Consider the following 57,671-nt stretch of genomic DNA (forward strand, 5'->3'; position numbering starts at 1 on the left):
CTCACCCCTCACCCCTCACCCCTCACCCCTCACCCCTCACCCCTCACCCCCCCAGCTGTCGGCAACCGCAAGACCCATGCCCGATCTGGTCTAGAATCCTCGTCATAACGGTGTCATACGAACACCGAACCGGAACGACCAACAACGCAACAAGCGGCGTGGCGTTCCAAGAGACGAGGATGGAGATGAAACTGCGACAGCTCGCCGTGATGGCGGTGCTCGTGTGCGTGGCTGCGGCCGCTCGTGCGCGGGAACCGATGATCGTCGGCTATTTCCCTTTCTGGGCCACGTTTGGGCACAACGCGACACTGGCCGATGCGCCGGTCGAGCGGCTGACTCATCTGGTCTACGACTTTGCTGAGCTGAAATCCGATGGCTCGGTCGTGCCCGGCAATTTCTTTGCCGATCTGGTGCGCATCCACCAAACCGACAACAACACGCTGTACCGGGGCAACTTTGGTGTGCTGCCGTTACTGCGAGAGCGCAATCCACGGCTCAAGGTGCTGATCTCGATCGGCGGCTGGATCTGGTCGCGCAATCTGTCGGACGTGTCGGCCGATCCGGACAAGCGGCAACGGCTGGTGACGACGCTATTGGCCTTCATGGATCGCTACGGTTTCGATGGCGTCGAGCTGGATTGGCGCTATCCGGTGGTCGGTGGTGCGCCGCAGACCGGTAAGCGGCCGGATGATCTCGTCCATATGCAACAGTTGCTCGATGAAGTGCATGCGGCATGCAAGGCACGCCCCAAAGGCTGTCTGATTGCGCTGGCGGTCAATCCGGAACCTTCTACGCATGCAGGCTGGGATTTCCCGGCGCTGACCCGGCACGTCGACATGGTCACGCTGATGGCGATGGATTTTCGCGGTTCCTGGTCCAAATCCACCGGCCACAAATCACCGCTGTATTCCGATCCGGCCAACCCGGCCCCGAGTATTGCCAGCGCCATCGAAGACTTGAAGCGTGCCGGCGCGCCGATGGCCAAGGTGGTGACCGTGCTGCCGGCGCAGGGCATCAGCTGGCTGGGTGTGGCACCGCGTGAACATGGCTTGCATCAGGCTCACAAGGGCGCGCCGTTCGGCACGTGGGATAACGAATCCACCGGCCCGACCGGCACCTTTGCCTATAGCGAGATCACTCGGTTTGCCGCCAACGGGGAGTTCGAGCCGTATTGGGATGACGCGGCCAAGGCCGATACGCTGTACCAGCCCAAGACCGGCCAGTTCATTTCATTTGAAAGCCCGCGCTCGCTGACCGCCAAGCTTGATTTCATCGACCAACAGCAACTGGGCGGTGTCGGTTTTTGGGAAACCAGCAGCGATGCGCCGGGCGAAGCTGCGTTATTGGCGCAAGCCTACCGCCACTATCACCCGTGGGCGGGCGGCTGGCTGGCACTCAAGCAGCATTGGCGTACGGCCTTGCCGTGGCTGGTCGGTGTGGCAGGTGGCCTGTTGTTGGCCTTGCTATTTGGCATGTGGCGCTGGCGTGGGCGGCAGCGCCAGCAATGGGCGGTTGAGGTCGCGCAACATCAGGCGGTGGTTTCGCTGCTGACCATCCTGCCGCCGCAACTGCTGACCGCCACCCGGCAGGCCGCTTTGGCCCGCCAGCGCTGGGCGGATCGGCTGGATGTGATCGAAGTGGCGCAGCTCGATGCCTTGGCGGAGGACTGTTTCACCATGCACCAGCAACTCTTGCCGCTGGCGGAGGTGCTGGCCCCGGTCACCGAGCCGGTCGCATTGCAAACCGCACGCGATGCGCTGCTCGATCTGGAACGCTTCAGCCGCCGCATCGCGAGCGAGCGCAGTCTGGAAAAGATGCTGGATGCGATGGTGAGTTTTCTGGCGGAAGACAGCCGCGTGCGCGAAGCCACCTTGCTGGATGAAGACAGCGCCGATGAAGAGCTGGAAGGCGCGGATGGCTTGCTCACGCTGGCACCCAATCGCAGCAAGGCCATCGTCCGCCATGCCGCCCTGGCCGATTACCGTGTCGCGCTGCAGTTCCACACCCCGCTGACCGACGACGAGGAAATCTACTTCCGCAGCCTCGCCAATCAGGTGGTGCTGATCCGCCAGCAATTGCGTGAGCTGGCCCGGCAACCCCAGCTGCTCGCCGAGCTGTACGAAGTTGCCAGTCGTCGCGACAAGCTGCATTTCATCCGCGCCGAGAAAGGCTACAGCGGCATCTTCGCCGCCGATCTCGAATCACCGCACTACATCACGCTGCGGCTGCGGGCGCTGCGGCTGTATTTCGGCGAGCTGGTGCAAGTGCACCGCTCCTACCTCGTCCGCCCGCAAGCCGTCACCGGCAGCCGCCGTGCCGCCAGTGGGGGCATCGAGTTGCTGGTCGCCGGCAAGGCCGTACCGGTGGCGCGGACGTGTCTGGCGCGGCTGAAGGCGGATTATCCGGCGTGGTTTGAGCAGGAGAAGCAGCGAGCGGCGGCTTAGGCACCGCCTCAAAACCTTGTAGGAGCGAGCTTGCTCGCGATGGCGGCGCTTGAACGAGCGTGCAATACGTTAGCAGCGCCATCGCGAGCAAGCTCGCTCCTACAAGGTTCTCCGTAGCCCGGACGCTTTGCCGGCCGGGGCCGCTTCCGAATTGGCCCGGCTGGGGTGACATCGCACCAAGGGCCGCGACGGTTGGAACTCGCTGACATTGCCACCCCGGCCGGCAAATCCGTCCGGGCTACGGGGGCTCAAGCCCAGATGACCGTAGGGCGGGTTAGCCACTTCGTGGCGTAACCCGCCGTCCAACGCCGCAATATCCCGCCGTCGCTGGCAAAGGTGCGCATCACTGCGTGGGTTACGCCACGGTGTGGCTAACCCAACCTACGGTTTCTACGGCTGCCATTCGTGAATCGATGCGACAACGATTTCTATCTACCCAATTGATTTAAAAGGAATTTGTTGCAAGCCCGCTGCAATTCGTGAATCCACTGCTCCCCTCACGTTTTGGCCCGCGCACGCACTGGCATAGTGCGCTCACGGACGCTGAAGTCCGCCAAAACAGAAGGATGGAGAGATGAACCAGAAGACGTTGATTTGTGCCTTGTTCGCTGCCGGCATCGCCGCCGGTGCCGGTGCGGCGATCCCGCAATGGACCGATGGCAGCACCTACAAGGTGGGCGACATCGTGCAATACCAAGGCAACCGCTATCAGGATTTGCAAGCGCATACCGCCTGGACGGGCGCGGGCTGGAATCCGGTCGACGCCGTTTCCTTGTGGCAGCTGCTGGGCAGCTGTGGCACCAGCGCCGGCGATCTGTGCAACCCGGTTGGCGTGAGCGGTGCGCATTACACCACTTGGGCCGGCGGCGCGAAGGGCGCGTACAGCCTGGTGCATGACGATCTGTGTGCCTACATCACCGATGGCCAGATCAGCCATGCCGACCCGGAGCTGACCAAGCGTGGCCTGCGTGCTGCGTTCGGCATCATCAGCGTCGGTTGTGCCGACTACCACTGGCAAGCGGCCAAGCAGTTCATCGCCCACGGCCATGAAATCTACGATCACACGCGCAATCACTACAACGCCAATACCGCCAGCTGGAATAACGACGTCGAAATCAAGAACTCGGTGACCGATATCGCTGCCCGTCTGGATGGCTACACGCCCAGCTTCTTCGCCTGGCCGTCCGACATCGCGCCGGATGCCCCGCTGGCCTACCTGCGCACGCAGCCCAACTATCTGGGTGGCCGCGCACCGAGCCGCGTCGATCCGACTGGCAACATCATTTACGGCACCGCTGCCGGCGTGAACGATGCCAATTTCACCGACCCGTTCCAAATCAAATGGGATCTGTTCACCAACTCCGGCATCTGGTCGCTCTACCCGCAAGGCAGCGAAATCCTCAACCTGCATGTCGATGCCGCCATTGCCCAAGGTGGTTGGGCGCTGCGTACCGCGCACGGCGTGGAAGACAGCTCGTGGGAATCGATTCCGCTGGCGCGCTATACCGCCCACCTCGACTACGTGAAATCGAAGGTGGATAGCGGTGATCTATGGATGGCCCCGCCGTCTGACGTGATCCGTTACCGCTTCGCCCGCCAGTACTGCACGCCGACGCTGATTACCGATGCAGCCGGCCAGGGTGTGGTGCATGTGGACGCCAACGCCGATTGCCAGCGCTATGCCACGGCGCTGACGCTGGATGTAGCGACCGACCGCGCCGTCACTTCGGCCGCGGCCAGCCAGGCCGGCAAAGCCGTCAACGTGAAGCAACTGGATGCCAGCCACTATCGTGTGACGTTCAACGCTACCGGTGGCGATGTGAGTTTGCAGCTGCGCTGATGCGTGTTTGACGGAAATAGAAAAGCCGGGCGTTTGCCCGGCTTTTTCTTGGGTAGGTTGGTGTTGAGCGTAGCGAAGCCCAACATTCGCCGTGCGTCGTTTGCCGCCATCGATCGCGGTGTTCGAGCTGATGTTGGGCTTCGCTACGCTCAACACCAACCGACACATCGCTACATTTCTGCCGTCGCCCACTCGCGCACATAGGCCGGTGCTTCCACCAGCAAATCGGCTGCTGGCTCCGGCGTGCCGGCCACGGTCACGAACGGCAGCACGCCTGCCCAGACCGGGATCGCCATATCTTCGTCATCGTCGTTCGGCCCACCGACGCGGATTTTGGCGGCGGCCTCATCCAGCGAAATCCGCATCACCGTGGTCGCGGCGAGTTCCTTGCTGTTGCCTTTGCGTGCTTCGTCCTTGCGCCCCGGCGCGAGCTTATCCATGAACACATCCAGCGATGCGCTCTTGGCGGCTTCGCCGGGTACCTGCTCGAACTGGCCGTAAATCACCGCCGAGCGGTAATTCATCGAGTGATTGAACGCCGACCGGGCCAGCACCAGGCCATCCAGATGGGTGATGGCGACGGAAGCTTGCGTGCCCTTCGCCAACAGCTTGATCAAGCGCCCGCCATTCGAGCCGTGGATATACAGGTGGTTGTCTTCCCGCCAGCACGCGGTCGGAATGCAGTGCGTGCCTTTTTCATCGTGAAACGCCACGTGACACAGGTAAGCGGCATCGATGATCGAATACAGCGTGTCGCGTTCGTAGTTGGCGTTTTCGGCGATGCGGCGGATGCGGGTGCGGTCGGATGGGGGCTTGTTGGGTTGGGTGGTCATGCGTGGCTCCTTGATGGCGGGTAGTTGGGTACGAGGGCAAGACTAAGTTATCCTTGGCTCCTGCAATAGACCCAGAAAAGCACAAGATTTTAGGGCCACAGATGGACTACCAACTGCTGCTAGCCAACTTCACCACCGACCGGGCAGACCCGGCCTGGTCGCGCCAGCGCTTGCTCTACGAATGCCTGCGCGCTGCCATCTTGTCCGGCACCTTGAGCGCCGGTACACGTTTGTTGGCGACGCGCCTGCTGGCAGCCGAGCTGGGTTTGGCCCGCAATACGGTGCTCTATGCCTATGAGCAACTGGCGACCGAAGGCTTTGTGGCGTCGGATCGGCGCGGCACCGTCGTTGCCAATGTGCGCATTACACCGGCCGGCCAGGTGGCGGAAACGGTGTCGCCACAGCCGACGTTATCCCGCCGGGCGCAGCGGTTTACCACCCCGCTGGAGGACGGCGATTTGCAGCGTGCCTTTGCCCCCGGCGTGCCCGCGCTGGCCGACTTCCCGCTGCTCGCATGGCGACGCTTGATGGATCAGGCGTGGCGGGGGATTGGCTCCACCAAACTCGGCTATGGCCACGCCGCTGGCGAGCCCCGCTTGCGCACCGCCATCGCCGATCACTTGCGTGCATCGCGCGGCGTGGTGTGCGATGACGCCCAAGTGATCATCACCGATGGCACCCAAAGTAGCCTCGATCTGTGCGCACGGGCGTTTGCCGATGCCGGCGACGTGGTCTGGATCGAAAACCCCGGCTATGGCGGTGCGTTGACGGCGTTCCAGTCGGCCGAGCTGCACACGGTGGGTATCGAAGTCGATGGCGAAGGCATTGCACCGGCCGATTGGCAGCGGCGGCCGCCCAAGCTGATTTACGTCACCCCATCGCACCAATACCCGCTCGGCAGCGTGCTCAGTCTGGCGCGGCGTTTGTCACTGATCGAGCAAGCCAACGCGGCAGGGGCGCTGATCATTGAGGACGACTACGACAGCGAATTCCGCCGCGATGGCCCGCCTTTGCCCGCCATGCAAGGCTTGGTGCCGAATGCGCCAGTGCTCTACCTCGGCACCTTCAGCAAAACCATGTTCCCGGCCTTGCGGATCGGTTTCATGGTCGTCCCGGCCGGTTTGGTCGCGCCACTGACCTGCATGCTCAATCGCAGCGCCTCTCGCGGCCGCCCGGCGGAGCAACTGGCGCTGGCGGAGTTCATGCAGAGCGGCCAATTCGCCGCCCACCTGCGCCGCATGCGCCGCCTCTACGCCCAACGCCGCGATGCCATGAGTGAGGCGCTGCAGCGGCATCTGGGGGATGTGGCATCCATCTACGGCGGCTCGTCCGGCATGCATCTGGCGATCCGGCTTGGGGGGACGTTTTCGGATGTGCAGATCAGCCAGCAAGCGCTACGCCAAGGCATCGTGGCCCGCCCGCTGAGCGCCTACGTGATACCGGGGTCGGAAAACACGGCGTGGAATGGTTTCATCCTTGGCTACGCCCAGGTGCCGGTGGAGCGGATGGATGACATGATCGGGGCGTTTGCGGGGATTGTGCGGCGCTTGGAGGGTAGCGGCATCGGATAGGTTGGTGTTGAGCGTAGCGAAGCCCAACAAGCGAGGGTGAACGTTGGGCTTCGCTACGCTCAACACCAACCTACAAAAGCAGCCCCTGTAGCCCGGACGGCTTTGCCGGCCGGGGCAATGTTTGCGAATTCCAGCCCTCATGGTTCTTGATGCGACGCCACCCCGGCCGGCAAGCCGTCCGGGCTACGGAGAACCTTGTAGCCATCCTACGAACTCCCGTCGGCTCGGCGCACGCACACAAACTGCCCTTCAATCGGGCAGCCCGATTCGGTTCTGATCGGCACATCACGGATTGCCACGATCTTGAAACCGGCGTGTTTGATCTGGGCGGTCAGGTAATCCGGGTGATGGCTGTAGCGGCCGCTGATATTCAATCGATAGCCCTGTGTATCCGCCTCAAGCAGTTTCTCGGTCGTGAAGAGCGCCAACCCTCCGGCATTCAGCCGTTGCTGCATCAGCGCAAAAACCTCATCCAGCCGACCCAGATAAATCAGCGTATCCATGCAGATGATCAGATCGAACTGAGCGCGGGATTCGCGCAAGAAACCGCTGATATCGGCCTTATGCAATTGTTGATACAACTGCTTGGTGGCGGCGCGATCCAGCATGGCCTGACTGAGATCAACACCAATCAGCTCGCGGGCATAGGGCTTTAACACCTCACCCACCAAACCGGTGCCGCAGCCCAAATCCAGAATGCTCAGGCTATCCGCCGCGAAATGGCCGGTCGCCAGATAATCGCCCACCAATTGCGGGCCGCAATATTTCAACCGGCCCAGAATGCTGTCGAAACTGTTGGCGAATTCATCAAAGGTTTGCTCGATGTATTGGCTGGTGCATTGCTCCGGCGCTTGCTCCCGCCGATAGGCCGCAATCAAATGCGCCGGCACCGGGTTATCCGGTTCTTCTGCCAGCCAGTTTTCAAACAAGGCAATCGCGTCATCCATCCGGCCCAATTCGTAATAGGCTTGGCCCAAGACGATTTTTGATTGGCTATCTGCCGGTGCAGCGACAATGCCGCAATAGTTGAAATGCCGCGCCTCGGGGAAGCGCTCCAACTTCAGGCATAGCGCCGAGAGCAAATAGAAGGCATCCGGGCAATTGGAGTCGATGTTTGTTGCTGCCTTGTAGCATTGCTCCGCCCGATCCCATTCCTGATTCAACTCAAACGCTGCACCCAGATTGGTCCAGTAGAAATACTTGCTTGCATCAAGGGCAATGGCGTTGGTAAACGCATCGATCGCATCCGTTGCCAGTCCTTGCCGGGAGAGCGCGATGCCCAGGCTGAAATGCCATTCGGCATGGCTGCCATCCAGCGCAATCGCCGCCGTCAGTTGCTCGACGGCATCGGCCAGACGATCCGTTTGTTGCAGCAGGAAACCCAGATACTGCCGGGCCTGTGCATCAGCCGGATTAAGCTGGATGACGTCCCGGTAAAGCTGCTCCGCCCCGGCCAGATCGCCATCGACATGCTTGCGCAGGGCGGCGGAAAACAGGGTTTTGGTCTGCTCTTGCTCAGTCATTGTCGAGTCCGGGCTGATCAAGCTTTGGGTCTACGGTAGGTTGGTGCTGAGCGAAGCGATGCCCAACATTGATACGGTGAACGTTGGGCTTCATTGCATTCAACCCAACCTACGGATTTAGCGCCGCGAGCACGAATTAATGTAATCCAGCTGCGGGAATTCCTTCTTCAAGTACGCCGCGCCATCCGCTGCCGAAATCTTCTGCGGATCAGGCCCTTTCCCCCACGGTGCCATATCCCCGTAGGACGTATTGAATTGGCTCACCGTCTTCTTGAGCGAATCCGGCGTGATATAGCCGAACGGCGTTTCCCAAGGTTGCGTACCCAAGGATTCAACCTTTTCCCCAAGCGTGATGAACATGTGGTTCGAGCGTGATTTCTCGCCGCTGCCGGCAAAGCTCAGATAACCGCGCTTGAAGTTGCGCAATGCGGGCTGTTTGGGGTCGTCGCCGATGGTGGAGTAGGTCTTGGCATCCTTGCGCGGAGGGGCGTAGCCGAATTGGCAGAGGAAGTTATCCACGCAGCGAAAGAGCGGCACGTTTTTGAAGAAGCCGTCGTCCACCAGTTGCAGGAATCGGGCCGCGCCGAGTGGGCTCCAGTCCTTCTCGACCACGATATCCAGCTTGCCCTTGGTGGTGTCGCAGGTGACTTTGACTGAGTTGGTTTTGTCTTGGGCGGCGTTGACGTAGGTGGATGCGCACGTCGTCAACATGACTGCTAGTAATAGTTGTTTCATGTTCTCTCCTCGATCGCCCATTTAAGTATTTGCTTGGGGAGAGCGCAAAGATTTTTTGCTTGGCAATGGGGTGAGGGTCAGGCGTTGAGCGTCATGCACAAGCACCCTCACCCCCAGCCCCTCTCTCATAAATGGGCGAGGGGAGCCGAGGCGCTGGCCGTTGCGGCTGAGTTCCCTCTCCCACTTTCCCTGAACAAGGCTAAAAGCCTTGCACGCGAGGGCGAGGGAAGTAGTCATTGGTGCTTAAAGCATCACGCCACAAACGCCTGCGGCAGCGTAATCGTCACCACCAGTCCGCCTTGTGGGTGATTCGCCAGTGTCAAATCGCCGCCGTGGGCGTGGATGATGTCGCGGGCGATGCCCAGGCCCAGGCCCATGCCGTTCTGGTTGCTTTGGCGGCCGTGTTCGAGGCGGACGTAGGGCTGGAAGAGTTTGGTGATCATCTCGTCCGGCACGCCGGGGCCGTAGTCGCGGATGGTGAGTTCGGTTTCGCCGTCGCGGATCGAGAGCAGGATTTCGGCGCGGTCGCCGTATTTGAGGGCGTTGTCGACGATGTTGGAGATGGCGCGTTTGAGCGCCAGCGGTTTGGCGACGACGGAGATCGGGGCGGCGGCGACGGCGACTTCCTTGCCGGCGAGTTTGGCGTCTTCCACCAGCCGCGCCAGCAGCGCATCCAGCCGGATGGCGGTGTGGTTTTCGTGGATGTCGGTGTCTTTCACGCTTTGCAGCGCGCCCTTCACCATCATTTCCAGCTCGTCGAGGTCTTCGTGGAATTCGGGGCGGGCTTCTTCGTCGTCGAGCAGCTCGGTGCGCAGTTTCAGGCGGGTGATGGGGGTGCGCAGGTCGTGCGAGATGGCGGCGAACAGGCGTTCGCGGTCTTCCAGATAGCGCTGGATGCGCGCTTGCATGGCGGCGAAGGCGTGGGCGGTGTTGAGGTATTCGCGACTGCCGGTTTCGGGCAGGTGCGGATTCGCGCCTTGGCCGAAGGCTTCGGCGGCGTCGGATAGCAGCGCGAGCGGGCGGGTGAACCAGCGCACCACCCAGATCGAGAGCAGCAGCACGACGATCAGCGTCGCCAGTTGCAGCGCGATGCGGTCGATGGTGAGTGGGTTGGCCTGATCGAGGAAATACGGGTTGGGCATCAGCGTGGCGAGGTACAGCCATTCGCCGGATTCCAGCTCGGCCTGTATGACGAGGATGGGGGCAGGGCGGGGTTTGACCAGCAGGGTGTGTTGCACCCAGCTGTCGGGCAGGTCGGCCAGCGTCACGCCGTCGTCCGAAACGGCCAGTTCGTCCGGCCAGGCGAAGCCGACGCGGTAGGTGGAGAGGCGCGGCAGTTCTTGCGTGAGGGTGGTGGTGAGCGTTTCGGTGACCGAACTTGCGAGCGGCGAGTTGTCGATGGTCTGGATGCGCACCGGGCCTTTGTTGACGTTGACGAAGAAGCGCGTGCCGCCCATTTCACGCAACTGTTCGATCAGGAGCGGGCGGTAGTTCGGCGGCAGGCTTTGGAAGAAGCGCAAGGCACTGGCGGCGCTGTAGCCAATGTATTTGGCGGCTTCGCGGGCTTCTTCGCTGTTGCGGGTCTTGAGCTGGGTGGCCCACAACCAATTGCCGAGCGATTGGCTGGCGAGCACGCCGAGCACCATCACCAGCGAGATGCGGGCCAGCAGCGAGCCGGGCAGCAGGCGGTTGAAGATGCGGTTGAGGCGAGACGCACGCGGCGCTTCGCCATCTGTGTTCAGTGCGGCGGCGCGGCGCCAGTCATCAAGGCGCATTGCGGCTCGGAGATTTCATGAGGGACACGGGATGATGGTGGGTGAGTCGTGAGCCGGATTGCGAGCGAGACGCACAGCCAATAGCCCCCGCTATTGGCGAGCATCGCTGCCGCAAGGCGGCCACGAATCGCCCGCCAGCGCCCGTGTAACCCATCGCTGAAGTCAAATTGAAGTCACTTCGCCTGGATTGGGCAGAGGCTTTATTCATGCACATTCAAGGGTGACCTCGTGGAATTTCCGAGCCTGAGCTCACCTCGGCGGAGAACACATAGCCGCTGCCACGCACGGTCTTGATCAGGGCCGGTTGCTTGCCGTCGTCCAGCAGGCGCTGGCGCAGGCGGCTGACTTGCACGTCGAGCGAGCGATCCAGCGGGCCGAGATCGCGGCCGCGGGTTTCCTCGGCCAGCACGGTGCGGTCGAGCACTTCGCCGGGGTGTTCGACAAAGTATTTCAGCAGCTGGAAATCCAGCCCGGTGAGCTTGACCGTTTCGCCAGTCGGGTCGGTAAGCGTGCGCTCCAGCGTATCGAGCGCAAAGCCGTTGAAACGGTAATAACGCGGCGCGCCGGTGTGATCCGCGCCGCCACCCATGCGGCGGTGGATGGCCTTGATGCGGGCCAAGAGTTCACGCGGGTTGTAGGGCTTGGCGATGTAATCGTCCGCGCCGAGTTCGAGGCCGACGATGCGGTCGGTGTCGTCGGCGTTGGCGGTGAGCATGATGATGGGCACGGCCGAGCGTTTGCGCACCGTGGCGCAGAGCGCGAAGCCGTCGGTGTCGGGCAGCATCACGTCCAGAATCACCAGCGAAAGCTCGTCGTGATACCGGTCGAATTCGGCCATGAAGCTGGTGCCATCGTGGGCGAGCTTGACCTCGTACTGGTTCTTTTCCAGATAGGTCTTGAGCAGGGTGCGGGTTTTCTGGTCGTCGTCGACGATGAGGATTTTGCGGATCATGGCTCTGCTTTCCGGTTGGCCAGCGCGCGCACCAGCGCGGCGATGCGGCGTTGGGTTTCGCTGATGGCGATGGTGTCGTCGAGGAAATATCGGTGAATCTGGGCGGAAATGGCGTCTTTCAGTTGCTCGTTGCTGGCCATGCGGTGCGTCAGGCTGGGGGCTTGTACTTGCGCGCCACGGCCGAAAGTTTGCCATGAAGAGCGGGCACAGCTATCCATCTGGCGCGGGTCGGCATCGCGCCGCACCGATACCGAGCCTTTGATCTGGTTGTAGTGGATCTGCATGGCTGGCGAGGTGGCGAGCCGGGCGAGCTTTTCCTGCGCGATTTCGTGATCGTAATCGCCGACCAGCATCACGAAGGTATCGACGCTGTAGAGATGGTAATCGGCCGTGCCCGGCACCGGCAGGCAGCTGAACTGGTCGTCCACGTTCATGCCCATCGTTTGCAGCTCACCCTTGGCCCAGTCGCCCATCACCCACATGCCGATCTCGCCGTGGGCGAATTGGCGGGCGATGCTGTCCCAGCTTTTCTCGGTCACGGGTTCGCCCATCCAGCGCTTGAGGCTGCGCAAACGCTCTAGTGCACGGCTCACGCGGGGATCGAACCAGGCTCGGTCGCTGTTAGACATGAACAGCTGGCGATAAAAGGCCGGGTTGCTTTCGGAGAGTAACAAGGTCTCGAACAAGGTGGTGACTTGCCACGCTTCGCTGCTCTGCGCGAGGGGCGTGATGCCGGCATGCTGCAAGCGGTTGGCAACGCGTTCGAAGTCGTTCCAGTTCTTGGGCGGCGTGAGGCCAAGTTCGTTGAAGACGCGGCGGTTGTAAAACAGCGTGTTGATGCGGTGGATGCCGAGCGGGACAGCGGCGGTGTGGCTGCGCAGGCGCACCAGCGACCAGATGCTCGGGAAGAAGGCGGTATTCCAGTTGTTCTTGCGCGCCACGCCATCAAGTTCCAGCAGCAGGCCGAGATCGGCCCATTCCTGGATATTCGGCCCGATCAGTTGCGCGACATCCGGCGCGCGGCCAGAGAGTACGCGGCTCTTGAGCACCTTCATCGCGCCGACACCGGCACCGCCGGCAATGGCGGCATCGCGCCATGTCACGTCTTCATCGGCCAGGGCTTCGGCAATGGCATCGGCGGCTTTGCGCTCGCTTTGCGAGGTCCACCAATGCAGTACATCCAGCGTTTCGGCTGCGCGTGCGCCTGCGGCAATGCCTAACGAGGCCAGCAAGATCAGGCAAAAAAGGGGCGCACGGATATATGAATGCATATGGATTCGAGGGTTCGGCGCGAGCTTAGCGTAAGCATCACTGCCTTTTTGTAAATAAACATTGCATTGCATCTCGAAGGCTTGCGAAACGACGGGCGGTTGCTATAACCCGTTCACATCTTGCCATGTCGATGCGGGTTGCGGGTTCCAGGCCCCGACAGGCAGGTGAAGCAGCAGGACGCGTCTGTAATGAACCGTAACGATGCGGGTGCCACGTTTTTGCAAAATTCGTTAAAAAACAAAGTGTTGTGTTTTCTTTCGACGTAAAGCGAAAAAGCTCGCGTCACGAAAACGCCGATGCTAACTTGCGGTCATCCCGAGTCCTGTAGTCCGGGCTTGGGCACTACAACGACGCATTACAACGAAAGACCCGTTGGCCACTCACGGCCTTAAGAACTGAGGAGTTCGACCCCATGCAAGCCAAACGCTTTACTCGCGCAGCCTTGTTTGCCGCGCTGATGTCCGCCGGTATCGCTCAAGCCGGTTCGCTGACCATCGAATCCTGGCGCGTTGACGACAAGGCGCTGTGGGAAGATGTGCTGATCCCGGCTTTCAACAAGAAGTACCCGGATATCAAGGTCAAGTTCTCCCCGACCGCGCCGACCGAATACGATTCCTCCTTGAACGCACGTCTGGCTGGCGGCACCGCCGGTGACCTGATCGTGTTGCGTCCGTTCGACAAGTCGCTCGACCTGTTCAAGAAAGGCCAGATTGAAGCCCTGAACGGCAAGGCTGGCATGGAAAACTTCCCGAACTCCGCCAAAGTGGCGTGGGAAACCGATGACGGCAAGACCCAGTTCGGTATGCCGATCGCTTCCGTGATCCACGGCTTCCTGTACAACAAGAAGGCATTCCAGGAACTCGGCCTGCAACCGCCGAAGACCACCGACGACTTCTTCAAGGTCGCTGAAGCGATCAAGAAGTCCGGCAAGTACACCCCGATCGCGCTGGGCACCGCTGACCAGTGGGAAGCCAACCAGATCGTGTTCACCAGCGTGGGTGCACCGTACTGGAAGGGCGAAGAAGGCCGTAAGGCACTGATCGCCGGCAAGGCCAAGTTCACCGATCCGCAATTCGTGGCTCCGCTCGAAGTGGAAGCCAAGTACGGCCCGTATCTGGCCAAGGGTTACAGCGCACAGCCGTACGGCGATACGCAAACCCTGTTCGCCTCCGGCAAGGCTGCCATCGTGGCTGCTGGCTCGTGGGATATCGGTTACTACAACCAGAACGCCAAGTTCGAACTCGGCGCGTTCCCGCCGCCGGTGCCGAAGGCTGGCGACAAGTGCTACATCTCCGACCACACCGATCTGGGTCTGGGCGTGAACAGCAAGTCCAAGAACAAGGAAGACGCCTACAAGTTCCTGCAGTGGGTGGGCTCGCAAGAGTTTGCTGACATGTACACCAACAAGGTCACTGGCTTCTTCTCGCTGTCCAGCCACCTGATCGCTGTGAAGGATCCGGTTGCCAAGCAGATGCTGGATTGGCGCAAGAGCTGCTCGTCCACGATCCGCCTGAATGCGCAGATCCTGAACCGTGGCGAGCCGAACCTCGAAAACGAACTGTGGAACGTGAACGCCCAAGTCTTGAACGGCAAGATGTCGCCGAAGGATGGCGCAGCACGCCTGCAAGCTGGTCTGGACAAGTGGTACAAGCCGGCTAAGTAAATCCAGCTGTTTCAGCTGTAGCAGTAGCACCCGCCAGGTGGCCTGCGATTGTGTGTGAACCCGTTCATGCCGATTGCCCCGCAGGCCACCGCGGTGGGTGTATGCAGTTAAATGCAGTTTGTAAGCAGCTCGATAAAGTCTTCATCCTCTCGACTGTGGAGTAGGCCGGCGGTGTACACGCCTGGCACTGCCTGACAGCCTAAGCGAGTTGCCCGATGCATTTCCGGTTTGATCACCTATTCTGGGTGAACGGGCCGGGATGTAGCGGCAACGCGGTTCACGCGGCGGTTGTTGCGGTGTTGTGTTACACCCCGGCCATTTTTTTGTCCGTTTTTCGGGAAAGAGCAATGAAACGCTTCTCTTTCTGGCATGTTGTCGTGTTCCTTGCGCCAGCAGTGCTGATCTATACGGTGTTCAGTGCCTACCCGCTGCTCGATACGCTGCGGCTGGGTTTCTACAGCACCTCCGATACTGGCGCCCAATCGTGGTCCGGTATCGCCAACTACACCAAGCTGTTGACCGACCCGCAGTGGTCGGACGCGTTCTGGAACGCGATGCGGAACAACCTCAAGTTCTTCGCCATTCACTTGTGTATTCAGAATCCCATCGGTTTGCTGTTGGCCGCGCTGCTGAGCCTGAAAGGCGTCAAGGGGGCCAAGGCTTACCAGACCGTGATTTTCCTGCCGACACTGCTGTCGGTGGTGATCATCGGCTTCATCTGGCAATTGATCCTGTCGCCGCTGTGGGGCGTATCCGAAAAGCTGATGGGCTACGTTGGCCTCGCGGATTACTTCGCGCCGTGGCTGGGTCAGGAATCGTCCGCGCTGATCACGCTCGCGCTGATGTCGGTGTGGCAGTTCGTCGGCATTCCGATGATGCTGATCTACGCCTCGCTGATCGCGATTCCGGAAGAAATCATCGAAGCCGCCGTAGTGGAAGGGGCCAGCCCGTGGCGCATCTTCTGGCAGATTCGCCTGCCGCTGATCCTGCCGACGCTGGGCTTGGTGACCATCCTCACCTTCGTGGGCAACTTCAACGCCTTCGACCTGATTTACTCGGTGAAGGGCGCGATTGCCGGCCCGAACTACAGCACCGACATTCTCGGCACCTTCTTCTACCGCACCTTCTTCGGCTACCAGAGCCAGATCGGCAGCCCGACCATGGGCGCGACCGTGGCGACGACGATGTTCATCATCATCCTGGGCGGTGTGGCGGTGTACACCTACCTGATCCAGCGCAAGCTGCAACGTCACGCTTTCTAAGGAGCCGACCGTGAATACCAAAATCGGCAAACTCAGCAGCACCGCGTTCACGCATCTGGTGCTGGCTGGCTATACCCTGCTGGCGATGTTCCCCATCGTGTTGATCATGATCAACTCGGTGAAGAGCCGCGACGGCATCTTCGACAACCCCTTGGCGTTCCCGACCAGTGAAACGTTCTCGCTGGTGGGTTTCCACAAGGTGCTCGCCAAGTCGCCGTTCCTGCATTTCTTCCAGAACAGCCTGACGGTGACCATCGTCTCGCTGGTGCTGATCCTGCTGTTCGCAGCGATGGCGGCGTGGGCGCTGTCTGAGTACAAGTTCCGCGGCAACCGCTGGCTTGCCGTGTATCTGGCCTTCGGCATCATGGTGCCGATCCGCCTCGGTACGGTGTCGATCCTGAAGCTTGCAGTGGCGCTGGAACCGTTCCACATGGGGGTCAACACGCTGGCCATCCTCATCCTGGTCTACGTCGCCCAAGGCTTGCCACTGGCGGTGATGATCCTGAGTGAGTTCATGCAGCAGATTCCCAAGGAGCTGAAAGAAGCTGCCCGCTGCGATGGCGTGGGCGAATTCAAGATCTTCTTCCAGATCATCCTGCCGCTGATCCGCCCGGCCGTTGCAACCGTTGCCGTGTTCACCATGGTGCCGATCTGGAACGACTTGTGGTTCCCGCTGATTCTCGCCCCGGGTGAAGAAACGCAAACGGTGACGCTCGGCGTGCAGCAATTCATCGGCCAATACGTGACCGACTGGAACGCAGTACTCGCTTCGCTCTCGCTCGCGGTGCTGCCGGTGTTGATCATGTATGTGTTCGCATCCCGCCAACTGATTCGCGGTATCACGGCTGGCGCAGTGAAATAAGGAAATCTTGTAGGAGCGAGCTTGCTCGCGATTGCTCAGCTTGATGTATCGCTATCGCGAGCAAGCTCGCTCCTACATAAGCAATGCAGGAATTTGCGGTGGGCGTGGTTCGGGTTTTTACCCCTCCCCCCTCACGCCTGACCCCTCACGGAGTTAAAAAGACATGGCTCAAGTCTCGCTCAATAATCTGAAAAAAACCTATGACGGCAAGCAGGACGTGCTGGCCGGCATCAACCTCGAAATCACCGATGGTGAATTCGTCGTGCTGGTCGGCCCGTCGGGCTGCGGCAAGTCCACCTTGCTGCGCATGCTGTCCGGCCTGGAAGAAATCAGCGGTGGCGATCTCGTCATCGATGGCGTGCGCTGCAACGACCTGCCGCCGGCCAAGCGCGGCATCGCGATGGTGTTCCAGAGCTACGCGCTTTACCCGCACATGAACGTCTACAAGAACATGGCGTTCGGCCTGAAGATCCACGGCGCGAAGAAAGACGAGATCGACCGTCGCATCAAGCACGCCGCTGCGATCCTCAAGATCGACCACCTGCTGCACCGCCTGCCGCGCGAACTGTCTGGCGGTCAGCGCCAGCGCGTCGCTATCGGCCGCGCCATCGTGCGGGAACCGAAGCTGTTCCTGTTCGATGAACCGCTCTCCAACCTCGATGCCGCGCTGCGTGTGCAGACCCGTCTGGAAATCGCCAAGCTGCACCGCGATCTGCAGGCCACCATCGTTTACGTGACCCACGATCAAGTCGAAGCCATGACGTTGGGCGACAAGATCGTGGTGATGCACGACGGCAAAATCCAGCAAGCCGGCACGCCGCTGGCACTGTATCAACAGCCGTCCAACCTGTTCGTGGCGACCTTCATTGGCTCGCCGAAGATGAACCTGCTCGAAGGTGTGGTGGCTGAAGCGTCTGCGACGGGCGTCTCGGTCACGCTCGCTGGCGGTCAGGTGCTGCGTACCGAAGTCGATGGCAGCAAGCTCGCCGCGGGTGATCGCGTGACCGTCGGCATCCGCTCCGAACACCTGTGGGAAAACAACGCCGGCAGCGAGCAGTTCACCGGTACGGTAAATCTGGTCGAGCATTTGGGCGAAGCCAACTTCCTCTACGTGACGCTGGCGAATGGTCAGGACGTCGTGGTGCGTGGCGATGGCGAGCGTGAAGTGGCGATTGGCGACACCATCTCGCTGTCCGCCCCGGCGGCGTCGTTCCACGTGTTCAACCATGAAGGCCAGGCGCTGCAACGCCTGAAGCCGGGCAACATGGTGGCGGCCAAGCGCACCGCTTGATCGCGCTGTACCTCTCTCCTCTGCATCAAAACCAACGGCCCGCAATGCGGGCCGTTGGTTTTTGGGTGGCGGTAGGATGGGCAGAGCGTAGCGAAAGTGCTTTGTCCCCTCGCCCATCCCGTACAAGGCTTTAGCCTTGTTCAGGGAAAGTGGGAGAGGGTTAGGGAGAGGGTGCTTGAAAGGTCAATGCACATGGCACCACCCTCACCCCCAGCCCCTCTCCCACTAATAGCTGAACAAGGCTGAAGCCTTGCACGCGAGGGCGAGGGGAGCCACTGGCGCAGTGTTGGTTTTAACACCTCACCCCTCCCACCTCACCCCTCACGCTTTTTTAAATTCCCTTGATGATCTTTGTCCGCTCCCCGGCCGTTCCCGAGAATGCAGTTTTCTCCAGCCGAGGATCGCGCCATGACCCGCCACGCCCCTTTCATTCCGCAAGAAGCCCCGCAACGCTATGACCTGCTGACCCGCATCATGCATTGGGTCTTCGCCGTGGCGATCATCTACGCCACCTGTGCCGGTTTCGCCTTGCACGTCATCACCAACCCGACAGCCTGGCGCATCATCTCGGTGCTCAATATGTCGCTGGCGACCTGCCTGATCGTGATGTTCCCGATCCGCTACCTGTGGAAGTTCTTCCGCAAGGAGCCGGCTGAAATCGACTCGATCCCGGCGGTGCAGATATCCGCCGCGCATCTGGTTCATTCACTGATCTATGTGCTGACGGCCGTCGTGTTGACCAGCGGGTTTCTGATGGTGCCGGATGGCTATTCGTTCTTCGGCTTCCTGCACATCCCCACGCTGTTTCAGGCTGGGCCGGTCACCAGCCACTGGAATGCGATTCACCGCTTCGGCTGCATGACCCTTGCCGCAATCGTGGTGCTGCATGTTGCGGCGGTGCTCAAGCACCGGTTCATTCTGAAGAACAATGTGCTGCAGCGGATGTTGTGAGCCGGTTTTTCGTGTGGTTTTCTCCCCTCGCCCATTGATGGGAGAGGGGCCGGGGGTGAGGGCTGCGCCCTTATCACGACCCTCTCCCTAACCCTCTTCCACTAATAGCTGAACAAGGCTGAAGCCTTGCACGCGCGGGCGAGGGGACTAATCGTGAAGCTGTATGTAGCCCGGACGGCTTGGCCAGCCGGGGCCGCGCTGTAAATAGAAAATGGATTCCGGTCGGAATGGCGCTGTGCGCAAAATCCCCGGCCACCAAGGTGTCCGGGCTACATGTTTTCTATCCCTTGTGGACAAGGGGTGCCGAGCGCCTCACTCCGTCGTACTCGGATTCCAGAACGCCTGCTGCACATAGGATTCCGCCAGCAGCTGGCGGGTGATCGCATCCAGATCATCCGAATTCGCCGAGGTGGAAAGTAGCGTTGCCGTGATTTCCACCGCATCTTCACCGAAGGGTTCGACGTCGAGATCGCCCAGCGGGTAATTGGCTTGTTCCAGCAGTGTTTCCAGCAGCGCCAACGCCAGCTTTTGCTGCTCGTCCGTCACGATCACGCACAGCTGGTAGGTCACCTCGCTGCTGCGATCATCAATCGGTTTGCGGTTGATCGAATCCACCACCGGGCGCAGCAGCGTGTTGGATGCCAGCACGAACAGTGCCGCCAGAATCGCTTTATCCAACAGCCCCGCGCCAGCGCATGCGCCGACCGCCGCCGAGCCCCACAACGTGGCCGCCGTATTCAGACCGCGCACGTTCAGCCCTTCTTTCATGATGGTGCCCGCGCCCAAAAAGCCGACGCCCGATACTACGTAGGCGGTGACTTGCGATGCGCCGGCCGCGCCATTGATGCTGTGCGCCAGATTCACGAATACCGCCGCGCCCACGGCAACTAGCGTATTGGTGCGCAGCCCGGCGGTGCGTTGGCGGAATTGGCGTTCGTAGCCGATGGCCGATCCAAGCAAGAATGCCGCGACCAGACCGATCAAGGACGCGAGGAAGTCCGGGCCGTCGAAGTGAAAGAGGTGTTCCATGCGTCCTCCCGTTGGGCGCATCCCGTTTGGGAAGCTGGTGGATGTATTAATAGATAGCGGTAGAGGCCCTCAAGGTGCGGATAAGCCGCGCCTTGATGGCCTTGCGAGCCTTGGGTCAGAAATGTACGCCAAACCGGCTTTGCAACGGTGGGTTTGCTTGCGCGCCTGCTGATCACGTCAAACGCGATCGGGCGTCAGAACGCCAGCATCACCACCTTGTAGCCGACCATGATCATGGCGATGACCAGGTAGCCACGCAGCAGGCCCATCCAGATGCGGTTACGTTGCGACAGCACCATCGGCTTGAGGGCGGCCAGCGGTGGCATGCGCCATTGATAGCGGACTGTGTCGCTGACCTTCGCGGCCTTGGCGTTCGGGTGCAGCGCTTCTTCACTGGCGTGCAGCACATTCGCCGCCACGGCCACGATCAAGCCGATGACGCCACCGCCAATCAGGATGTCGGTAATGGTCTGGCCCGAGATATCCGGCCACACCACGGCCGCCACCAGAATGATCGACAGCAACACCAGTGCGGCCACCACGACGGCGGTCAGCACATTGGTAAAGCGGCCATTCACCCACGGGCCCAGCACTTGCTTGTCGTTGCACAAGATCAGCAGGAACACCGAAGCACTCGGCAGCAGTACACCAGCGAGGGACTGCACGGCATTGGTCAGCAGACCAAGCGGCACGCCGGGGATCAGGACCAGTGCGGCGGCCAGTGCGATCAGGCCGCAGTAAACCGCATAGAAGCCCTTGGCATCGCTCGGCTTGCGATGCAGCGAATGCTTGAGATTGAGCACGTCGCCCAGCGCATACGCGGTCGAGAGTGAGACGGCCATCGCGCCGATCAGGCTGGCGTCGATCAAGGCAATCGCGAACAGCACGCCCGGCAGGCGGCCATGGTGTTCGCCCAGCGCCTTGGCGATGCCGCCGGCATCGGTGAATTGGCCAAACTCAGGCAGGCCGTGGAACAGATGCGCCGTGAAGGCAATCATCGCCACCGCGCCGACGATCACCAGCACGATGCCCAGCCACAGATCGGCCCGCTCATAGGAGATGAAACGCGGTGTGATGCGCTTGTCGATCACATAGCTTTGCTGGAAGAACAGCTGCCACGGCGCGACGGTGGTGCCGACGATGCCGATGATCAGCAGCATGATGTCGGACAGCTTGCCGGCCGGCATTTGCGGCACGACGAAGTCATGGGCAACTTGCGTCAGTGGCGGATGCACCATCAGGAAAATGGGCACCAGCAGCAAGCTGCCGAAGACCAGCGCCATCGACAGCCGCTCGAACCGGCGGAAATCCCCCGTGCCGGCGGCAGCCATGATGGCCAGCGCGGCCAGCCCGACGCCCAGTATTTTGGGCACGCCCAGATAATCCAGCCCCAGCGAAATCCCGATGAACTCGGTGACGATGGTTAGCGCATTCAGCAAGAACAGATCGATGACGCTGAATGCGCCCCAGAATTTGCCGAAGCGCTCGAAGATCAACCGCGCATGACCCACACCGGTGACCGCGCCCAGGCGCAGCACCATTTCCTGATTCACATACAGCACCGGGATCAGCAGCGCCAAGGTCCACAGCAGCGAGGTGCCGAAGTTCTGGCCAGCCTGGCCATAGGTGGAGAAAGCGCCGGCATCGTTATCGCCCACCATGACGATCAGGCCGGGGCCGAGAATGGCGAACAGCGTGCGCAGACGGTGCAGCCAGTTTTTGCGCGCACCGGTGTCGCCGCGGGCGATGGTGCCGAAAGCGCCTTTGATGTCGCCGACGTGGGCGCTATCGAGCACAGCTTCGTGTTGGCTCATGTTGAATACCTCATAACAACTTGTTTTCTTGAAGCCGCCCGTTGTGGGCGGTTTGATTGATTTGTGAGTGCGGGGGCTGCTTGGCGGCTGTTCAAAGTCTTGGAGTGCCGCCTGCTTGAAGCGCTGCGGGGGTGCTTCCCCCTTTTTGAAGGGGGACTGAGGGGGATTTCGACGTCATTACAAATCGAGATGCCGCAGAAATCCCCCCTAGCCCCCTTCGGGGAAGGGGGGACAGCGCTAACGAGTGCTCATTCAGACTTTGAACAGGCGCTCACTACGCCGAATGACCCGCGAACCACGTCCGCACGCGACGCACGAGCGAAGCACCGGCATGGGCATTGGGGAACGGGATCACCACGGCAGCGTGGGTCTTGAGCACGGCGAAATCGGAAATCAGCATGGCGAAGTTCATGGTGACTACTCCTTGGGGCTGTCCCAAGCAGCGGTCAACGGGCGGACCATTGCGGCCCGCAACACATTTCACCCGGCTAGGGACTGGGATTGACTGGAAAAACGCATGTTTCTGGATCGACTACCGTCAGGGTCAGGCATGGCAATGCTCCGGTTCGTTGATCAAATCCTGCTGCCAGCCGAACCGGTGGGTTCGGGCGACAGCACGCCAGCTCATGCGCAGGCCGATTTCCAGCAGGCGCATAAGCGAAAGCCGTCGCGCCAATCAGGCACGCACGGGCGAATCAATCCGCATGCGGAATACGTCAGCCAAATGGCAAACGCCAAGGCGAAAAAACGCAAACCGATTGCGGTCAGGTATCAACAAGTCGATGAGGGGAGTTGCGGGCGGCGGTGGCCGCGTGGCGCATCCGGTTGCTAATCAGCAAACGGCGGCCCAAGGAAGGGGATGCGATTTGCTCGAGATTAGCGCGTCATCGACGCGAAACGACTCTGTGAGTCCAAGGCATCAGCCCCAGTGAACGAAAACGTGGCGAATTTATGCTTGCTGCATTGCAATGTCAATACAAGCGGCGATGAAATTTTCGGGGCGATCCGGCTTGGCCGGAACCCACTACCGGAAGCGGTAGACCGCTTTGTCGGATGAGGCACGCACCATAAAAAAACGGGCGTCGAATTTACTCGACGCCCGTTCTCTTTGCCGGCCGGGATTACGGCGTGGTGATTGTTTCGTTGGTGGTGCCTTCCTGATACTCGATCGGCGTTGCCGAGCCATCCAGTTCATTCTGGTCCACGTTCAGCCCCCAGTGAGCGAAGTACACGCGCAGATCGTGCGTGCTGGTTTGCACGTTGTTGAGCGCCAGGCGGTCGATCTGCCGCTTGCTCGCCGCTGCTGTGCCGCTGATCTGCTGATGGAAGGTTTCACCGTAAGTCACGTACAGCTTGGCGAACAGATGGCGTTTCTGAAAATCGGTCAGAGCGCTGAAGCCGGGGTAGCCAGCATCGGCATCATTGCAGTTATTCCATGGGCGATCCGGCTGAGCCATATCCGCATGTGCGGTGGGGATGCTGGTGGTCAGGACAAGGGTGGTGGCAACGCAAGCGCGACGGGAAAAGTATCGGACGCCCTGCGGGATCAGGCTGAGGAAACCCATATTGCATTCTCCGTGGGCAAGAAACAGCGGGTGCTGCCGATCACGCTGAATGGATATTCGGATGCGATGTGCATCGTTCGCATACGTACAAATTCAGATTTCAGAAAGATAAGCGTGTTTTATGTGTTTAATAAATTATCATACATGTCAGAATGTTTTATGCAATGAGAATATAAATCAAACCGGCGATGCCTGAGACGGGGCGGGGCAGGTTGCAAAAACAGGGGTGGATCGGGATACTTGGCTGCGTTGCGTTCAATAGCGCAACCCGGTGTGAGAGCCGGCGGTTTACGGGCAGACCTCCGCTGCAAAGCGGTATTTTTTGGTCTGCAATACCTTGGTACGTCTTCAGTGGCGGGCTGGGGTAGGGCGCGTCTTCGGGCGCACCGGGTTTCCGTGACCGGCTCTCACACCCTGCCTCGTGCCCGCCCCCTTCGTGTGAGAGCGAAGGCGTGGGTTGAATCAACTCATATACGGAAGACAACCATGTCACACACACCACATAGCACCCCCGCACCACCTGCACCCGACCAAAGCCACTGGCACGCCATCGATTTAGGCCTCGGCCTGAGCGATGTTGCCCGTCTGGGCATGGATAGCGTGGCCGATCTTGGCCGGCTGTTTCACATCATCGCCAGGCTGACCGAACCCGGCTCGGCCGCCTACCACATCGCCCAGTCCGGCATTACATTGGCGGACGACCGACGCAGCGCCATCGACGTTGCGCGAGCGTGCGTCGAGCAATCGCTGGGCAAGCACGGCTAGCGTGCAGAAACGACAAACCCGCCAATGGCGGGTTTGTCGTTTTCAAGCGGTGTCTGTTTCCAAGTACCACCCCCACCCCCGGCCCCTCTCCCACTAATAGCTGAACAAGGCTGAAGCCTTGCACGCGAGGGCGAGGGGAGATGGCCTGGTTTGCTAGATACCGTGAACCGCTTCCAAGCCGTTCTGCCACTCCAGAAAGAGATAAACCCCCTTGTCCTCCAGCATCTGAAACCCCAGCCGGTGATACAGCCGCAGTGCCGGGTTGAATTTCTCGACATGGATTTGCACGGCTTTGCCCAGCTCGCGCGCTTGCTCGAAGATGGCCTGCAAGATGCAACCGCCAATACCACGCCCACGGCACGCGGTCAGCACGGTCAGATCGATGATGAGAATCGCGGACTGCCGCTGCTGCAGATAAACCCGGCCGACCGGCTCGCCGTCGTACAGGATCAGGAAGTAGGTCGCATCCGGGTAATTGGAATAGGCATGGTGCTGCGCCTTGAATTGCATCTCAACGAAATCGGCTTTCTGCGCGTCACTCCAGTCGGTGATTTTCAATTCCTCTTCGCGGGTCGAGGCATAAATCGTTTTCAGCAGCGGCAGATCGGTTTCCGCGGTGGCGCGCAGCGAGATTCGAGGATCGGTGAAGTTCATTTGCATGAGTTCTCAGACGGCGACGTTGAAGTACGCCTGATAACGATAGCCTTGTTCTGTCTTGGCGACGGGTACCAGAAAAATCGCCAGTTCTGCCAGCTGCGCATGGTGCAATTCATAGGTGGCTTGCGGCAGCAGTAGCGATGCATTTCCCTTGAAAAACAAGGAGAAGCCACGATCGCCGGTATGAGTTGCGGCGTCTTCGGCCACTTCCTCAAGCACCAGTTCGGTTCGCTGCTGGTTTGGCAATTGCACGATAAACGGCGTGCTGACGTGCGGGCGAAACAGGTCTACGGTCAATGTCATGTTCGATGTCGGTTAGCGGCAATGGGGGGGGCGTGGCAAGGAAAACAGCCAGAGCAAGCCCTGGCTGTTTTTTGTGTCGCAATGCTCAAGAACGTGGCGGAAACACGCCTTTCAGGGCGATGCAGAAGTTCTGCACCTGGAACGGCTGCCGGTTTTCATGTGGGGTGCTGCCGCCAGCGATCCCTACGGCCAGTGGCGACAAGGTCGTCATGGCCGGCGCAGGCGTGTTGAGGATGTAGGTCTCATTGCCGGCTTCAAAAAAACGCGATGGCAAATGGCCCGTTGGCGGTGCAGTCGCCGGGCGGGCGGTATCGGCATAAGCCGTATGGCTGTGGGCCGGCATTTCGGCTGGGAGCAGTGCGACGCTCTCCGTGCCCTGTGCCAGGCCGACCTGGTTAGTCTCCGCGCCCATGATGGCGCTCCCTTGCAGATTGGGCAGACCGAAGGTGACGGAGCCGTTGCCGCCATAATTGGCGCCGAGAATGGAAAACAGCGTGGTGTTTTGGCTGATCGGCAGAATCTGGCCATCACAAAACGCCCAGTTGTAGGGTGCGAAGTTGAAACCAAAAATGCGAATTTCACCCACGAATTGATCTGACATGTCTTGTGCTCCGTTCGCTTAGCCTTGGCTCGGGAAAATCCCGCTATAAGCAATGATGTAGTTGATCGACATTGACGGCATCTCGTTCGAGTGCGGCAGGCTCTGGCCTGTAGTGCCCAGGGTATTGCTGGCAAAGGCGTTCTTGCCGGGCGGATTGGTGGCCCCGGAGTCGTAGAACGCTGTTGCCACGGTCCCCAGTGTTAACGTCGGGTCGGGAGCATTGGTGGTTGCAGCGTTGGTGGTGCCCTGGATGGCATGGTTGTGCGACGGAATTTGGCCGGTGGTCAGTGTGACGTTGGCCGTGCCCATCATTTGGCCCATCACACGGGGCGTCAAGCCGACGCCTGTCCCTTGGCCCACCGGTAGTTTGCCGGTCAGGTTGGGTACGCCGAAGGTGGTTTGGCCGTTGCCGCCATAGGTGGTGCCGAGCAAGGCGTACAGCACTTCGTAATCGGCAATGGAGTAGGTTGTGCCATCGCAAAAGAACCAGCCTGTCGGGGCATAAGTTCCGGCAAAGATGCGGATTTCACCGACATAAGGTTGAGCCATGATCTGTCCTTAGTTCCGGGATGGGTAGATGCCGGTCGTTGCGATGATGTAATTCATCACCAGCGACGGCTGCATGTTTTCATGAGGCTGGGAGCTGCCGGTGCTGCCACAGGCTTCGTTGGACAGCGCGGTCAAGGTATTCGGGACGGCGGTCGCGTAGAGGTTCTGGCCTGCCCCCCCTGAGCCGGTGGTTACATGGCTGACCGCCAACAGATGGTTTTCCGTGTTGCCCACATTGGGCAGCGTCGCATTGGCGGAGGACAGGTTGAAGATGTGGTTGTGCTGCGGCATTTCCGCCGGGGCCAGCTGCACCGTTTCCACGCCGCCCATTGCGCCTTGCACATAGTTACCGGCCTGATCGCGATGCACGGGGGTGCGGCCACGCAGGTCCGGCAGGGCAAAGTTGCTGGTGCCGTTGCCGCCATATTTTGTGCCTAGCAAAGAAAACAGCGCCGTGTTGGCCTGAATCGATAGCAATTGCCCCATACAGAACGCCCAGCCCCTGGGCGCGATCGAAAACGCGCACATCCGTATTTCGCCTAAATACTGCTCCATGGTGTGACCTCCTAGTGTCAGGTACATCTTGAGTAGATTGGTATTTTTTTACGGGTAACTACAGATGGTATTTCCAGTGAAGAAAGTGCGTGGATGACCATCTACTTGTTATTAGTCCATGTTGCATCTAAACGACGTAATTTATCACTATTTTGTGTAAGAAATAATGATAAATGCATGGCACCCAAGATGGTTTGGCTATAGGAATTAGCTTAAAAATAGTTGTAACTTGACCTAATTGTTACTATTCACCTAGCATCTGACACTGGAGTGGTCAGCTGTAAAGAAGCTACAAGTGTTTGTTTCTTGTTAAGAAAGTCCTGATATTTTCGTTTGTCTTACATTCATTGAATATTTTGCGAATCTGGTTTTAGCGCAGAGGGCTTGCTTACGTGGCAAGCAGCGATAAAAGGCAATTGAAAGCATTCACTGCCCCGCCGATTGGATAACCACCATCAACGGCGTGCGCGAAGTGGATGGCGTGCTCTTGGATATGTGAATCAAAAGATGGGCCCGTCAATGAACGGGCCGGGCGAGGATGCAATGCGTGCGTGGATGGAAGTGAACCAATTCGGCCAACGATATATGGCGTGGCTTTTGAAAGTGCTCTGGTCTCTTCTGGGCGGCTGCATTCTTGGCGCGACTGGCAACGCTGGCGTATTTGCCCGGCGCTTCGCTTTTATGATCGCAGCCGGTTTGGCGTTGATGTGTTTCTCCAACACCGCTTCTGCCTCTTTCACCTGCTCGATTTCAATCAGCACGAATGAAAACACCCAACTGACCTATGACTTCACCAACCCCACCGATGAAGCCAATTGCGATCCGGGCTTCACCTACGGTATCTATTCAGATACGTCTTGCAACACCAGTTTGGCAGCGCATCCGACGACTCAGGGCGGTACTGTCGTCATCGATAGTGCCCATATCCCTGATCGGGTGATTTACACCCCGAAGACCGATTTTGCCGGTACGGATACCTTCACGTTTTACACTACCAATGATGGGGTGAATTGCTGGGCGTCAACTGCGACGGTCACGGTGTCCGGGCCAGCAGTCACCAGTGTTTCGCCGACCTCCGGCGCGGGCTCTGGCGGCACCAGCGTCACGATTACCGGCACCGGGTTCACCGGGGCTACTGCTGTTCTCTTTGGCGCTTCGAGCGTTTCGCCCTCCAGCGTTTCTGCAACGTCGATCACCGTCACCTCACCGGCCCATGCGGCTGGTGTCGTCGATGTGAAAGTCACGACGCCGCTGGGCAACAGTCTGGCGAACGCGTCGGATCATTTCACCTATCTCGCAGCGCCAACCGTCACTTCCGTCTCGCCCACCTCCGGCCCTATCGCCGGCAGCACCAGCGTGACCGTGACTGGTACCAATTTCACTGGCGCCACTGCGGTATCGTTCGGTGGCACTGCCGCTGCCTCCTATACCGTCAATAGCGCCACCTCAATCAGCGCCACCTCGCCCGCCCACGCGGCCGGTGCTGTCGATATCACTGTCACCACCTCAGGCGGCACCAGTGCGACGAGTGGTTCGGATCAATTCACGTTTGTTACCCCGGCGGTTGCCAATGCGGTCAGCCAGACCGTCGCCCATGGCAGCAGCAGTAACTCGATCACGCTCAATATCACTGGCGGTGCGGCGACCAGCGTAGCGGTCAGTACCGCCGCCAGCCACGGTACGGCGACTGCGGCAGGGACGGCGATCACCTATACGCCGACCGCTTCGTATTCCGGCACGGATACCTTTGCGTATACGGCGACCAACGCGGCCGGCACATCCTCACCGGCCACCGCGACGATTACCATCTCCCCGCCGACGATGACCTATGCGCCGTCCTCTCCGGCCGGCGGCACGGCCGATACGGCCTATAGCCAGTCGCTCGCCAGCGCGAGCGGCGGCACGTCGCCCTATACCTACACGGTGGCATCTGGCAGTTTGCCGACAGGCATTACCTTGGCGAGCAACGGCACCTTGTCCGGCACGCCTACGGCAGGTGGCACCTTCAACTTCACCGTGACGGCGACCGACAGCAGCACCGGTACCGGCCCGTTCAGCGTCACCAGCGGCACGCTCTCGCTGGTGATCGGCGCGCCGACGATTTCGGTTTCGCCAACGACGGTGACCGCGGCGACCGTGGCATCGGCCTATAGCACCACCATTAGCGCCAGCGGCGGCACCAGTTCATATAGTTTTGCCATCACAGCCGGTTCGTTGCCGGCTGGCCTGAGCTTGAACAGCGGCACCGGGGTGCTTTCCGGCACGCCAACAGCCGGCGGTACGTTCAACTTCACCGTGACCGCGACCGATAGCTCCACCGGTACCGGCCCGTTTACCGGCAGCCGTGCCTATACGCTGTCGGTCAACGCCCCGACGCTGGCACTCAGTCCCGCAGGTGGCAGCCTGACCGGCACCGCCGAGACGGCCTACAGCCAGGCCTTTACCGGCAGCGCCGGCACCGCACCGTATACGTATTCGCTGTCGATCAACTCCGGCATTATGCCGACCGGCCTGAGTTTCTCGACCAGCACGGGCGTGCTGTCCGGCACCCCGACAACTGCCAACACGGTCAACTTCACGGTGACCGCAACGGACAGCAGTACTGGCACGGGTCCGTACAGCACGGGCAACACCTATACGCTGACTGTTTCCAGCCCGACCATCAGCGTCTCGCCGGGTTCGCTCACCAATCCAACGGTGGGTGGCGCGTATAGCCAAACTGTCAGCGCCAGTGGCGGCGTGGCGGCTTATACCTTTGCAGTCAGTGTGGGCAGCTTGCCGACCGGTTTGAGTCTGAACAGCAGCACCGGGGTCATTTCCGGCACCCCGACTGCTGGCGGTACCTTCAACTTCACGATCCGTGCGACCGATGCCGACAGCTTCACCGGCACGCGTGCCTATAGCGTGACCGTGGCCGCGCCGACCATCACCCTCAGCCCGACCACAGTCAGTGCTGCAACGGTCGGATCAGCCTACTCGACCACCGTCAGCGCGACTGGCGGCACCGCCAGCTACAGCTACGCGATCACGGCCGGGGCCTTGCCGGCGGGCGTTTCCTTGAATAGCGGCACCGGGGTGATTTCCGGTACGCCGACAGCCGCGGGCACGTTCAACTTCACCGTGACCGCGACCGATAGCTCCACCGGTTCCGGCCCGTTTACCGGCAGCCGCGCCTATACGTTGACGGTCAACGCCCCGACGCTGGCCATCAGCCCGATATCCGGCACCTCCCTGACCGGCAGTGTCTCGACGGCCTATAGCCAGACCTTTACCGCCAGCAACGGTACTGCACCGTATACGTACGCGCTGACGGTCAACTCCGGCACGATGCCAACCGGCCTGTCGTTCTCGACCAGCACGGGCGTACTGTCCGGCACGCCGACGACTGCCGGCTCGGTCAACTTCACGGTTACCGGCACGGATAGCAGTACCGGCACGGGTGCACCGTTCTCGGTGGCCGGCACGTATACGCTGACGACGTCTGCACCGACCATCAGCGTGTCGCCAAGCACGCTACCTACCCCGGTCATTGGCACTGCATATAGCCAGACGGTGAGTGGCTCCGGGGGGACTGCGCCCTATACCTTCGCGGTCGTTGCCGGCAGCTTGCCGACGGGCCTGAGCCTGAACACCTCCACCGGGGTGGTTTCCGGCACGCCGACGGCAGGGGGCGCCTATGGCTTCACCATCAAGGCGACGGATGCGAATACCTTCAATGCCAGCCGTGCCTACAGCGGGACGATCGCTGCTGCCACGGTAGTCGTTACCCCGGCCACGCTCCCGGCCGGGCAGGTGGGTGTTGCCTACAGCCAGACTGCCAGCGCCAGTGGCGGCACCGCACCTTATACCTACACGATTTCTGTGGGTGCCTTGCCGACTGGCATCACTCTCAATGCCAGCACTGGCGTGATTTCTGGTACGCCGACGGTGGCCAATACCTACAACTTCACGGTCAAGGCCACGGATAGTTCGACCGGCACGGCGGCACCTTACTCCGGGACGCTGGCCTACTCGCTGGTCATCAATCCGCTGACCCCGATCGCCGGTGCCAAGAGCGTGACCGTGGCCTACAACACGGCGACGCCGATCGATCTTTCCACCGTCATCACCGGCGGGGCAGCCACCAGCGTGGCCATCGCTGGTGCAGCCAGCCACGGTACGACCTCGGTCAGCGGCACCACGGTCACCTATACCCCGACCTCGGGCTATATCGGCACGGATAGTTTCACCTATACCGCGACCAACACCGGCGGCACGTCTGCGACGGCGACGGTATCGATCACCGTCACGCCGCAAACCCCGGCGGCTGGCACAAAGAGCGTCACAACCGCGTTCAACACCGCGATCGGCATCGATCTGTCGACGGTGATCAGCGGTGGCGCTGCAACGAGTGTGACGATCGGTACTGCCACCACGCACGGGACCACCTCGGTCAGTGGCACCACCGTGACCTATACCCCGACGACGGGTTACTCCGGGGCCGATAGCTTTACCTATACCGCGACCAATACCGGCGGTACTTCCGCCGCTGCAACGGTCAGCATCACCGTCAATCCGCAAGCACCGGTGGCTGGCGCAGTGAGCGCTTCGGTGGGATACAACAGCAGTAATAACGCCATTACGCTCGCCCTGACCGGTGGTGCTGCTGCCAGCGTGGCTGTGCCAACCGCGCCGGCCCACGGCACGGTATCCATCAGTGGCACGGCGATCAGCTACACGCCAACCGCTGGCTATGTCGGTGCGGACAGCTTCACTTATACCGCCACCAACGCTGGCGGCACGTCGGCACCGGCCACGGTCAGCTTGACGGTCAAACCGCAGATCCCGGTTGCCGCCGCCGTTGCCGCCACAGTGGCATTCAACAGCAACAACAACGCCATCACGCTCTCCCTCTCCGGCGGTGTCGCCACCAGCGTGGCTGTGCCAAGCGGCCCGAGCCATGGCACGGTGACGATCACCGGTACGGCGATCACCTACACGCCAACTACCGGTTACTACGGCACGGATAGCTTTACCTATACCGCGACCAATGCTGGCGGTACTTCCGCCGCTGCAACGGTCAGCATCACCGTCAACCCGATGTTGCCGGTCGCGCAGCCGGTGAGCACCACGGTCACCAATAACAGCACCAACAACGTGATCCCGCTGGTGATCAATGGCGGCCCGGCGGTGAGCATCGCGATCCTGAACCCGCCGCAACACGGTACGGTCGTGGTCAGTGGGGCCGGTGCGGGCAAGCAGGGCAATGCCGGCAACAATTCCGGCAGCGGCCTGAGCATCAGCTACACGCCGACCCCCGGCTACACGGGCCCGGATAGCTTCACCTATACCGCCAGCAATGCCGCAGGGACGTCCGCTGGGGCGATGGTTTCGCTGCAAGTAACCCCACCAGGACCGGGCGTAGCGACGGTAACGGCCACCACCACGGCTGGTACGCCGGTCACCCTGGCTGTCACCGCCCAAGCCACCGGCGCCCCGTTCACCGGCTTGAGCATCGTCACCCAACCGGCCAACGGCACGGCGGTGGTGCAGGGGCTGAACATCGTCTACACCTCGACACCGACCTTCGCTGGCACGGCCTCGATCGTCTACTCGCTCAGCAATGCCTACGGTTCGACCCAAGGCACTGCCACCGTCACCGTGACCGGCCGTCTTGATCCTTCCAAGGATGCGGAAGTGAACGGGCTGCTGGCTGCCGAAGCCGAAGCGACCCGCCGCTTTGCCACGGCGCAGCTCAGCAACTTCAACCGTCGTCTGGAAAGCCTGCATGGCGATGGTTGGGGCAAGTCCGATTTCGGCCTGAGCGTGAATTCGTTCGGCCTGCCACCAAAGGCCAACACCACGCCCGCCACTGGCACACCGACTGCTGAACGTCCGGTCGATGCGGATCAGGTGAGCAAGTCCACCTGGCAAAGCACGCCAGCCGGCGGCCGTCGCGGCAAGCAGATCGCCAATGCCAGCGCGGACGACAGCAGCAAGTCCACCGAGCAGGCCGGCGGCGGCACACCGAACGAGCGCCACGAGTTGTCGTTCTGGGTGAACGGCGGGCTCGACTTCGGTCAGCGCGACGCGATCACCGGTCAGGAACGCTTCCGCTTCCAGACCGATGGCGTGAGCCTCGGCGCGGATTACCGCGTCAACGATCTGTTCTCGGTTGGTGTCGGCGCCGGCTTGGGCCACGACGTCAGCGATGTCGGCAGCAATGGCTCCAAGAGCCGTGGCGACAGCACCGTGCTGGCGGTTTACGGCACCCTGCGCCCGGCTGAGCACCTGTTCATCGACGGCGTGTTGGGCTACGGCGCGTTGAGCTTCGATCTGGATCGCTTCATCACCGATACCGGTGGCTTTGCGACCGGCCATCGCAGTGGCAAGCAAGTGTTCGGTTCACTCGCGGGTGGTTACGAGTACCGCGACGGCGCGTTGCTGTTGTCCCCGTACGGCCGCCTGGAAGTGATGTCCGCCACGCTCAAGGGCTACACCGAAACGGCTGCGGGCACGAGCGCGCTCACCTACAACGACCAGACCGTCCGCATGACCACCGGCAAGCTCGGTGTGCGGGCCGAAACGGGTTACGACCTGAGCTTCGGCAAGCTCAAGCCACGGATGCGCATCGAATACCAGCACCACTTCGAAGGTGCGGACAACGCCACCATGAACTACGCCGACCTGGCCGCCCTCGGCCCGGTCTACAGCGTGAGCCCGGCGCAAGCGCAGCGGAATTCATGGGTGGCGGAAGTCGGCGGCAAGCTGCAGATGCGTGGCGATATCTCGTTCTCGCTGGATTACGGCAGCACGCTGAACAACGACACCGGCCATGAGCAGTCGATACGTCTGGGGCTGGAGGTGCGGTTCTAAGCCGGGATCGTCAGCAAGTTTGTGCCTCCTCCAAAACAACAAACCCGCCTGATGGCGGGTTTGTTGTTTTGGAGGAACGGCTTATTCGTAGGCTCAAGCCATTTCGACCGTATGTGCTTCAAGGCTGACTTTAAGTCGGCTACGAACTGCGCTAAAAATCGCCGCCAGGTTATCCATGCTCGGATTGCCCTTCGACGACAGCATGCGATGCAGGCTCTTGCTGGGTTTGGCGGTCACTTCCGCCAGTTGTTCGAAGCCTAGGGTGGCGTTGACCAGATCACGCAGAATCAGGCGAGCGGTTTCCGGTTCGCCGTTCAGGAACAGGGTTGCCGCTTCATCGAGCAGCGCTTTGGCGAATGCCGGATCGCGTTCGACGCGTTCGACGATGGTGTGCTTAAAATCGCGTGTCAGTGCCATGTTGTTTACCTTTTTCGTTTTTCGGCGTTGTCTGCGGCGTGTGTAGCCTTCTTTCTGGATTTGTATTCGACGTGCAATGCCTTGGCCCGATCAATATCTCGCTGTTGCCCGCGTTTTGTGCCGCCACCGAACAGAATGATCAAGGTGCCGCCGTCATTGGCAAGGTAGATGCGATAGCTCGGTCCCCAGTCGATAATTTATTCGCCGATGCCGTCAAACCACTTCACGCTCGACGTATTCCCTAGTTCCAGCCGCAGCTTGGCTGTCGCTATCTTTGCCGCGGCTTGGGCATCAAGACTATCGAACCAAGCCTTATAAGGGTTCGATCCATCCTCACGCAGATATTCTTCGACCGTGATCTTCATGGGTTTATGGGAACTAAAAAGTTACCATTTGGTAAAGGCGGCTCGCGGCCGCACTGTTTTGTTGACCAGGAGCGGTCTGTTAGGTGCGTCGCCCCCGGCCGGCAAAGCCGTCCGGGCTACGGGGATGTAGGGCGCAATCCCCGCAGGGCATTGCGCCGCACTGCTCAATCACATTGGATTTGTTGGCCCAATACCCTCAAATCTAACGCCGATCCGTAATCCGATTTATGGGTCGCGGCGCGTTAAGCCGATCCAAAGTTTCGGTGCGGGACATATCCAGCGCGAAATGCCATTCCTCCGACATTGTCCTTTAGTCGTAGCCCGGAAGGCTTGCCGGCCGGGGTGGCAATGCGGGCAAGTTGCATCCGGCGTGGGTACTTTGAACCAATCCCGGCCAGCAAAGCCGTTCTGGCTACATATCTACGCGATCTTGTAGGAGCGAGCTTGCTCGCAATGGCGATTCAAGCGTCGCTATCGCGAGCAAGCTCGCTCCTACAAAAGCTCAAGGCCCAACATGAGTTGAATAAGACGCGCAGCGACGTGTCGAGCGGTGCATGTTGGGCATCGCTTTGCTCAGCGCCAACCTACGAAATCCCATCCCAACGACCGTAGCCCGGACGGCGTGCCGGCCGGGGTAGCAATGTGGGCAAGTTGCATCCGGCGTGGGTAGGTTGAACCAACCCCGGCCGGCAAAGCCGTCCGGGCTACGAAGGCGCTACTTCGTTGGTGGTTTCGGCAGCGCATACGCCCCGCGCAGTTCCCGCAAATTGCGATGGTGGCCCTTGAGCCATTGCGGCAGCTCGGATGCGGGCATGGGGCGGGCGATCAGGAAGCCTTGGCAGAGGGTGCAGCCGGACTCCTGCAATAGCCGCCAGTCGTCCAGCGTTTCGACCCCTTCGGCGACGGTGACGAGGTTGAGGCGGCTGGCCATGTCGAAGGCGGATTGCAGGATGACGCGCAGGTGGTGTTTTTCGTGGGCGCCGTGCACGAAGGAGCGGTCGATCTTGAGTTCGGTGAAGGGGATGCGGGCCAGTTGCTGCATGGATGAGAAACCGGTGCCGTAGTCGTCGATCGATAGCCCGAAGCCTTTGAGCCGCAGCCGCGCCAGCATGCCGAGTGCGCTGGCGAGGTTGGCGACGACCGAGCTTTCGGTGATTTCCCAGACGACTTGTTCGGCCATGAGGGCGTGGCGTTCGAGGAGTTCGAACACTTCCGGCAGGAATTCCTGTGAGTCGAGCAGCAGCGGCGAAAGGTTGATCGCGACCGTGAGCCGTAGCCCGCGCTTGTTCCAGCTCGCGGTTTGCGCGAGGGCTTGATCGGTGATGGCAAGGGTGAGCGCGTGGATCAGCCCGGCTTGTTCGGCCAGCGGGATGAAGCGGTCGGGCGGGATCATGCCCATTTCCGGGTGTTGCCAGCGGGCGAGCGCTTCCACGCCTTTGATCATGCCGGTGTGCACGTCGACCTTGGGCTGGTAGTAGGCGACGATCTGGCCTTGGGCGATGGCGTTGGCGAGGTCAAGTTCGCCGACCGGCGTGAGCATGTCGAGCTTGGGTTCGACGGCGGCGGTGTTGCCGAGCGCATCCATGCGCTTGAGGGCATTGCCGAACTGCGTGATGCCGAGTGGTTTTTGTAGCGCGGCCAGCACGTTGAGGCCGAGTGCTTGCGTCATGGTTTCCACCGAGCTGATCAGCGCGTTTTCACGGCTGGATGCCACGATGATGGGAATGTCGATCTTGCGTTGCTGCAGTTGCTGGATCAGCTCGACGCCATCCATGCCCGGCATTTCCAGATCGATGATCAGCAAGGCCGGCGGCACGGTCAGCATGGCCAGCAGTTCGAGCGCTTCGTGGCCGTTGCCGGCCTCGTAGATCAGGGTGATGCCCAGCTCGCGCGCCAGCACCGCTGCGTGTTGTCGTTGTACGACGCTGTCGTCGACGATCAGTAGCGAATCGATGTGCGGCCCCTTGGTTTTGACGATTGACTGTTTTTCAGCGGCGGGCTGTTTTTCAACGGGCATGGCGTTCGATCACTCCGGCAATCTTTTCGAGCGACACCACGTCGTTTACGCCGCCCAGATCGATGGCTTCCTTGGGCATGCCGAACACGACGCAGCTGGCTTCGTCCTGCGCGTAGGTCAGGGCACCGGTGTTATGGAGTTCCTTCAGGCCGCGAGCGCCGTCGTCGCCCATGCCGGTCATGATGATGCCGACGGCGTTCTTGCCCGCCGCCTTGGCGACCGAGCGGAACAGCACGTCGACTGACGGGCGATGCCGGCTGACCAGCGGGCCATCGACGACGTCGACGTAATACTGCGCACCGCTGCGTTTCACCACCATATGCTTGCCGCCGGGCGCGATCAGGGCGCGGCCGGAGACGATGCGATCGTTGTTCTGCGCTTCGCGCACTTCGATCTCGCACAGGCTGTCGAGCCGGTCGGCGAAGCTCTTGGTGAATTTCTCCGGCATGTGCTGCACGATCACGATCCCCGGGCTGTTGCGGGGCAGGGCGGTGAGCACGACTTCCAGCGCTTGCGTACCGCCGGTGGAGGTGCCGAGGGCGACGATTTTCTCGGTGGTGGGCAGGTGGGTGGTGCTGCCGGGGGCATCGAGCACGGCATCGGCGGTGAGCTTGGGCGCGTGCATCCGCTCGTGCGCCTGGCTGCTGCTGGGCAGGCTGCGCAACCGCCCGACCTTGGCCTGACCAGCGGCGCGAATGGCCGAGACCAGGTCGTTGGAGGCGTCCTGCAGGAAGTCCTTGAGGCCGATGGTGGGCTTGGTGATGATGCCGACCGCGCCGGCGGCCAGCGCATCCATGGTGATGTCGGCGCCTTTTTCGGTGAGCGTCGAGCAGATCACCACCGGCGTTGGCCGCTCGGCCATGATTTGCTTGAGGAAGGTGATGCCATCCATGCGCGGCATTTCGATATCGAGCACCAGCACATCCGGCCAGCGGTTTTTCATCTTGGCCATGGCAAAGATGGGGTCGGGTGCGGTGGCGATGACTTCGATATCGTGATGGCGTGCCAGCACATCCTGCATTACCTGCCGGACGACGGAGGAGTCGTCGACGATCATTACTTTTATTGTCATTGGAGCCGGCCTTGGGCGTTGTATTCACTTCTTTTGCGTAGGAGGCTGTTCAAGGGCTAGCGTCAGCAGGTTTTCTCCCCTCGCCCATTTATGGGAGAGGGGCCGGGGGTGAGGGGCGTGCAACATGCAGCGGCCTTTGCCAGCACCCTCACCCTAACCCTCTCCCACAAGTGGGAGAGGGGATGCGAGCATCAAGCCATTTCAGCACCTACTGCGGCTCCGGCACCCGTTGCGATGTCGACACCCCCCGGCCGCGCCGTACCCATACATCCCCATTCGATAGATCGAAGCGCAGATAGCGGTAGCCGTAGCCGGTCAGGTCTTGCCGGGCGACTGGCAGGCCGAGGTGCTTGAGCATGTCCAGCGCAAAGTGTGCATTCGCTTCGCCGATGCTGGTTTTGCGCGGCTCGCTATCGAACACCCGGCTGCCGCCAAATAATTTGATCGTGTATTCGCTGAGCTCGGTGCCGCGCTGCCTGGCTTCCGCGGTCAGCTGCAGCAGCGCTTCTTCGCCGTAACGGCCGTCGCGCTCACTTGCCAGATGCAGGTTGGTGATCCGGCTGGGCAGCAGAAAGTGGCACAGCCCGCCGAATTTGCGCTCCGGATGCCAAAGCGTGATGGCGACGCAGGAGCCCAGCAGCGTCTCGACGCGGACATCGCCGTTGCCGAAGAAAATGCCGCCGGGGTTGATGAAGATACGGCGACTCATGGATGGGGTCTCTGGTAGATCGATGGCGAATGCATCTGCAACTTGAGCGCCATGCCGTGCAGCGATTCGGAATGGCCGACAAACAGCCAGCCCCCCGGTTTCAATTGCCGGCAGACATTCGTCAGCACCTCGGTCTTGGTCTGCATATCGAAATAGATGATGACGTTGCGCAGGAAGATGACGTCGAACTGGCCGACGCGCTCCGGCAGATCGGTGAGGTTGCGCTGCGCAAACTGCACGCGCGAACGCAGGGTGCGTTCCACCATGAACTGGCCGGTGTACTCGCCGCTGCCCCGCAGGCAATAGCGTTTCAGATACGCCGGCGGGATGTGTTCGCCGCGGGTCATCGGATAGACGCCACGGCGGGCGAAGGACAGCACGCGCTGGCTGATGTCGGAGGCGAAAATCTCCCACGGGGCGTTGCTGCGTTCGTGGTCGAGCAGCATCGCGATCGAATAGGCTTCCTCGCCGGTTGAACTGGCGGCGCTCCAGATCTTGAGCGTTTCTTGGGGCGATGCTACCGGCAGCACGTGCTGCTTCAGAAAGTCGAAATGGCGCGGCTCGCGGAAGAAATAGGTTTCGTTGGTGGTGATCAGGTCGATGGCCCGCTGGCGCTCTGCCTCGGCCGACGGTGCCGCGATCATCTCGTAGTAATCGCGGAAGCTGTCGAGTTCGAGCGCGACCAGCCGCTTGGAAAGCCGGCTGCACAGCAACGCTTTCTTGGAAGCCGGCAGGTGCATGCCGATGTGCTGCTTGAAGAGCTGCTGGAACAAGCGCATCTCTTCATCGTTCGCTTCGAAGGGTTGGGTGCTCGTCAAAACCATGGCGTTGCGCGCTCGCGTCCTTGCGAAATGGGCGGGTTCAGGCATCTACGCCGTGACGGCACTGGGTTCTTCGCTGCCCGAGAAGCCGATCAAGGTCGACATCTCTTCCACCGACAACACTTGCTGGATATCGAGCGCGATCACGAAGCGCTCGCCCAGGCTGATCATGCCTTCGATGAAGTCGGCCCGGATCTTGGCGCCAAACGCCGGCCGTGGCTCGACCTGACCATGTTCGACCGACAGCACTTCGTTGACGGCATCGACGATGACCCCCAGCGGCAGGATCTGTTCTTCCTGCACCACCTCAAGAATCACGATACACGTGCGCCGGGCGATTTCGGTGGTGTTGCGGCCAAAACGCGCCGCCAGGTCGACCACCGGTACGACCGCGCCGCGCAGGTTGATCACGCCCCGCAGGAAGTTCGGCATCATCGGGATTTCGGTCAGGCCGCCGAATTCGATGATTTCGCGGATATGTTCGATCGGGATCGCGAACAACTCGCCGCCGAGGGTAAAGGTCAGGAATTGCCGGCTGCCGGGGCTTTCCTGCCCTGGCAGTTGCCGGCTCGCGCTTGCGGTGGTGGTGGGCAAACTGGGCATGGCACCCCCTCAGAAGCGTGTGAAAGATGATTCGTCGACACTCTCGTCGCCTGCATCGAGCGATGAGGCGCGCCGCGCGCCTTTGCCATTGGTCGGCTTGCGGGCCGGCGCCGCCCGGCGAGTCGCTGCCGCATGGCCGTTTTCGGCGGTGCGGAAGAAGCGGATCAGCTCTTGCAGCTGGATCGCCTGCGCGCTCATCTCTTCGGAGGTGGACGACAATTCTTCGGAGGCCGATGCATTCATCTGCGTGGTTTGCGCCAGTTGGCTCACCGCCGAGTTGATCTGGTCGAGACCACTGGTCTGCTCGCGCGATGCGGCGGAGATTTCCTGCACCAGATCGGCGGTCTTGCGGATCGATGGCACCATCTGATCGAGCAAGTTGCCGGCGCGTTCGGCCAGCGTGACGCTATCGCTGGCGACCGTGCTGATTTCCTGTGCCGCCACCTGGCTGCGTTCGGCCAGTTTGCGCACTTCGGCGGCCACCACGGCAAAGCCCTTGCCGTGCTCGCCGGCCCGGGCGGCTTCGATGGCGGCATTCAGTGCCAGCAGATTGGTCTGGTAGGCGATGTCGTCGATGATGCCGATCTTGCCCGCGATCTGCCGCATGGCCGCAACGGTTTGCTTCACGGCACCGCCGCCTTCGACGGCATCGGTGGAGGACTTGCTGGCCATGCCATCGGTCACGCGGGCGTTTTCGGCATTCTGCGATACGGTCGAGGTGATTTCCTCGACCGCTGCGCTGGTTTCCTCGACGTTGGCGGCTTGTTCAGAGGCGTTTTGCGACAGGGCCTGGGCGGAGGCGGAAATTTCTTCCGATGCCGAGGCCAGCGAACTGGCTGAGCTGCTGACTTCACCGATCACGCTGGTGAGGCGGGTGACCATCTGCTGGATGCTGAACAGCATGCTGGTCTTGTCGCCGGGTTTGACGTTCACTTCCACCGTCAGGTCGCCATCGGCGACTTTTTGCAGGATGCGTACCGCTTCATCCGGCTCGCCGCCCACCTGACGGGTGACGATGCGGGCGAGGGCCATGCCCATGAAGATCGACAAGGCAAACGCGACGACGATGGCGATGATGCTGGTCATGCGCACGCTGGCAATGGTGGCCTGATTCTTTTTGTTGGCGTCTTCGGCTTGTTTCTCGTTGTCGGTGGTGATGTCGTCCAGCACCTTGTCGATCTTGTTGACCAGCACCCGCAAATCGCCGTTGACCAGTTTCCGGGCCTCGTCGACCTGGCCGGCTTTGACCAGCTTGAAGGTGGTTTCGGTCATTTTCAGGTAGTCGGGATACAGTCCCTTGAACTCGGTACGCAGCTTTTCTTCGGTCTCGGATGCGGCCGTCTTCGCATAGATGTCCCAGTATTTGTTGAAGGCCGTGATGTAGCCCTCATAGCGGGTGATCGATGCCGCCACGTCGTCCGGTTTGTCGACCTGGGTCAGCATGCGCACCGTGGCGCGTGCCGAGGCCACCAGGTTGATGTTGGCGCGGGCGAGATTACTGATCGCCAGCAGGTTTTCCTTGTAGATTGCCTGCCCGGCGTCGCCGACATTCTGGATATTGCTCACGCCCCACACGCCGATGAAGAGCGTGAGCAGCGACGAGATGAAAAATGCGACCAGCAATTTGGTGCCCAATCGCATGTTGATGAACCAGCCCATGGTGATCTCCTCGATTTACTCGATTTACTCGATATTTGGTTTTTTTAAGGTCTTTTTACTAATGAGTCGGGTCTGTTCGGTGTTGTCTGTAGCGTCTTCAGTAACCGGGAATGGCTGTTACTTGATGGCGTTATGTCCTCATCATAGGCAGGAATTTTGTTGGGATGATGGGCTGCAACCAGCTAGCGCATGATTGTTTTCTCCCCTCTCCCATTTATGGGAGAGGGGCCGGGGGTGAGGGGCGCGCCAGCTGCATCGACCTTTGCAAGCACCCTCACCCCCAGCCCCTCTCCCGCAGGCGGGCGAGGGGAGCAAGAAGCTTTGGCCGCAGCTCTAGCTCAAAACCGCGCAAACGCAGCCTCATCAATCTCCTCATCGCCCGAATCCAGCGTCAGCACGTGTTGCTTTTCTGCTGGCTCGTAGGCGCCCTTCGGTGCGGTGCGCACTGATTTCGATTTTTCCGTCTGGCCGACCGGCTGGGTGCGCTCGTCGGCCTGCACCCGGAAGTAGCCGATCAAGGCTTGCAGCTGCGCTGCCTGAGAACTCATTTCTTCGGATGTGGCCGACAGCTCTTCGGAGGCCGAGGCGTTCATCTGCGTGGTTTGCGCCAGTTGCGTGACCGAGGTGTTGATTTGCGCCAGCCCGGAGCTTTGCTCGCGGGATGCGGCGGAGATTTCCTGTACCAGATCGGCGGTCTTGCGGATCGATGGCACCATCTGATCGAGCAGCGTGCCGGCGCGTTCGGCCAGCGTCACGCTATCGGTGGCGACGGTGCTGATTTCCTGCGCGGCGATCTGGCTGCGTTCGGCCAGTTTGCGCACTTCGGCGGCCACCACGGCGAAGCCCTTGCCGTGTTCACCGGCCCGGGCGGCTTCGATGGCTGCATTCAGCGCCAGCAGGTTGGTCTGGTAGGCGATGTCGTCGATGATGCCGATCTTGCCGGCGATCTGCCGCATGGCCGTGACGGTTTGCTTGACCGCATCTCCCCCTTCAACCGCATCGCCAGACGACTTGCTGGCCATGCCGTCCGTGACGCGGGCGTTTTCGGCGTTCTGCGACACGGTGGAGGTGATTTCCTCGACCGCGGCGCTGGTTTCCTCGACATTGGCCGCTTGTTCGGAGGCGTTCTGGCTCAGGGATTGGGCCGAGGCGGAGATTTGTTCGGAGGCGGCGGCCAGCGATCCGGCCGAGCTGCCGACTTCGCTGATCACGCGCTTGAGTTGCCGGACCATCTGCTTGATGTGGAACAGGATGCTGATGCTGTCGCCTGACCGCACTGGAATCTGCGCGGTCAGATCGCCCTTGGCGACTTGCGCCAGAATGCCGGAGGCGGTCTGCAACTGGGTGATGAGTTGTTGCACGCTATAGAGCACGCTGGTGGTGTCGCCCGCCCTGATCTGTACGTTGACGGAGGTATCGCCTTCGGCCACGCGTTGCAGGATGCCCACCGCTTCATACGGTTCGCCGCCGACTTGCCGGGTCACGCTGCGGGTCAGCAGCAGGCCCAGGATGAGCGAGAGGGTGAACGCGCCGGCAATGACGGCAATGCTGGTCGTGCGCACGCTGGCGGCGGTGGCCTGGTTCTGCTGGTTGGCTTCTTCGGCCTGCTTTTCGTTGTCGGTGGTGATGTCGTCGAGCGTCTTGTCGAGCTTGCCGACCAGGAGTCGCAAATCACCGTTGACCAGCTTGGTGGCTTCGTTGACGTCGCCTGCTTTCATCAGCTTGATCGCGGTATCGGTCATCTTCAGGTATTCGGGCAGCAGGGCCTTGAACTCGGCGCGCAGCTGGTCTTCCCGCACCGAGGGGCGGGTCTTGAAGTAGACCTCCCAGTATTTGTTGAAGTTGGTCAGGTAGGTGCCCATGCGTTCGATACCGGCGTTGAAGTCGTCCGGTTTCTTGATCTGGCTCATCAGGCGAACGGTGGTGCGGGCATGCGAGATCAGGGCGATATTGGCCCGGCCCAGATTGCTGATCGCCAGCAGGTTGGTGACGTAGATGTCTTCCCCGCCGGCCGCCACTTTCTGGATACTGCTGACGCCCCACACGCCGATGAACAGCGTGAGTAGCGACGAGACGAGAAATGCGACCAGTAACTTGGTGCTCAGCCGAAAACGCAAAAGTCCGCCCATGATGATCTCCCCGGATAGAGGTTATTTCTGGTTGGAAAGCAGGCCGGCCGTCTTGCTTGCCGGTAAATGAGTTGGCAGATGTGACGCTTGTTGAATCAGATGGGCGACGTCCAGGATCAGGGCCACGCGGCCGTCGCCGAGAATGGTCGAGCCGCTCAGGGTCTTGGTGTTCTGGAACAGCTCGCCCAGCGGCTTGATCACCGCCTGGAATTCGCCCAGCAAGCGGTCGACGACGAGGCCGGCGCGTTGCTGGCCGTATTGCACGACCACGAGGCTTTCGCGTTCCGAGTGCTGCAAGAGCGGCAGTTCGAACAACTCGCGCAGCCGTACGAAGGGCAACGGCTCGCCACGCAGTTTCACGATGTTGTGGCGGGCTTCGTGGCTGGAGAGGTCGACGCACTCGATCACCATTTCCAGCGGGATCACGAACACCGCGTCACTCACCATGACCTGGAAGCCATCGATGATGGCCAGCGTGAGCGGCAGGCGGATGCGCACCGTGGTGCCTTGGCCTTCGACGCTGAGGATTTCCACATCGCCACGCAGCGATTCGATGTTCTTCTTCACCACATCCATGCCCACGCCACGGCCGGACAGGTTGGTGACTTGCTCGGCGGTGGAGAAGCCGGCTTCGAAGATCAGCCGGTAGATTTCGCTCTCCGTGAGAATCTGGTCCGGCGAGACCAGGCCGCGCTCGATGGCTTTGGAGAGAATGCGCTCGCGATTCAGGCCGCGCCCATCGTCGGAGACTTCGATCACCACGCTGCCGGATTCGTGATAGGCGTTGAGGCGCAGGGTGCCGCCGGGCGATTTGCCGGCGACGACGCGTGCGTCGGTGGCTTCGATGCCGTGATCCATCGCGTTGCGCACGATATGCATCAGCGGGTCGGAGAGTTTTTCCACCATCGATTTGTCGAGTTCGGTATCCGCGCCGGTCACAACCAGCTCGATTTCCTTGCCCAGCTCGCGGGAGATATCGCGTACCACACGCGGAAAACGCTGGAACACTTCGCCGATCGGCACCATGCGCAAGGTCAGCGCGGCATCGCGGATGTGCTCGACCAGTGTCGAGATGGTCTGCGAGGCTTCTTCGAACGTGCTGTCCTTCTTGCGTTGGGCGACGACGGTGGCCGCCGCGCCGGCGATGACCAGCTCGCCGACCAGATCGATCAGCGCATCGAGTTTGGAGACCTCGACCTTGATGAACTTCTGCTCGTGGGCTTTCTTGTCTTCGTGCTGTTTCTGGCGTGACAGCGCGGCGGTGACGACTGCCTCCGGCACCACCTGATGCTCGACCAGCAGCGCGCCGATCGGCTTCTGGCCGATGGCCTTTTCCTGTTGTTCGGACAGCACCTGTTCCAGCTCATGCTGCGTCAACGCGCCGCCGGCAACCAGGATTTCGCCCAGCCGGCCTGGGTCCGGCATGGTGTTGATCAGGCCGATGTATTCGTCGATCTTGCTGTGCGGCGGCAGGATGCGGATGTGGGCGTCGTCGCGCACGAACTCGAATACGCCTTCGATGGTCTTGCGGTCGGCCTCGGTCTGGAAGTCGATTTCAAAACCGAGATAACACGATTCGGCATCCATCAATTCGGCCACCGGCATGGCATCGGTGAGCGTGTGCAGATAGACGATGCGGCCCAGCGCGGCGAGGTAGTGCAGGAAGGGAATCGGGTCGAGACCGTTGCGCAGCACGTCCGGCAAAAAGCGCAATGACAAGTGCCAGTTGTCGCTGCCGACCCGGTGGCCGGTTTCGACTTCGACCGGGCTTTCTTCCGCTTCGGCGGCGGTGACCGTGACGGTGGTGGCGGGTGGTTCGAGATAGGCGTTGAGCGCGTTTTCCAGCTCGGTACGCCGCGCGATGTTCGGCTCGTCGTTCTCGCGTTTGTGCTCGATGGCATCGACCAGCGCGCCGATGTAGTCGCCACAATTGAGCAGCAGGGAGAGCATCGCATCGTCGACGGTCAGCTCGTTGTTGCGGACCCGGTCGAGCACGCTTTCGACGATGTGGGTAAAGCTGACGATGAGGTTGAAGGCGAATAGCCCGGCCGAGCCCTTGATCGTATGCGCAGCGCGGAAGATGGCGTTGACGGCCTCGGCATTGACGCCTTCGGCTTCGATCTCCAGCAGCGCGTTTTCCATCGCTGCCAGCAATTCTCGCGATTCTTGCACCAGCGCATCACGCGCCATGTCCATATCCATGCCAAGCCCCCGTTCGTGTGTCGACGCCTGCCGTGCAGCCATCCCGCCGATGAGGCTTGCGGGTGTGGTTGCGGCTTTCAGGCGTATCGGGCGGCCAGAACGATCTGCTTGGCGAGGACAATGCCCCGCCCCGGTCAGATCTTTTCTGCCGCCTTGTACAACTCGGTGTTCTCTCGTTTGATGCGTGTTTCCAGCGCCTGGATCACGGCCTTGGCGTCACGGATGAAGACGTCCGGCTCGGCGGCGATCGATTGGGCGTTGCCCCAGCGCGTTTTGAATGCGCCATAGGCTTCTTTCAGTCCGCCCATTTCTTTTTGAAACGCTTCGGCCAGGGCTTTTTCCGGGCCGGCCGACTTCAGCAGCCTGGGGTAGAGATACAAGTCCTCTTTGCCCAGATGCAGGTTGAGCTTGGTGCTGAGCTGCGTCAGATCGCCGGCAATCACGGCGGCTAGCTCGCCGCTGCCCGTGATGGGCTTGGCGATGTGTCCTTTCAGGCGCGTGACGATCACCGCCAGATCGGCGTGCTCCTGATAAAACGAACTCATGTCCATGACGTGCTCCTTGTCGCTAAGGGCCGTAGGGGAGGTCGTCTAGCTGCCGTTCGGCATCAAGACCGGATCGCCGAGCGTGCCGGCAAGGTTCAAGAGATCGATCACGGCGAGGACGGCCGGACTGTGGCGGCTGTAGTGCACGCTCTTTTGCAGGCGTGCCGCTTCTTGCTTGAGCAGCAGCAGCACCTGCACGCCGGAGGTGTCGAGCTCTTCGACCCCGGACAGATCGATTTCCAGCGTATCCGGCGCCATGTGCAGCGCGTGCAGCAGCGCGTCTTTCAACTCGGCGATCTCGAAGATGGTGAATCCGCCCATCAACAGCGCCAGCGGGTGGCCATCTCGGGTTTGTTCGGAAATCGGCATCGGCGTCTCCTGAAGCGGTCAGGGCACATCGGTCGGGTTTCTGCGCTTGCTCGCAATCTCTTGCGGACGGTGTTTTCTCCCCTCGCCCGCTTGCGGGAGAGGGGCTGGGGGTGAGGGCGGTGCCACCTGCAGCTTTCTCTGTTAGCCCCCTCACCCCCGACCCCTCTCCCATAAATGGGCGAGGGGAGAAAGAACTAAGGCATGATCAACTTGGCAACCGCATCGAGCAGCACCGGCGGCTGAAACGGCTTGAGCACCCAGGCGCGCACGCCAGCGGCTTTGCCTTCCTGCTTCTTGGTTTCATCACCTTCGGTGGTGAGCATGATGATCGGCGTGAACTTGTAATTGGGCAGCAGCTTGGCGGCCTTGACGAAGCTGATGCCATCCATGTTCGGCATGTTCACGTCGGAAATGATCAGGTTGTATTTGCGGCCATCGAGTTTGGAGAGGGCATCTTTGCCATCCGAGGCTTCCACCACGTCGTAACCGGCGCTCTTGAGTGCGATGCCGACGGTCTGGCGCATGCTGAACGAGTCATCGACGATCAGGATTGTCTTGCCCATTGGTGTTGCTCCCTCTTGCTGTTGTGGCTGTTGTTATTGGTATCGGGTGTTGGTGCCATCATGAAAAAATCAGAAAAAATCGACTTGCGATTGCACGGCGGCCGCCGCCTTGCCGCTATGCACCTGGCGCTGCTCCATCGTGGTGTAGGTGCGTTCCAGCTCGGCCAGCCAGAGTTGCTTGTCCGGCAGGGTCTGGTTGCGGTCCAGCAGATCGGTGAGTTTGGCGATGTCGCGCTGGACGTGATCGAGAATCTGGCTGACCCGGTCCTGGAACTGCAGGTTGACCAGCACATCCTGCACTTCGTGCTCGACGGCGCGGCTTTCGGTTTCGAGCCGGCCGACCGTATCGCCGAGCTGAACGACCACCTGGTGGAAGCCGGCCAGCACTTCGCCGATCACCGATTTCGATTCGCCGATCATGCGGGCTTCTTCTTGCGACAGGTTGGAGGCGGACACCAGCGCGCCGTGGATGGTCTGGTTGATCGATTCGATCTTGCTGCTGATGCGTTTGCCGGTATCGCCGGACATATTGGATAGTTTTCTGACTTCGTCAGCGACGACGGCGAAACCCCGGCCGGCCTCGCCAGCGCGGGCGGCTTCGATGGCGGCATTGAGGGCCAGCAGATTGGTCTGGCCGGCGATTTGCGCCACATCGGTCGCCATCTGCTTCAGCTCTTCGTTGAATTTGCCCAGTCCTTCGAGCTCGTGCAGCAGCGTTTCGCGGGCGGCCAGCACTTGTTCCAGCGCGGTGACGATGCCGCCCAGCTGCGTCTCGGACGTATGGATCACCTGCAGCACATGGCTGCTCTCACCACCGGCTGCGAGCGCCACGGCGCTGCCCAGCCGCTGGTTGATGCCGGCAAAGCGCATAGCGAGGTTGTCGATGGCTTCGGTGGTCTGGCTGCGGGCCAGTTCGACATTGCGTTTCCACAGCGGCAGCACGCCGTGCATCAATACCGGCAGGTTGACGTGAGGTTCTTCCTTGGGGGCGACCTCGAATACGGGTTCCTGCTCCGTGCGGGCAGCGGCATTGCTGCCGGCCACGAACCACAGCGCAACGGCGACCACCAAACCCAGAATCAGGCCTTGCCACCACGTTGAAGCGAGCAGGGCAGCCAGTACCAGGTTGATGGTACTAATCAGAAGCAGTAACAAGCGGTTCGGTTTCACAAATCAAGGCCAGTAAAAGTTAAGCGGAAAGGGTTATTTGCTCGGAATGGGGCTTACTTTTTGAATAAACAAATCAGTAGGCAGATGCAAGCGTGAGCCCGGTTTTATTTTGTGCGGTTGCAATACCCAGTGGGCTGCGGAGCGTGTACCCATTTGGATTGCCGGCTAATTGCCGTATGCACTTCAATGGTGCATTCACGGTTTTTGTAAGCCTATATCAGAGTTGTCTGAAATTCCAAGTGCATATGAAGAATTTCTGACAGATCCGGGGCGAATCTGGATCGCTGAGAGCCGGTTTACGATCTTTTGAGAAGTCGCCTCAGTGAACAGATGCGGCGCAATGCCCTGCGGGGATTGCGCCCTACGAACGACTTGCTGAGGACGCAGTTGCCGTTTTTTGTTGTCACCATGGTGGCACTGGGGCTTTTCCTCCCCTTTCGCTCAGCGCCGAGGGAGTGTCGCGAGACCTTAGGCTCGCGACCGACCGAGGGTAGTCCGGAGGACCGCCCAGCGGGGGTCGCCTTTGGGGTGGAGGGGGCTTTGGCGAGACAAAGTCCCTTCCCCGGCCGCGGGACGGGCTCCCGCTGTAACGTCTTTACACTGCGCCGCAGGCGCATAACTTTGAAAGATCGTGAACAGTCACTTCTTGGGGCTGGCCTGTATAATTGCCGGTTTTGTATCGTATTTTTCGAGCCCAGCCCATGAGCACCGCCCTGGAACAACTAGCCAAGAGCTTTGAACCCGCCGCCATCGAAGCCGCCTGGTACCCGCGCTGGGAGAGCGCCAACTATTTCAGCCCGAGCATGGACATGAACGCGCCGTCGTTCTGCATCCAGCTGCCGCCGCCGAACGTCACCGGCACGCTGCACATGGGGCATGCGTTCAACCAGACCATCATGGATGGCCTGACCCGCTATCACCGCATGCGTGGCGACAACACGCTGTGGCTGCCCGGCACCGATCACGCAGGCATCGCGACGCAGATCGTCGTCGAGCGCCAGCTGGATGCGGCCGGCGTCAACCGCCACGCGCTGGGCCGCCCTGCCTTCATCGAGAAAGTGTGGGAATGGAAGCAGCAATCGGGCGACACCATCACCGGCCAGATGCGCCGCATGGGCGCCTCGGTGGATTGGGGCCGCGAATACTTCACGATGGACGACAAGATGTCGGGCTGCGTGAGCGAAGTGTTCGTCCGCCTGTATGAACAAGGCCTGATCTATCGCGGCAAGCGGCTGGTGAACTGGGACCCGGTGCTGGGCACGGCGGTCTCCGATCTGGAAGTGATCTCCGAAGAAGAAGATGGCCACCTGTGGCACATCCACTACCCGCTCAGCAGCGGTGAAGGCCAGTTGACCGTCGCCACTACCCGTCCGGAAACCTTGCTCGGCGACGTCGCCGTAATGGTGCACCCGGAAGACGAGCGCTACGCCCACCTGATCGGCCAGACCGTCAAACTGCCGCTGTGCGACCGCGAGATTCCGATCATTGCCGATGATTACGTCGACAAGGAATTCGGCACTGGCGTGGTCAAGGTTACGCCAGCCCACGATTTCAACGACTACGCCGTCGGCCATCGCCACAAGCTTGACCAAATCTCCATCCTGACGCTGGATGCCAAGATCAACGAGAACGCGCCGGCCAAGTATCAAGGGCTGGATCGTTTCGCAGCCCGCAAGCTGGTCGTCGCCGATCTGGAAGCGCTGGGTCTGCTGGCCGAGATCAAGAAACACAAACTGATGGTGCCGCGCGGCGACCGTACCGGTTCGGTGATCGAGCCGATGCTGACCGACCAGTGGTTCGTGGCGATGAGCAAGCCGGACGAAACCGGCAAGAGCATCACCGAGAAAGCGCTGGAAGTGTTTGAAACCGGCGAAGTGCAGTTCGTGCCGGGCGACTGGATCAACACCTACAACGCGTGGCTGAAGAACATTCAGGACTGGTGTATCTCGCGCCAGCTGTGGTGGGGCCACCAGATTCCGGCGTGGTACGACGCGGACGGCAAAGTCTACGTGGCGCGCACCGAAGCCGAAGCGCTCGCTCAATCTGGCGGCAAGCCGCTCACCCGCGATCACGACGTGCTGGATACCTGGTTCAGCTCGGCGCTGGTGCCGTTCTCCTCGCTCGGCTGGCCGAACGAGACCAATGAACTCAAGGCGTTCCTGCCATCCAGCGTGCTCGTGACGGGCTACGACATCATCTTCTTCTGGGTCGCCCGGATGGTGATGATGACCAAGCACTTCACCGGCAAGGTGCCGTTCAAGCACGTGTATATCCACGGCCTGGTGCGCGATGGCGAAGGGCAGAAGATGTCCAAGTCCGAAGGCAACGTGCTCGATCCGGTCGACCTGATCGACGGCATTGCGCTCGAGCCGCTGCTGGAAAAACGTACCACCGGCCTGCGCCGCCCGGAAAAGGCCCCGCAAGTCGCTGCCAAGACGCAGAAGGAGTTCCCGGACGGTATCCCGGCCTATGGCGTGGATGCACTGCGTTTCACCTTTGCCTCGCTGGCGTCGCTGGGCCGCTCGATCAACTTCGACCAGAAGCGCTGCGAGGGCTACCGCAACTTCTGCAACAAGCTGTGGAACGCCACCCGCTTCGTGCTGATGAATGTGGAAGGCAAGGATTGCGGCATGGAGCCGGGGGCCGAGCTGGAGTACGGCTTCGCGGATCGCTGGATCATCGGCAAGCTGCAAGAGGCCGAGAAGGCCGTCACGCTGGCGCTCGATACCTTCCGCTTCGACCTCGCCGCACACGCCATCTATGAGTTCGTCTGGAACGAGTATTGCGACTGGTATATCGAGCTGGCCAAGGTCTCGACCCAGCACGGCACGCCGGCGCAGCAACGCGCCACGCGCCTGACGCTGATCCGCGTGCTGGAAGTGATCCTGCGCCTCACCCATCCGATCATGCCGTTCATTACCGAAGAGTTGTGGCAAGTCGTTGCGCCGCTCGCCGGCAAGAAGAACACCGAGTCGCTGATGATCGCCGCGTGGCCGATTGCTGATGAATCGAAGATCGATGCCGCTGCCAATGCCGACGTGGAAACGCTGAAAGCCCTGGCATTCGCCGCACGTAATCTGCGTGGCGAAATGGGCCTGAGCCCGGCGCAGAAGGTGCCGATGTTCCTGGAGGGCGATGCCTCGCTAGCCAAGTTCTCCGCCTACCTCGTGCCGTTGGCGAAGCTGTCCGAAGTCAACCTCGTCGCCAAGCTGCCGGAAGACGATGCGCCGGTTGCGGTAGCCCCATCGGCCCGCATGATGCTCAAGGTCGAAGTCGACAAGGCGGCGGAATCGGCCCGCTTGACCAAGGAAATCGCCAAGACCGACGACGGTTTGCAGAAGGTGAAGGCCAAGCTGGAAAAGCCGGGCTACATCGACAAGGCCCCGGCGCATCTGGTCGAGAAGGATCGTGCGCAAGTGGCTGAGCTGGAAGACAAGCTGGGCAAATTGCAGGCGCAGCTCGACAAACTGCGTTGATGCTGATGTGCAGCTGATATGTAAAAAGGGCCGTCCCGAGGGATGGCCTTTTTTACGTCCGCTCGATCAAGTCCGGGTCGGGCAGGTTCCGCAGCCAGCACGCTTCACGCCGCTTGTGGGGCGGGTTGGCGGTGGAGGGTGAAAGCAATGCGTGCCGGTGCAAGCGCCTCGATCACCATCCGCCCGCAAGCGCGATGTTGTTCGCCAGGCTGCAGCACGAAGTCCTGATTGCTGTCATCGGTGATCCACAACAAGCCTTCGATTACGTCGATACCTGCTGCGTCACTCACGATGACCCGCCCGGCCGGCAGGGCTTGCATTGCTACCTGCAAATCATTCACCATCGAATTTACTGTCGAATTGTTCAACATGATTCACCTCTCCCTGCCGATGCGATAGCCGCGCTAACGCTATGGATGAATTGATTTTCGGCGTCATACAGGTGTTCCACAAACGATTCGTTTTCATTGGATTGGTGAATTGGACTCAACATTAAAAGCGCCCGGTCGCTTGCCGCCGCTGCCGGCCTTGCGTGCGTTTGAAGCGGCGGCGCGCCTGAGCAATATGGCGAGGGCGGCAGAAGAGCTGTTCGTCACGCCGGGGGCAGTCAGCCATCAGATCAAGGCGCTGGAAGAACAGCTGGGCTACGCGCTGTTCGTGCGCGAAGGGCGCGGTGTGCGCCTGACGGTGGAAGGGCGGCGTCTGGCGGTCAAGGTAAACGAGGCGCTGTGCGGCGTGAGTGCGGAGCTGGAAACGATTCGGCGTGAGCGGGAACGACCGCGCGTGGTGCTGACCAGCCTGCCCTCGTTTGCCGGCAAGTGGCTCACGCCGCGTTTGAGCCGTTTCATTGCGCGCTACCCGGATATCGAACTGTGGGTGCATGCCTCGAAAACACGCGAGGATCTCGCCGGGCAGGGCATCGATCTGGCGATCCGCGTCGGCTTCGGGCCGTGGCCGGGGCTGTATGCGCAACGCTTCATGGACGACGACTTTGTCGTGGTCGCGAGCCCGTTGTTGGCGGGTGGTTTGCAGCGACCAGGGGATCTGGCCGGCCGGAAGTTGCTGCGCTCGGATAACGAACCGTGGCGGCGCTGGTTCGATGCTGCCGGCCTCGCTGATTGGCCTGAGCCCCGGCAGGGCATCGTCTACAACGATTCGGCCTTGCTGGTGCAGGCCGCGGTCGAAGGGCAGGGCATTGCATTGGCGCGGCGCATGTTGATTCAGGATGAGCTGGCTGCCGGCACGCTGAAGCAATTGTTTGCCCTGACGGTGCCGATGGAGTGGCCGTATTGGCTGGTGACGGCCTCGCCACCACCGTACCGCCCGGCTTTGCAGGCGTTGATCGATTGGTTATGGGAGGAGGCTGGCGTGGATGAGCCGCCGCCGGTGGCCTAGGCCAATACTGGATATGTCGGTGTGTTGTGCCGCCTCAGCGGCCGCCACCATGACCGCCACCTTCACCATGCCCTTGACCGACCCCTTTGGCCCCGGATGAATGGCTGGCGCCGTGATCGCCGTCCTTGCCTGTGTGGCTGTGATGGCCGGATTTGCCCGCGTGGCCATGGTGACCGTGCTGATCATGATGACCGGCATGGCTAGCGTGGCTATGGGTGTGGAGCGCGCTCATCAGTCTGCCGAGCTTCACGCCCATCGAGTGGGCGATCTCGCCCCAACCCATCCCGCTTGAACGCTGGGTCAAGACCCCCTTCAGGCTCACCGGTTGCCCGGCTTTGTTGACGACGGAGCCGCCAACCAGCGCGGCATCGATTTGTGCCGGGCTTGGATTCCTGATGCCTTGCTGCCGGAGCGATTCACGCGCCAAAGCGAGCGCGATGGTGGTGTCGCCCGGGCTGAGCTTGCTGGCTGGGGTAAATGAGGTGGTCGTACCGGTACTGCTGGTGAGGGTGATCGAGCTGCCGCTCTCCAGTCCGGTGACCAAGGCCGTGGCATTGCTCTTGGAGCCGCTCCAGCTCGTGAAGAGGCTGACAGTGCGTGCGTTATCCGGCTGGGTGAGGGAGGTCGTGGCCGTATCGCTGTCTGCGGCGATGGCGGTCGGGCCGGCTGCCAGTGCACCCGCCATGATGAGCACCAATGACATATGCCGATTCATGATGGCTACCCCCAAACGCGTAAAGAACATCTTTATTAATCTACCCCGCTGAATGGGGGGCGGGGGTGATGTCCGTTACTTTCTCCGCTGCGTGGCTTTCTGCGGAGAATGGCGGATTGCTGACTATGCTGTAGTAGCTTAGCCGTGGACTACATAAGGAGTCGGACATGTCGTTGAAAATCAAAGCCTGGTGTCTTTCCGCGTTGGTCTTGCTCGCCTTGGTCGGCATCATGTTGATCGGCCTCTATACGATGAAAACAGGGGCCAATGAAGACAATAAGGCGCGCATCCAGCAATTGATGACCAGCGCTTATTCAACCATCGTGCAGCTCGAAAACCTGGCGGCAGCCGGCAAGCTGACCGATGAGCAAGCCAAGGCCATCGCCACGCAAATCCTGCGTGAGAACAAATTCCACAAATCCGAATATGTTTATGTGACCGACGAAAAGTTGGTCTTTGTCGCCACGCCGCTCGATCCGCAGCTGCATGGCACCAGCTTCAATGATTTCAAGGATGCCCAAGGCGGCAGCGTCGGGGCGATTGCCAAGGCGGCGCTGGATAAATCCGGTGGTGCCATGACGGAGTACTGGTGGAATTCGGCGCGGGACGGCAAGGTGGTTGATCTCTTGTCGGTAGCGATCCAGACGCCCAAATGGCACTGGATCGTCGGCGACGGCGTGAGCTTCGCCGAGGCGAATTCCCGCTTCTGGAGCAACGCGCGCTGGCAAGTCCTCATCTGTCTGGCGGTGGCGGGGCTGGTGGCCGTGGTGCTGCTGACCTCGGTCGGTAAGCTGCTGGCTGCCTTGGGCGGCGAGCCCGGCGAGGTGCTGGAACTGGTCCAAGGCGTTGCCGATGGCGATCTTTCCGCTCGGGCGACTCGCGCCGGTGCGCCACCACGCAGTATCTACGGATCGGTGGTGCAAATGCGCGATGCCTTGCGCGGGGTGATGAACCAGCTCTCCCAGGCGATCACATCCATGCACCGCACCTGCGACGAAATCGTCGGCAAGGCCGAAGGCAGCAACCGTCTGGTCGAAGCGCAAAGTCAGGCGGCGGGCCGGATTGCCCAGACCACCGACCAGTTCGTCGCGCAGACGCAAACGGCAGCCGAACAAGCGGATACCGCCCGCCAGCAAAGCGAAACCGCGACGGATATCTCTGCCAAGGGGCAGACGGTGATTTCATCCGCAGTATCCCGCCTGACCGAGACCGAGCAGGCTGTTGGCGATACGCAAGCCGGCATCGACGAGCTGGCACAACGGGTAGTGAGCATCTCGGCGGTGATCGCGGTGATTCGCGATGTGGCCGAGCAAACCAATTTGCTGGCGCTGAACGCGGCCATTGAAGCAGCACGCGCTGGCGAGCAAGGGCGCGGCTTCGCCGTGGTGGCCGATGAAGTGCGCAAGCTGGCCGAACGCACTAGCACGGCCACGAAGGAAATCGGCCAGACCATCAATAGCGTGCAAGACAGCAGTCAGAGCGCCAAGGCGCGCATGGACGACATGGTGCTGCAGCTGAAAGAAGCCATCCGCCAGGCCCGCGAAGGGGGCGAGGCCGTCAAGGCGATCCGGCAAGAGACTGAAGCGACAGCGCGGGTGGTCGAGGTGATCGGGCAGGCACTCAACGAACAGGTCGAATCAAGTCGGGCGATTCGCAATGACGTGGACGAGGTGGCGCAGTCCACATCCGGCACCCTGGCTGCGGCACAGGGGACGATGTCATCGGCTACGTCGATCAAGGCGGTGTCTGACCAACTGGCTGAGTTGGTGCGCCAGTTCAGACTTTGATCGCGCCTTGCATTGATCGCAGGGGGCATCCACTCAAACCGGGGCTTTTGCCCCGGTTTTTGTTTGTCGACGACTTGGTCAACGCACTGCCCGGCGCTTGTGATGCCGCATATCAGTTGACCTGAGCACACGTGAAAATTGCCGGGGATCATGTGTATGTCATCACTGTTAAACGGAGTGGCGTGGCGGCACCATGGCCCCATCGAATACAAGGAGCAACGCCATGTCTGACCCGAAACTTCACCCCATGATCCTGACTGCGGCCGGCGCAGTGATTCTTGCGAGCGGCGTCGGCATCGCCCACTGGATGGGCTGGGTTGGCAACACGTCGACCACAGCGGCCTCCCAACCGGTCGCCAGTGTCGTCGCCCTGGCGGCCACGCCGGAACCCACCGCGATTCCGACGCTTGCTCCAACCCAAGCCCCGAGCGCGGCTCCCTCACAGGCTCCGACGGTCGCGCCTACGCCGAAGTCCCACAAGTATCGTCCAACGACCCGCCCGGCAGTGCCGCCGGCGCAAGCCAAGCCCGGCGTGGTCGAGCCGGAGCCGACCAAGATCGTCTGCAGCAGCTGCGGTCGCGTGCTGAGCGTGCGCCAGGTTGAAAAAGCCGGTGGAGCAACGGGCGGTGGCGCGGTTGTCGGCGGTGTGGTCGGTGGCGTAGTGGGTCACCAGATCGGTAACGGCCGCGGCAACGACGTCGCCACGGTGCTCGGCGCGATCGGCGGGGCGATTGCCGGCCATCAGGTCGAAAAGCAAGTTCGCAAGACGCACGAGTATCTGGTCAGCGTGCGCTTTGACGACGGTAGCGAGCGCACCATCACCTATAAGGAACAGCCGGGCGTGTCTGCAGGCGACCGCGTGCGCTTGCGTGACGGTCAGCTGGTGCAGGAATGATCCCGGTCGCGTTCTGACGTGTTTTCTGAGCGACAAAAGCCCGGCAATGCCGGGCTTTTGTCGCGTAGCGGGTTAATGGAAATCCTGTCGGGCCAGCGGTTTGGCGCGCTCGATCAACGAGCTCATGATGGCGATCACGGTCTTGCGTGTTTCGCGGCTATCGACCCGTTCGAAATTCTCGTCCAGTGCTTCATACACGTCGCAAGCCAGATGGAACAGCAACGCCTGCTCCTGCTCGTTGGCCCGCGGCAAGTAGTAATTGATTTCGTCCACGATGTGGTCTGCCAGCTCGTCCGGGAACGTTGCTTTGGCAGTCAGGATGCGGTCCATCAGCCGCACGCCGATCACGCCGAGGGATAAGAGCTGTACCGCCATATCGTGCCTCCTGCGGGGGCGAGAGTGGCGCAGTGCGCCGGATTCAAAGGTGGTTGATTAATTGAATAATTCCACTCTAGCCCACGCCCCTGCACCGCCCATCGGCTTACCGGCCGTACCCGACGAACGCGTCAAGGCGCGGGCCTAGGGGATAGTCTGTAACGACAATTACTGATGCGATGGCTACATTGCGTTGCACCAACCTAGGCTCGGAGTGTTTTTGATATGTGTGGCATCGTCGGCGCGATTTCGGATCGTAATGTCCTCCCCATGTTGTTAGCGGGGCTCGCCCGGCTTGAATATCGCGGTTATGACTCCAGTGGTGTAGCGCTGGGCGGCGCAGGAGGCGATTTCCGCCGCATCCGCGTGGCCGGCCGCGTGGCCGAACTGACCGAACGTGCCGATGGCGCATCCGGTACCCGTGGCATTGCCCACACCCGCTGGGCGACGCACGGCGTGCCGTCCGAGGCTAATGCCCACCCCCATCTGGGCGGCGATAGCGTGATGGTCGTCCACAACGGCATCATCGAAAACCATCAACCACTGCGCGAGTCGCTGATTGCGCGTGGCTACACCTTCACCTCCGAAACCGATACCGAAGTCATCGCCCATCTGGTGCATGCCGAGCTGCAAAAAACCGGCGATCTGCTCGCTGCCGTGCGCGCCACATTGCCGCAATTGCATGGCGCTTATGCCATCGGCGTCATTGGTCGCGATGAT

General features: G+C 61.0%; 48 protein-coding genes (1 of these 48 running past the window's edge). 16 read left to right on the forward strand and 32 right to left on the reverse strand.

The genetic code is table 11. From position 1 onward, the window contains the following. The first annotated feature begins 185 nt into the window (after window positions 1-185). The gene (locus BR41_RS16725; RefSeq protein WP_035059318.1) at window positions 186-2,444 is read left to right on the forward strand and encodes a glycosyl hydrolase family 18 protein; all 2,259 of its coding nucleotides are present in this window, start codon (window positions 186-188) and stop codon (window positions 2,442-2,444) included. A gap of 574 nt (window positions 2,445-3,018) precedes the next feature. Beyond that, entirely contained in the window at window positions 3,019-4,284 is a 1,266-nt protein-coding gene (locus BR41_RS16730) for a carbohydrate-binding protein (RefSeq protein WP_035059320.1), read from the forward strand. A gap of 170 nt (window positions 4,285-4,454) precedes the next feature. On the opposite strand, the gene BR41_RS16735 is transcribed toward BR41_RS16730, so the two are convergent. Continuing rightward, window positions 4,455-5,117 carry a pyridoxamine 5'-phosphate oxidase family protein gene (locus BR41_RS16735; protein WP_035059322.1) on the reverse strand — a complete coding sequence of 221 codons (663 nt, stop codon included), beginning with the start codon at window positions 5,115-5,117 and terminating at the stop codon, window positions 4,455-4,457. A 101-nt stretch (window positions 5,118-5,218) separates the two neighbouring features. Between BR41_RS16735 and pdxR the strand changes: the two genes are divergently transcribed. After that, on the forward strand, window positions 5,219-6,688 hold the full coding sequence (gene pdxR, locus BR41_RS16740) for a MocR-like pyridoxine biosynthesis transcription factor PdxR (RefSeq protein ID WP_035059324.1): 1,470 nt from the start codon (window positions 5,219-5,221) through the stop codon (window positions 6,686-6,688). 206 nt (window positions 6,689-6,894) lie between these two features. Here the strand turns inward: pdxR and BR41_RS16745 are convergent, their stop codons facing one another. The 5 genes from BR41_RS16745 to BR41_RS16765 all read right to left on the reverse strand — a co-directional run bounded on the left by BR41_RS16745 (window position 6,895) and on the right by BR41_RS16765 (window position 12,944). Then, complete coding sequence (locus BR41_RS16745; protein ID WP_035059326.1) at window positions 6,895-8,211, reverse strand: tetratricopeptide repeat protein; 1,317 nt, start codon at window positions 8,209-8,211, stop codon at window positions 6,895-6,897. Between the two features lie 117 nt (window positions 8,212-8,328). Next, window positions 8,329-8,946: a peptidylprolyl isomerase gene (locus BR41_RS16750; RefSeq protein ID WP_169741322.1), complete on the reverse strand. Its 618-nt coding sequence runs from the start codon at window positions 8,944-8,946 to the stop codon at window positions 8,329-8,331. A gap of 251 nt (window positions 8,947-9,197) precedes the next feature. After that, entirely contained in the window at window positions 9,198-10,721 is a 1,524-nt protein-coding gene (locus BR41_RS16755) for an ATP-binding protein (RefSeq protein WP_051711204.1), read from the reverse strand. 214 nt (window positions 10,722-10,935) lie between these two features. Then, window positions 10,936-11,673, reverse strand: coding sequence for a response regulator (locus BR41_RS16760; protein ID WP_035059330.1), 738 nt, complete (start codon window positions 11,671-11,673; stop codon window positions 10,936-10,938). Beyond that, on the reverse strand, window positions 11,670-12,944 hold the full coding sequence (locus BR41_RS16765; protein WP_051711207.1) for an ABC transporter substrate-binding protein: 1,275 nt from the start codon (window positions 12,942-12,944) through the stop codon (window positions 11,670-11,672). The genes BR41_RS16760 and BR41_RS16765 overlap by 4 nt, the downstream gene beginning before the upstream one ends. Window positions 12,945-13,357: 413 nt before the next feature. Between BR41_RS16765 and BR41_RS16770 the strand changes: the two genes are divergently transcribed. The 5 genes from BR41_RS16770 to BR41_RS16790 all read left to right on the forward strand — a co-directional run bounded on the left by BR41_RS16770 (window position 13,358) and on the right by BR41_RS16790 (window position 18,974). Next, window positions 13,358-14,608 (forward strand): ABC transporter substrate-binding protein, encoded by a 1,251-nt coding sequence (locus tag BR41_RS16770; protein WP_035059332.1) that lies wholly within the window; start codon window positions 13,358-13,360, stop codon window positions 14,606-14,608. A gap of 347 nt (window positions 14,609-14,955) precedes the next feature. After that, a complete protein-coding gene (locus BR41_RS16775) occupies window positions 14,956-15,870 on the forward strand; it encodes a carbohydrate ABC transporter permease (protein WP_035059334.1) in 915 nt (304 codons plus the stop codon). 10 nt (window positions 15,871-15,880) lie between these two features. Then, complete coding sequence (locus BR41_RS16780; protein ID WP_051711209.1) at window positions 15,881-16,732, forward strand: carbohydrate ABC transporter permease; 852 nt, start codon at window positions 15,881-15,883, stop codon at window positions 16,730-16,732. A 163-nt stretch (window positions 16,733-16,895) separates the two neighbouring features. Further along, complete coding sequence (locus BR41_RS16785) at window positions 16,896-18,023, forward strand: ABC transporter ATP-binding protein (protein WP_035059336.1); 1,128 nt, start codon at window positions 16,896-16,898, stop codon at window positions 18,021-18,023. 408 nt (window positions 18,024-18,431) lie between these two features. Continuing rightward, the gene (locus BR41_RS16790) at window positions 18,432-18,974 is read left to right on the forward strand and encodes a cytochrome b (RefSeq protein ID WP_035059338.1); all 543 of its coding nucleotides are present in this window, start codon (window positions 18,432-18,434) and stop codon (window positions 18,972-18,974) included. Between the two features lie 312 nt (window positions 18,975-19,286). Here the strand turns inward: BR41_RS16790 and BR41_RS16795 are convergent, their stop codons facing one another. The 4 genes from BR41_RS16795 to BR41_RS24280 all read right to left on the reverse strand — a co-directional run bounded on the left by BR41_RS16795 (window position 19,287) and on the right by BR41_RS24280 (window position 23,163). Then, on the reverse strand, window positions 19,287-20,003 hold the full coding sequence (locus tag BR41_RS16795; RefSeq protein WP_035059340.1) for an MgtC/SapB family protein: 717 nt from the start codon (window positions 20,001-20,003) through the stop codon (window positions 19,287-19,289). A gap of 194 nt (window positions 20,004-20,197) precedes the next feature. Next, complete coding sequence (locus BR41_RS16800; RefSeq protein ID WP_035059342.1) at window positions 20,198-21,817, reverse strand: NRAMP family divalent metal transporter; 1,620 nt, start codon at window positions 21,815-21,817, stop codon at window positions 20,198-20,200. A 274-nt stretch (window positions 21,818-22,091) separates the two neighbouring features. Then, a complete protein-coding gene (locus tag BR41_RS24275) occupies window positions 22,092-22,229 on the reverse strand; it encodes a hypothetical protein (RefSeq protein ID WP_156970762.1) in 138 nt (45 codons plus the stop codon). Between the two features lie 709 nt (window positions 22,230-22,938). Continuing rightward, window positions 22,939-23,163, reverse strand: a complete 225-nt coding sequence (locus tag BR41_RS24280; protein WP_156970763.1) for a hypothetical protein — start codon at window positions 23,161-23,163, stop codon at window positions 22,939-22,941. Between BR41_RS24280 and BR41_RS24285 the strand changes: the two genes are divergently transcribed. Continuing rightward, window positions 23,140-23,550 (forward strand): hypothetical protein, encoded by a 411-nt coding sequence (locus tag BR41_RS24285; protein WP_156970764.1) that lies wholly within the window; start codon window positions 23,140-23,142, stop codon window positions 23,548-23,550. The two genes, BR41_RS24280 and BR41_RS24285, sit on opposite strands and share 24 nt — an antisense overlap. Before the next feature lie 318 nt (window positions 23,551-23,868). Continuing rightward, a complete protein-coding gene (locus BR41_RS16810) occupies window positions 23,869-24,147 on the forward strand; it encodes a hypothetical protein (protein ID WP_035059346.1) in 279 nt (92 codons plus the stop codon). Between the two features lie 153 nt (window positions 24,148-24,300). Here BR41_RS16810 and BR41_RS16815 read toward each other — a convergent pair whose 3' ends face one another. From BR41_RS16815 to BR41_RS16835, 5 genes are all read right to left on the reverse strand, one after another. After that, window positions 24,301-24,807: a GNAT family N-acetyltransferase gene (locus BR41_RS16815; protein WP_051711211.1), complete on the reverse strand. Its 507-nt coding sequence runs from the start codon at window positions 24,805-24,807 to the stop codon at window positions 24,301-24,303. Between the two features lie 6 nt (window positions 24,808-24,813). Beyond that, window positions 24,814-25,107, reverse strand: a complete 294-nt coding sequence (locus BR41_RS16820; protein WP_035059347.1) for a DUF6916 family protein — start codon at window positions 25,105-25,107, stop codon at window positions 24,814-24,816. Window positions 25,108-25,192: 85 nt separating this feature from the next. After that, window positions 25,193-25,708, reverse strand: coding sequence for a phage tail protein (locus BR41_RS16825; protein ID WP_035059349.1), 516 nt, complete (start codon window positions 25,706-25,708; stop codon window positions 25,193-25,195). Between the two features lie 18 nt (window positions 25,709-25,726). Then, complete coding sequence (locus BR41_RS16830; RefSeq protein ID WP_035059350.1) at window positions 25,727-26,257, reverse strand: phage tail protein; 531 nt, start codon at window positions 26,255-26,257, stop codon at window positions 25,727-25,729. Window positions 26,258-26,266: 9 nt separating this feature from the next. Then, window positions 26,267-26,812, reverse strand: coding sequence for a phage tail protein (locus BR41_RS16835; RefSeq protein WP_035059351.1), 546 nt, complete (start codon window positions 26,810-26,812; stop codon window positions 26,267-26,269). A 555-nt stretch (window positions 26,813-27,367) separates the two neighbouring features. Here BR41_RS16835 and BR41_RS16840 point away from each other — a divergent pair. Continuing rightward, window positions 27,368-33,667: a putative Ig domain-containing protein gene (locus BR41_RS16840; RefSeq protein WP_169741323.1), complete on the forward strand. Its 6,300-nt coding sequence runs from the start codon at window positions 27,368-27,370 to the stop codon at window positions 33,665-33,667. A gap of 93 nt (window positions 33,668-33,760) precedes the next feature. Here the strand turns inward: BR41_RS16840 and BR41_RS16845 are convergent, their stop codons facing one another. The 14 genes from BR41_RS16845 to BR41_RS25450 form a co-directional block, all read right to left on the reverse strand. Next, window positions 33,761-34,084 carry a helix-turn-helix domain-containing transcriptional regulator gene (locus BR41_RS16845; RefSeq protein WP_035059353.1) on the reverse strand — a complete coding sequence of 108 codons (324 nt, stop codon included), beginning with the start codon at window positions 34,082-34,084 and terminating at the stop codon, window positions 33,761-33,763. Window positions 34,085-34,281: 197 nt separating this feature from the next. Then, window positions 34,282-34,449, reverse strand: coding sequence for a hypothetical protein (locus tag BR41_RS24950; protein ID WP_211251784.1), 168 nt, complete (start codon window positions 34,447-34,449; stop codon window positions 34,282-34,284). A 715-nt stretch (window positions 34,450-35,164) separates the two neighbouring features. Then, entirely contained in the window at window positions 35,165-36,466 is a 1,302-nt protein-coding gene (locus BR41_RS16855) for an EAL domain-containing response regulator (protein WP_084187322.1), read from the reverse strand. Continuing rightward, entirely contained in the window at window positions 36,456-37,538 is a 1,083-nt protein-coding gene (locus BR41_RS16860; protein WP_035059354.1) for a protein-glutamate methylesterase/protein-glutamine glutaminase, read from the reverse strand. Before BR41_RS16860 ends, BR41_RS16855 begins: the two co-directional genes overlap by 11 nt. 208 nt (window positions 37,539-37,746) lie before the next feature. After that, window positions 37,747-38,247 (reverse strand): chemotaxis protein CheD, encoded by a 501-nt coding sequence (locus tag BR41_RS16865; RefSeq protein WP_035059356.1) that lies wholly within the window; start codon window positions 38,245-38,247, stop codon window positions 37,747-37,749. Further along, window positions 38,244-39,071: a CheR family methyltransferase gene (locus BR41_RS16870; protein ID WP_035059358.1), complete on the reverse strand. Its 828-nt coding sequence runs from the start codon at window positions 39,069-39,071 to the stop codon at window positions 38,244-38,246. The genes BR41_RS16865 and BR41_RS16870 overlap by 4 nt, the downstream gene beginning before the upstream one ends. 45 nt (window positions 39,072-39,116) lie before the next feature. Further along, window positions 39,117-39,671 carry a chemotaxis protein CheW gene (locus BR41_RS16875; protein WP_051711215.1) on the reverse strand — a complete coding sequence of 185 codons (555 nt, stop codon included), beginning with the start codon at window positions 39,669-39,671 and terminating at the stop codon, window positions 39,117-39,119. Between the two features lie 9 nt (window positions 39,672-39,680). Continuing rightward, window positions 39,681-41,330: a methyl-accepting chemotaxis protein gene (locus BR41_RS16880; protein WP_035059360.1), complete on the reverse strand. Its 1,650-nt coding sequence runs from the start codon at window positions 41,328-41,330 to the stop codon at window positions 39,681-39,683. Between the two features lie 338 nt (window positions 41,331-41,668). Then, complete coding sequence (locus BR41_RS16885) at window positions 41,669-43,459, reverse strand: HAMP domain-containing methyl-accepting chemotaxis protein (RefSeq protein WP_035059362.1); 1,791 nt, start codon at window positions 43,457-43,459, stop codon at window positions 41,669-41,671. Window positions 43,460-43,480: 21 nt separating this feature from the next. Further along, window positions 43,481-45,661: a chemotaxis protein CheA gene (locus BR41_RS16890; protein WP_035059364.1), complete on the reverse strand. Its 2,181-nt coding sequence runs from the start codon at window positions 45,659-45,661 to the stop codon at window positions 43,481-43,483. A gap of 134 nt (window positions 45,662-45,795) precedes the next feature. After that, window positions 45,796-46,212 carry a hemerythrin domain-containing protein gene (locus tag BR41_RS16895; RefSeq protein ID WP_051711216.1) on the reverse strand — a complete coding sequence of 139 codons (417 nt, stop codon included), beginning with the start codon at window positions 46,210-46,212 and terminating at the stop codon, window positions 45,796-45,798. 39 nt (window positions 46,213-46,251) lie between these two features. After that, complete coding sequence (locus BR41_RS16900) at window positions 46,252-46,575, reverse strand: STAS domain-containing protein (RefSeq protein ID WP_035059366.1); 324 nt, start codon at window positions 46,573-46,575, stop codon at window positions 46,252-46,254. A 194-nt stretch (window positions 46,576-46,769) separates the two neighbouring features. Then, window positions 46,770-47,138 carry a response regulator gene (locus BR41_RS16905; protein ID WP_035059368.1) on the reverse strand — a complete coding sequence of 123 codons (369 nt, stop codon included), beginning with the start codon at window positions 47,136-47,138 and terminating at the stop codon, window positions 46,770-46,772. 69 nt (window positions 47,139-47,207) lie between these two features. Further along, window positions 47,208-48,293 (reverse strand): methyl-accepting chemotaxis protein, encoded by a 1,086-nt coding sequence (locus BR41_RS25450; RefSeq protein WP_444541691.1) that lies wholly within the window; start codon window positions 48,291-48,293, stop codon window positions 47,208-47,210. Between the two features lie 716 nt (window positions 48,294-49,009). On the opposite strand from BR41_RS25450, the gene BR41_RS16915 reads away from it, so the two are divergent. After that, on the forward strand, window positions 49,010-51,784 hold the full coding sequence (locus BR41_RS16915; RefSeq protein ID WP_035059369.1) for a valine--tRNA ligase: 2,775 nt from the start codon (window positions 49,010-49,012) through the stop codon (window positions 51,782-51,784). A 104-nt stretch (window positions 51,785-51,888) separates the two neighbouring features. On the opposite strand, the gene BR41_RS16920 is transcribed toward BR41_RS16915, so the two are convergent. Then, the gene (locus tag BR41_RS16920; RefSeq protein WP_156970765.1) at window positions 51,889-52,155 is read right to left on the reverse strand and encodes a hypothetical protein; all 267 of its coding nucleotides are present in this window, start codon (window positions 52,153-52,155) and stop codon (window positions 51,889-51,891) included. Window positions 52,156-52,264: 109 nt separating this feature from the next. Between BR41_RS16920 and gcvA the strand changes: the two genes are divergently transcribed. Continuing rightward, entirely contained in the window at window positions 52,265-53,179 is a 915-nt protein-coding gene (gcvA, locus tag BR41_RS16925) for a transcriptional regulator GcvA (protein ID WP_169741324.1), read from the forward strand. A 34-nt stretch (window positions 53,180-53,213) separates the two neighbouring features. Here the strand turns inward: gcvA and BR41_RS16930 are convergent, their stop codons facing one another. After that, entirely contained in the window at window positions 53,214-53,882 is a 669-nt protein-coding gene (locus tag BR41_RS16930) for a hypothetical protein (RefSeq protein ID WP_051711222.1), read from the reverse strand. A gap of 179 nt (window positions 53,883-54,061) precedes the next feature. On the opposite strand from BR41_RS16930, the gene BR41_RS16935 reads away from it, so the two are divergent. Both BR41_RS16935 and BR41_RS16940 read left to right on the forward strand, forming a co-directional pair. Next, a complete protein-coding gene (locus tag BR41_RS16935) occupies window positions 54,062-55,681 on the forward strand; it encodes a methyl-accepting chemotaxis protein (RefSeq protein ID WP_035059373.1) in 1,620 nt (539 codons plus the stop codon). A 223-nt stretch (window positions 55,682-55,904) separates the two neighbouring features. Next, on the forward strand, window positions 55,905-56,576 hold the full coding sequence (locus tag BR41_RS16940) for an outer membrane lipoprotein (protein ID WP_035059375.1): 672 nt from the start codon (window positions 55,905-55,907) through the stop codon (window positions 56,574-56,576). A 72-nt stretch (window positions 56,577-56,648) separates the two neighbouring features. Here the strand turns inward: BR41_RS16940 and BR41_RS16945 are convergent, their stop codons facing one another. After that, window positions 56,649-56,951, reverse strand: coding sequence for a hypothetical protein (locus tag BR41_RS16945; RefSeq protein ID WP_035059377.1), 303 nt, complete (start codon window positions 56,949-56,951; stop codon window positions 56,649-56,651). A gap of 225 nt (window positions 56,952-57,176) precedes the next feature. Here BR41_RS16945 and glmS point away from each other — a divergent pair, with 225 nt between their 5' ends. Further along, a protein-coding gene (gene glmS, locus BR41_RS16950) for a glutamine--fructose-6-phosphate transaminase (isomerizing) (RefSeq protein WP_035059379.1) crosses the window boundary here: on the forward strand, window positions 57,177-57,671 show its start. It continues 1,332 nt past the right edge of the window; 495 of the gene's 1,827 nt are visible here — the first part of the coding sequence; its start codon is at window positions 57,177-57,179; its stop codon lies off the right edge, out of view.

This window comes from Andreprevotia chitinilytica DSM 18519 (assembly GCF_000711875.1).
GTDB classification, from domain to species: domain Bacteria; phylum Pseudomonadota; class Gammaproteobacteria; order Burkholderiales; family Chitinibacteraceae; genus Andreprevotia; species Andreprevotia chitinilytica.

Excerpts from the sequence above, each read along its gene's own strand:
- pdxR (WP_035059324.1), top strand. The coding sequence starts at position 5,219 with ATGGACTACCAACTGCTGCTAGCCAACTTCACCACCGACCGGGCAGAC.
- BR41_RS16900 (WP_035059366.1), bottom strand. The coding sequence starts at position 46,575 with ATGCCGATTTCCGAACAAACCCGAGATGGCCACCCGCTGGCGCTGTTG.
- BR41_RS16855 (WP_084187322.1), bottom strand. The coding sequence starts at position 36,466 with ATGCCCGTTGAAAAACAGCCCGCCGCTGAAAAACAGTCAATCGTCAAA.
- BR41_RS16920 (WP_156970765.1), bottom strand. The coding sequence starts at position 52,155 with ATGTTGAACAATTCGACAGTAAATTCGATGGTGAATGATTTGCAGGTA.
- BR41_RS16930 (WP_051711222.1), bottom strand. The coding sequence starts at position 53,882 with ATGTCATTGGTGCTCATCATGGCGGGTGCACTGGCAGCCGGCCCGACC.
- BR41_RS16840 (WP_169741323.1), top strand. The coding sequence starts at position 27,368 with ATGGAAGTGAACCAATTCGGCCAACGATATATGGCGTGGCTTTTGAAA.
- BR41_RS16880 (WP_035059360.1), bottom strand. The coding sequence starts at position 41,330 with ATGGGCTGGTTCATCAACATGCGATTGGGCACCAAATTGCTGGTCGCA.
- BR41_RS16915 (WP_035059369.1), top strand. The coding sequence starts at position 49,010 with ATGAGCACCGCCCTGGAACAACTAGCCAAGAGCTTTGAACCCGCCGCC.
- BR41_RS16800 (WP_035059342.1), bottom strand. The coding sequence starts at position 21,817 with ATGAGCCAACACGAAGCTGTGCTCGATAGCGCCCACGTCGGCGACATC.
- BR41_RS16875 (WP_051711215.1), bottom strand. The coding sequence starts at position 39,671 with ATGCCCAGTTTGCCCACCACCACCGCAAGCGCGAGCCGGCAACTGCCA.
- BR41_RS16825 (WP_035059349.1), bottom strand. The coding sequence starts at position 25,708 with ATGTCAGATCAATTCGTGGGTGAAATTCGCATTTTTGGTTTCAACTTC.
- BR41_RS16735 (WP_035059322.1), bottom strand. The coding sequence starts at position 5,117 with ATGACCACCCAACCCAACAAGCCCCCATCCGACCGCACCCGCATCCGC.
- BR41_RS16870 (WP_035059358.1), bottom strand. The coding sequence starts at position 39,071 with ATGGTTTTGACGAGCACCCAACCCTTCGAAGCGAACGATGAAGAGATG.
- BR41_RS16765 (WP_051711207.1), bottom strand. The coding sequence starts at position 12,944 with ATGCATTCATATATCCGTGCGCCCCTTTTTTGCCTGATCTTGCTGGCC.
- BR41_RS16820 (WP_035059347.1), bottom strand. The coding sequence starts at position 25,107 with ATGACATTGACCGTAGACCTGTTTCGCCCGCACGTCAGCACGCCGTTT.
- BR41_RS16770 (WP_035059332.1), top strand. The coding sequence starts at position 13,358 with ATGCAAGCCAAACGCTTTACTCGCGCAGCCTTGTTTGCCGCGCTGATG.
- BR41_RS16865 (WP_035059356.1), bottom strand. The coding sequence starts at position 38,247 with ATGAGTCGCCGTATCTTCATCAACCCCGGCGGCATTTTCTTCGGCAAC.
- BR41_RS16790 (WP_035059338.1), top strand. The coding sequence starts at position 18,432 with ATGACCCGCCACGCCCCTTTCATTCCGCAAGAAGCCCCGCAACGCTAT.
- BR41_RS16845 (WP_035059353.1), bottom strand. The coding sequence starts at position 34,084 with ATGGCACTGACACGCGATTTTAAGCACACCATCGTCGAACGCGTCGAA.
- BR41_RS16945 (WP_035059377.1), bottom strand. The coding sequence starts at position 56,951 with ATGGCGGTACAGCTCTTATCCCTCGGCGTGATCGGCGTGCGGCTGATG.
- BR41_RS16835 (WP_035059351.1), bottom strand. The coding sequence starts at position 26,812 with ATGGAGCAGTATTTAGGCGAAATACGGATGTGCGCGTTTTCGATCGCG.
- BR41_RS16940 (WP_035059375.1), top strand. The coding sequence starts at position 55,905 with ATGTCTGACCCGAAACTTCACCCCATGATCCTGACTGCGGCCGGCGCA.
- BR41_RS16905 (WP_035059368.1), bottom strand. The coding sequence starts at position 47,138 with ATGGGCAAGACAATCCTGATCGTCGATGACTCGTTCAGCATGCGCCAG.
- BR41_RS16885 (WP_035059362.1), bottom strand. The coding sequence starts at position 43,459 with ATGGGCGGACTTTTGCGTTTTCGGCTGAGCACCAAGTTACTGGTCGCA.
- BR41_RS16725 (WP_035059318.1), top strand. The coding sequence starts at position 186 with ATGAAACTGCGACAGCTCGCCGTGATGGCGGTGCTCGTGTGCGTGGCT.
- BR41_RS16890 (WP_035059364.1), bottom strand. The coding sequence starts at position 45,661 with ATGGATATGGACATGGCGCGTGATGCGCTGGTGCAAGAATCGCGAGAA.
- BR41_RS16755 (WP_051711204.1), bottom strand. The coding sequence starts at position 10,721 with ATGCGCCTTGATGACTGGCGCCGCGCCGCCGCACTGAACACAGATGGC.
- BR41_RS16745 (WP_035059326.1), bottom strand. The coding sequence starts at position 8,211 with ATGACTGAGCAAGAGCAGACCAAAACCCTGTTTTCCGCCGCCCTGCGC.
- BR41_RS24950 (WP_211251784.1), bottom strand. The coding sequence starts at position 34,449 with ATGAAGATCACGGTCGAAGAATATCTGCGTGAGGATGGATCGAACCCT.
- BR41_RS16935 (WP_035059373.1), top strand. The coding sequence starts at position 54,062 with ATGTCGTTGAAAATCAAAGCCTGGTGTCTTTCCGCGTTGGTCTTGCTC.
- BR41_RS16785 (WP_035059336.1), top strand. The coding sequence starts at position 16,896 with ATGGCTCAAGTCTCGCTCAATAATCTGAAAAAAACCTATGACGGCAAG.
- BR41_RS16895 (WP_051711216.1), bottom strand. The coding sequence starts at position 46,212 with ATGGACATGAGTTCGTTTTATCAGGAGCACGCCGATCTGGCGGTGATC.
- BR41_RS16750 (WP_169741322.1), bottom strand. The coding sequence starts at position 8,946 with ATGAAACAACTATTACTAGCAGTCATGTTGACGACGTGCGCATCCACC.
- BR41_RS24275 (WP_156970762.1), bottom strand. The coding sequence starts at position 22,229 with ATGAACTTCGCCATGCTGATTTCCGATTTCGCCGTGCTCAAGACCCAC.
- BR41_RS16760 (WP_035059330.1), bottom strand. The coding sequence starts at position 11,673 with ATGATCCGCAAAATCCTCATCGTCGACGACGACCAGAAAACCCGCACC.
- BR41_RS16775 (WP_035059334.1), top strand. The coding sequence starts at position 14,956 with ATGAAACGCTTCTCTTTCTGGCATGTTGTCGTGTTCCTTGCGCCAGCA.
- BR41_RS16730 (WP_035059320.1), top strand. The coding sequence starts at position 3,019 with ATGAACCAGAAGACGTTGATTTGTGCCTTGTTCGCTGCCGGCATCGCC.
- BR41_RS16830 (WP_035059350.1), bottom strand. The coding sequence starts at position 26,257 with ATGGCTCAACCTTATGTCGGTGAAATCCGCATCTTTGCCGGAACTTAT.
- BR41_RS16860 (WP_035059354.1), bottom strand. The coding sequence starts at position 37,538 with ATGACAATAAAAGTAATGATCGTCGACGACTCCTCCGTCGTCCGGCAG.
- BR41_RS16815 (WP_051711211.1), bottom strand. The coding sequence starts at position 24,807 with ATGCAAATGAACTTCACCGATCCTCGAATCTCGCTGCGCGCCACCGCG.
- BR41_RS16810 (WP_035059346.1), top strand. The coding sequence starts at position 23,869 with ATGTCACACACACCACATAGCACCCCCGCACCACCTGCACCCGACCAA.
- BR41_RS16795 (WP_035059340.1), bottom strand. The coding sequence starts at position 20,003 with ATGGAACACCTCTTTCACTTCGACGGCCCGGACTTCCTCGCGTCCTTG.
- BR41_RS24285 (WP_156970764.1), top strand. The coding sequence starts at position 23,140 with ATGGAAGGTTTCACCGTAAGTCACGTACAGCTTGGCGAACAGATGGCG.